Origin of the sequence: Microbacterium sp. Marseille-Q6965 (assembly GCF_946151065.1) — a bacterium.
Lineage (GTDB): Bacteria > Actinomycetota > Actinomycetes > Actinomycetales > Microbacteriaceae > Microbacterium.
The window spans coordinates 57,672-114,185 of the sequence record NZ_CAMGZA010000003.1; the positions used below are offsets into that span (position 1 = coordinate 57,672).

At 71.9% G+C, this 56,514-nt stretch carries 53 protein-coding genes (2 of these 53 running past the window's edge); 20 read left to right on the forward strand and 33 right to left on the reverse strand.

What is annotated here, in order from left to right; all coding sequences use genetic code 11:
• A protein-coding gene (locus tag N8N77_RS09265) for an Nramp family divalent metal transporter (protein ID WP_261166463.1) crosses the window boundary here: on the forward strand, window positions 1–1,082 show its 3' portion. Its footprint begins 178 nt before the window's first position; only the last 1,082 of its 1,260 coding nucleotides appear in the window; the start codon falls outside the window, past its left edge; it ends in the stop codon at window positions 1,080–1,082.
• Window positions 1,083–1,095: 13 nt separating this feature from the next.
• Window positions 1,096–1,698 carry a metal-dependent transcriptional regulator gene (locus tag N8N77_RS09270; RefSeq protein WP_261166465.1) on the forward strand — a complete coding sequence of 201 codons (603 nt, stop codon included), beginning with the start codon at window positions 1,096–1,098 and terminating at the stop codon, window positions 1,696–1,698.
• Window positions 1,699–1,722: 24 nt separating this feature from the next.
• Here the strand turns inward: N8N77_RS09270 and N8N77_RS09275 are convergent, their stop codons facing one another.
• From N8N77_RS09275 to N8N77_RS09295, 5 genes are read right to left on the reverse strand one after another with little or no spacing between them, the layout of a single operon-like run.
• A complete protein-coding gene (locus tag N8N77_RS09275; RefSeq protein ID WP_261166466.1) occupies window positions 1,723–2,487 on the reverse strand; it encodes a hypothetical protein in 765 nt (254 codons plus the stop codon).
• Complete coding sequence (locus tag N8N77_RS09280) at window positions 2,474–2,869, reverse strand: YbaB/EbfC family nucleoid-associated protein (protein WP_261166467.1); 396 nt, start codon at window positions 2,867–2,869, stop codon at window positions 2,474–2,476. Before N8N77_RS09280 ends, N8N77_RS09275 begins: the two co-directional genes overlap by 14 nt.
• Window positions 2,870–2,871: 2 nt before the next feature.
• Window positions 2,872–3,705, reverse strand: a complete 834-nt coding sequence (locus N8N77_RS09285) for a hypothetical protein (protein WP_261166468.1) — start codon at window positions 3,703–3,705, stop codon at window positions 2,872–2,874.
• Window positions 3,705–4,019: a type VII secretion target gene (locus N8N77_RS09290; protein WP_261166469.1), complete on the reverse strand. Its 315-nt coding sequence runs from the start codon at window positions 4,017–4,019 to the stop codon at window positions 3,705–3,707. The genes N8N77_RS09285 and N8N77_RS09290 overlap by 1 nt, the downstream gene beginning before the upstream one ends.
• The gene (locus N8N77_RS09295) at window positions 4,016–4,357 is read right to left on the reverse strand and encodes a YbaB/EbfC family nucleoid-associated protein (RefSeq protein ID WP_261166470.1); all 342 of its coding nucleotides are present in this window, start codon (window positions 4,355–4,357) and stop codon (window positions 4,016–4,018) included. Before N8N77_RS09295 ends, N8N77_RS09290 begins: the two co-directional genes overlap by 4 nt.
• Before the next feature lie 187 nt (window positions 4,358–4,544).
• On the opposite strand from N8N77_RS09295, the gene N8N77_RS09300 reads away from it, so the two are divergent.
• Both N8N77_RS09300 and N8N77_RS09305 read left to right on the forward strand, forming a co-directional pair.
• Entirely contained in the window at window positions 4,545–5,465 is a 921-nt protein-coding gene (locus tag N8N77_RS09300) for an ABC transporter ATP-binding protein (protein ID WP_261166471.1), read from the forward strand.
• Between the two features lie 27 nt (window positions 5,466–5,492).
• On the forward strand, window positions 5,493–6,338 hold the full coding sequence (locus tag N8N77_RS09305) for a hypothetical protein (protein ID WP_261166472.1): 846 nt from the start codon (window positions 5,493–5,495) through the stop codon (window positions 6,336–6,338).
• A 26-nt stretch (window positions 6,339–6,364) separates the two neighbouring features.
• Here the strand turns inward: N8N77_RS09305 and N8N77_RS09310 are convergent, their stop codons facing one another.
• A complete protein-coding gene (locus N8N77_RS09310; RefSeq protein WP_261166473.1) occupies window positions 6,365–7,351 on the reverse strand; it encodes an SDR family NAD(P)-dependent oxidoreductase in 987 nt (328 codons plus the stop codon).
• A gap of 84 nt (window positions 7,352–7,435) precedes the next feature.
• On the opposite strand from N8N77_RS09310, the gene N8N77_RS09315 reads away from it, so the two are divergent.
• A complete protein-coding gene (locus tag N8N77_RS09315) occupies window positions 7,436–8,254 on the forward strand; it encodes an HAD-IIA family hydrolase (protein WP_261166474.1) in 819 nt (272 codons plus the stop codon).
• A gap of 138 nt (window positions 8,255–8,392) precedes the next feature.
• Here N8N77_RS09315 and N8N77_RS09320 read toward each other — a convergent pair whose 3' ends face one another.
• Together N8N77_RS09320 and pyrE are read right to left on the reverse strand one after the other, a co-directional pair.
• Entirely contained in the window at window positions 8,393–9,295 is a 903-nt protein-coding gene (locus N8N77_RS09320) for an ROK family protein (RefSeq protein ID WP_261166475.1), read from the reverse strand.
• Window positions 9,292–9,873 carry an orotate phosphoribosyltransferase gene (gene pyrE / locus N8N77_RS09325; RefSeq protein WP_261166476.1) on the reverse strand — a complete coding sequence of 194 codons (582 nt, stop codon included), beginning with the start codon at window positions 9,871–9,873 and terminating at the stop codon, window positions 9,292–9,294. Before pyrE ends, N8N77_RS09320 begins: the two co-directional genes overlap by 4 nt.
• 78 nt (window positions 9,874–9,951) lie before the next feature.
• Between pyrE and N8N77_RS09330 the strand changes: the two genes are divergently transcribed.
• The 3 genes from N8N77_RS09330 (at window position 9,952) to N8N77_RS09340 (ending at window position 12,877) form a co-directional block, all read left to right on the forward strand.
• Entirely contained in the window at window positions 9,952–10,797 is an 846-nt protein-coding gene (locus N8N77_RS09330) for an exodeoxyribonuclease III (protein ID WP_261166478.1), read from the forward strand.
• An 86-nt stretch (window positions 10,798–10,883) separates the two neighbouring features.
• The gene (locus N8N77_RS09335; protein ID WP_261166479.1) at window positions 10,884–12,209 is read left to right on the forward strand and encodes a sensor histidine kinase; all 1,326 of its coding nucleotides are present in this window, start codon (window positions 10,884–10,886) and stop codon (window positions 12,207–12,209) included.
• On the forward strand, window positions 12,206–12,877 hold the full coding sequence (locus N8N77_RS09340; RefSeq protein ID WP_261166480.1) for a response regulator transcription factor: 672 nt from the start codon (window positions 12,206–12,208) through the stop codon (window positions 12,875–12,877). The genes N8N77_RS09335 and N8N77_RS09340 overlap by 4 nt, the downstream gene beginning before the upstream one ends.
• Window positions 12,878–12,942: 65 nt before the next feature.
• Here N8N77_RS09340 and N8N77_RS09345 read toward each other — a convergent pair whose 3' ends face one another.
• The gene (locus N8N77_RS09345) at window positions 12,943–13,500 is read right to left on the reverse strand and encodes an NADPH-dependent FMN reductase (protein ID WP_396652820.1); all 558 of its coding nucleotides are present in this window, start codon (window positions 13,498–13,500) and stop codon (window positions 12,943–12,945) included.
• 213 nt (window positions 13,501–13,713) lie between these two features.
• Between N8N77_RS09345 and N8N77_RS09350 the strand changes: the two genes are divergently transcribed.
• Complete coding sequence (locus N8N77_RS09350) at window positions 13,714–14,598, forward strand: ABC transporter ATP-binding protein (protein ID WP_261166860.1); 885 nt, start codon at window positions 13,714–13,716, stop codon at window positions 14,596–14,598.
• Window positions 14,595–15,689: an ABC transporter permease gene (locus tag N8N77_RS09355; protein ID WP_261166481.1), complete on the forward strand. Its 1,095-nt coding sequence runs from the start codon at window positions 14,595–14,597 to the stop codon at window positions 15,687–15,689. The genes N8N77_RS09350 and N8N77_RS09355 overlap by 4 nt, the downstream gene beginning before the upstream one ends.
• A gap of 56 nt (window positions 15,690–15,745) precedes the next feature.
• Here the strand turns inward: N8N77_RS09355 and N8N77_RS09360 are convergent, their stop codons facing one another.
• From N8N77_RS09360 to N8N77_RS09370, 3 genes are all read right to left on the reverse strand, one after another.
• Window positions 15,746–16,801 carry a hypothetical protein gene (locus N8N77_RS09360; protein WP_261166483.1) on the reverse strand — a complete coding sequence of 352 codons (1,056 nt, stop codon included), beginning with the start codon at window positions 16,799–16,801 and terminating at the stop codon, window positions 15,746–15,748.
• Between the two features lie 138 nt (window positions 16,802–16,939).
• Window positions 16,940–19,090, reverse strand: a complete 2,151-nt coding sequence (locus tag N8N77_RS09365; protein ID WP_261166484.1) for an ATP-dependent Clp protease ATP-binding subunit — start codon at window positions 19,088–19,090, stop codon at window positions 16,940–16,942.
• A 93-nt stretch (window positions 19,091–19,183) separates the two neighbouring features.
• Window positions 19,184–20,206: a GlxA family transcriptional regulator gene (locus N8N77_RS09370; RefSeq protein WP_261166861.1), complete on the reverse strand. Its 1,023-nt coding sequence runs from the start codon at window positions 20,204–20,206 to the stop codon at window positions 19,184–19,186.
• Between the two features lie 126 nt (window positions 20,207–20,332).
• Here N8N77_RS09370 and N8N77_RS09375 point away from each other — a divergent pair, with 126 nt between their 5' ends.
• Complete coding sequence (locus N8N77_RS09375) at window positions 20,333–20,479, forward strand: hypothetical protein (protein ID WP_261166485.1); 147 nt, start codon at window positions 20,333–20,335, stop codon at window positions 20,477–20,479.
• Window positions 20,480–20,486: 7 nt separating this feature from the next.
• Here N8N77_RS09375 and N8N77_RS09380 read toward each other — a convergent pair whose 3' ends face one another.
• From N8N77_RS09380 to N8N77_RS09395, 4 genes are all read right to left on the reverse strand, one after another.
• Window positions 20,487–20,900, reverse strand: coding sequence for a rhodanese-like domain-containing protein (locus tag N8N77_RS09380; protein ID WP_261166488.1), 414 nt, complete (start codon window positions 20,898–20,900; stop codon window positions 20,487–20,489).
• Window positions 20,901–20,999: 99 nt separating this feature from the next.
• Window positions 21,000–22,205, reverse strand: a complete 1,206-nt coding sequence (locus tag N8N77_RS09385) for a glycosyltransferase (protein WP_261166490.1) — start codon at window positions 22,203–22,205, stop codon at window positions 21,000–21,002.
• 6 nt (window positions 22,206–22,211) lie between these two features.
• A complete protein-coding gene (locus N8N77_RS09390) occupies window positions 22,212–23,399 on the reverse strand; it encodes a glycosyltransferase (protein ID WP_261166492.1) in 1,188 nt (395 codons plus the stop codon).
• Window positions 23,400–23,518: 119 nt separating this feature from the next.
• Window positions 23,519–24,514 carry an Lrp/AsnC family transcriptional regulator gene (locus tag N8N77_RS09395; RefSeq protein ID WP_261166494.1) on the reverse strand — a complete coding sequence of 332 codons (996 nt, stop codon included), beginning with the start codon at window positions 24,512–24,514 and terminating at the stop codon, window positions 23,519–23,521.
• 103 nt (window positions 24,515–24,617) lie between these two features.
• On the opposite strand from N8N77_RS09395, the gene N8N77_RS09400 reads away from it, so the two are divergent.
• Window positions 24,618–26,168: an AbgT family transporter gene (locus tag N8N77_RS09400; RefSeq protein ID WP_261166495.1), complete on the forward strand. Its 1,551-nt coding sequence runs from the start codon at window positions 24,618–24,620 to the stop codon at window positions 26,166–26,168.
• Window positions 26,165–27,325, forward strand: a complete 1,161-nt coding sequence (locus N8N77_RS09405; RefSeq protein WP_261166496.1) for a M20/M25/M40 family metallo-hydrolase — start codon at window positions 26,165–26,167, stop codon at window positions 27,323–27,325. Before N8N77_RS09400 ends, N8N77_RS09405 begins: the two co-directional genes overlap by 4 nt.
• A gap of 34 nt (window positions 27,326–27,359) precedes the next feature.
• Here N8N77_RS09405 and N8N77_RS09410 read toward each other — a convergent pair whose 3' ends face one another.
• A complete protein-coding gene (locus tag N8N77_RS09410; protein ID WP_261166498.1) occupies window positions 27,360–28,787 on the reverse strand; it encodes a CCA tRNA nucleotidyltransferase in 1,428 nt (475 codons plus the stop codon).
• A 97-nt stretch (window positions 28,788–28,884) separates the two neighbouring features.
• On the opposite strand from N8N77_RS09410, the gene N8N77_RS09415 reads away from it, so the two are divergent.
• Window positions 28,885–29,949 (forward strand): zinc-dependent alcohol dehydrogenase family protein, encoded by a 1,065-nt coding sequence (locus N8N77_RS09415; protein WP_261166500.1) that lies wholly within the window; start codon window positions 28,885–28,887, stop codon window positions 29,947–29,949.
• Here N8N77_RS09415 and N8N77_RS09420 read toward each other — a convergent pair.
• Window positions 29,927–30,481 carry a hypothetical protein gene (locus N8N77_RS09420; protein ID WP_261166501.1) on the reverse strand — a complete coding sequence of 185 codons (555 nt, stop codon included), beginning with the start codon at window positions 30,479–30,481 and terminating at the stop codon, window positions 29,927–29,929. The genes N8N77_RS09415 and N8N77_RS09420 overlap by 23 nt on opposite strands.
• Before the next feature lie 66 nt (window positions 30,482–30,547).
• On the opposite strand from N8N77_RS09420, the gene N8N77_RS09425 reads away from it, so the two are divergent.
• Complete coding sequence (locus N8N77_RS09425; RefSeq protein WP_261166503.1) at window positions 30,548–31,135, forward strand: TetR/AcrR family transcriptional regulator; 588 nt, start codon at window positions 30,548–30,550, stop codon at window positions 31,133–31,135.
• Window positions 31,136–31,234: 99 nt separating this feature from the next.
• Here N8N77_RS09425 and N8N77_RS09430 read toward each other — a convergent pair whose 3' ends face one another.
• Window positions 31,235–32,761, reverse strand: a complete 1,527-nt coding sequence (locus tag N8N77_RS09430; protein WP_261166505.1) for a class I SAM-dependent methyltransferase — start codon at window positions 32,759–32,761, stop codon at window positions 31,235–31,237.
• Between the two features lie 1,135 nt (window positions 32,762–33,896).
• Between N8N77_RS09430 and N8N77_RS09435 the strand changes: the two genes are divergently transcribed.
• Together N8N77_RS09435 and murJ are read left to right on the forward strand one after the other, a co-directional pair.
• A complete protein-coding gene (locus tag N8N77_RS09435) occupies window positions 33,897–35,033 on the forward strand; it encodes a DUF6049 family protein (protein WP_261166862.1) in 1,137 nt (378 codons plus the stop codon).
• Entirely contained in the window at window positions 35,026–36,621 is a 1,596-nt protein-coding gene (gene murJ / locus N8N77_RS09440; protein ID WP_261166506.1) for a murein biosynthesis integral membrane protein MurJ, read from the forward strand. Before N8N77_RS09435 ends, murJ begins: the two co-directional genes overlap by 8 nt.
• Before the next feature lie 76 nt (window positions 36,622–36,697).
• Here murJ and N8N77_RS09445 read toward each other — a convergent pair whose 3' ends face one another.
• From N8N77_RS09445 to N8N77_RS09460, 4 genes are read right to left on the reverse strand one after another with little or no spacing between them, the layout of a single operon-like run.
• The gene (locus N8N77_RS09445) at window positions 36,698–39,007 is read right to left on the reverse strand and encodes an FAD-dependent oxidoreductase (protein WP_396652827.1); all 2,310 of its coding nucleotides are present in this window, start codon (window positions 39,005–39,007) and stop codon (window positions 36,698–36,700) included.
• Window positions 39,008–40,300, reverse strand: coding sequence for an ABC transporter substrate-binding protein (locus tag N8N77_RS09450; protein WP_261166509.1), 1,293 nt, complete (start codon window positions 40,298–40,300; stop codon window positions 39,008–39,010). It abuts the gene before it with no gap.
• Between the two features lie 36 nt (window positions 40,301–40,336).
• Window positions 40,337–41,239 carry a carbohydrate ABC transporter permease gene (locus tag N8N77_RS09455; protein WP_261166510.1) on the reverse strand — a complete coding sequence of 301 codons (903 nt, stop codon included), beginning with the start codon at window positions 41,237–41,239 and terminating at the stop codon, window positions 40,337–40,339.
• A complete protein-coding gene (locus tag N8N77_RS09460) occupies window positions 41,236–42,150 on the reverse strand; it encodes a carbohydrate ABC transporter permease (protein WP_261166512.1) in 915 nt (304 codons plus the stop codon). The genes N8N77_RS09455 and N8N77_RS09460 overlap by 4 nt, the downstream gene beginning before the upstream one ends.
• 108 nt (window positions 42,151–42,258) lie before the next feature.
• Here N8N77_RS09460 and N8N77_RS09465 point away from each other — a divergent pair, with 108 nt between their 5' ends.
• The 3 genes from N8N77_RS09465 (at window position 42,259) to trxA (ending at window position 44,490) form a co-directional block, all read left to right on the forward strand.
• On the forward strand, window positions 42,259–43,035 hold the full coding sequence (locus N8N77_RS09465) for an IclR family transcriptional regulator (RefSeq protein WP_261166513.1): 777 nt from the start codon (window positions 42,259–42,261) through the stop codon (window positions 43,033–43,035).
• 103 nt (window positions 43,036–43,138) lie between these two features.
• Window positions 43,139–44,104 carry a thioredoxin-disulfide reductase gene (gene trxB / locus N8N77_RS09470; RefSeq protein ID WP_261166515.1) on the forward strand — a complete coding sequence of 322 codons (966 nt, stop codon included), beginning with the start codon at window positions 43,139–43,141 and terminating at the stop codon, window positions 44,102–44,104.
• A gap of 62 nt (window positions 44,105–44,166) precedes the next feature.
• Window positions 44,167–44,490, forward strand: a complete 324-nt coding sequence (gene trxA / locus N8N77_RS09475; RefSeq protein WP_261166517.1) for a thioredoxin — start codon at window positions 44,167–44,169, stop codon at window positions 44,488–44,490.
• A 58-nt stretch (window positions 44,491–44,548) separates the two neighbouring features.
• Here trxA and N8N77_RS09480 read toward each other — a convergent pair whose 3' ends face one another.
• The 10 genes from N8N77_RS09480 to yidC form a co-directional block, all read right to left on the reverse strand.
• The gene (locus tag N8N77_RS09480) at window positions 44,549–44,899 is read right to left on the reverse strand and encodes a tryptophan synthase subunit alpha (RefSeq protein WP_261166518.1); all 351 of its coding nucleotides are present in this window, start codon (window positions 44,897–44,899) and stop codon (window positions 44,549–44,551) included.
• Between the two features lie 62 nt (window positions 44,900–44,961).
• Window positions 44,962–45,219, reverse strand: a complete 258-nt coding sequence (locus N8N77_RS09485; RefSeq protein ID WP_261166519.1) for a Rho termination factor N-terminal domain-containing protein — start codon at window positions 45,217–45,219, stop codon at window positions 44,962–44,964.
• 1 nt (window position 45,220) lies between these two features.
• Window positions 45,221–46,108 (reverse strand): SDR family oxidoreductase, encoded by an 888-nt coding sequence (locus N8N77_RS09490; RefSeq protein WP_261166521.1) that lies wholly within the window; start codon window positions 46,106–46,108, stop codon window positions 45,221–45,223.
• A 135-nt stretch (window positions 46,109–46,243) separates the two neighbouring features.
• Window positions 46,244–47,530 carry an MFS transporter gene (locus N8N77_RS09495; RefSeq protein ID WP_261166523.1) on the reverse strand — a complete coding sequence of 429 codons (1,287 nt, stop codon included), beginning with the start codon at window positions 47,528–47,530 and terminating at the stop codon, window positions 46,244–46,246.
• 39 nt (window positions 47,531–47,569) lie between these two features.
• Window positions 47,570–48,313: a hypothetical protein gene (locus N8N77_RS09500; RefSeq protein ID WP_261166525.1), complete on the reverse strand. Its 744-nt coding sequence runs from the start codon at window positions 48,311–48,313 to the stop codon at window positions 47,570–47,572.
• 103 nt (window positions 48,314–48,416) lie between these two features.
• Window positions 48,417–49,403 carry a ParB/RepB/Spo0J family partition protein gene (locus tag N8N77_RS09505; protein ID WP_261166527.1) on the reverse strand — a complete coding sequence of 329 codons (987 nt, stop codon included), beginning with the start codon at window positions 49,401–49,403 and terminating at the stop codon, window positions 48,417–48,419.
• Entirely contained in the window at window positions 49,403–50,329 is a 927-nt protein-coding gene (locus N8N77_RS09510; RefSeq protein ID WP_261166529.1) for a ParA family protein, read from the reverse strand. Before N8N77_RS09510 ends, N8N77_RS09505 begins: the two co-directional genes overlap by 1 nt.
• Window positions 50,330–54,960: 4,631 nt before the next feature.
• Window positions 54,961–55,608, reverse strand: a complete 648-nt coding sequence (rsmG, locus tag N8N77_RS09515; protein WP_261166531.1) for a 16S rRNA (guanine(527)-N(7))-methyltransferase RsmG — start codon at window positions 55,606–55,608, stop codon at window positions 54,961–54,963.
• Window positions 55,609–55,631: 23 nt separating this feature from the next.
• Window positions 55,632–56,126 (reverse strand): R3H domain-containing nucleic acid-binding protein, encoded by a 495-nt coding sequence (locus N8N77_RS09520; protein WP_261166533.1) that lies wholly within the window; start codon window positions 56,124–56,126, stop codon window positions 55,632–55,634.
• Window positions 56,127–56,143: 17 nt separating this feature from the next.
• On the reverse strand, window positions 56,144–56,514 hold the end of the coding sequence (gene yidC / locus N8N77_RS09525; protein WP_261166535.1) for a membrane protein insertase YidC. The gene runs 712 nt beyond the window's last position; the window shows 371 of its 1,083 coding nt (coding positions 713–1,083); its start codon lies off the right edge, out of view; the stop codon is at window positions 56,144–56,146.

Below are 56,514 nucleotides of genomic sequence, written 5' to 3' on the forward strand. Positions count from 1 at the left end.
TGATCCAGTACCTCTCGGCCAAGCTCGGCGTCGTCACCGGCCGCAGCCTGTCGCAGACCCTCGGCGAGCGCATCCGCCGCCCGTGGGCGCGGCGCGCCTACTGGCTCCAGGCCGAGCTCGTCGCCATGGCCACCGACATCGCCGAGATCATCGGCGGAGCCGTCGCCCTGTGGCTGCTCTTCGACGTCCCGCTGCTCATCGGCGGGCTCATCACGAGCGCGGTCTCGATGATCCTGCTCGCCGTGCAGTCCACGCGGGGCGCGAAGCCGTTCGAGTTCGTCATCATCGGGCTCATGGCGGTCATCGCCGTCGGCTTCACGGTGGGCGTCTTCGTGGGCCCGCCCGATCCCGCCGCCACCGCCGCGGGGCTGCTGCCGCGCTTCGAGGGGACCGCATCGGTTCTGCTGGCCGCGTCGATCCTCGGCGCGACGGTCATGCCGCACGCCATCTACGCGCACAGTGCCCTGTCGCGCGACCGCTTCCACGGCCCCATGCAAGGGTTCGCGCGCCAGGAGGAAGCGGGCGTGCGCGTGCCGCGCCTGCTGCGCGCCACGAAGCTCGACGTCACGATCGCGCTGGTGATCGCCGGAACGGTGAACCTCGCCATCCTGCTGCTCGGCGCCGCCAACCTGCCCGGCGTGCCGGGAACCGACAGCCTCGAGGGTGCGCACGCGGCGCTGTGGGACGGCCTGGGCCCCGCCATCGCGACCCTGTTCGCCGTGGGCCTGCTCGCCAGCGGCCTCGCGTCGACGTCGGTCGGCGCGTACGCGGGCGCCGAGATCATGTCGGGTCTGTTGCGGGTGCGCATCCCGCTGCTCGCCCGCCGGCTCATCACACTCGTGCCCGCCCTCGCCATCCTCGCCGTCGGCTTCGACCCCACCCAGGCGCTCATCCTGAGCCAGGTCGTGCTGTCGTTCGGCATCCCGTTCGCGCTCATCCCGCTCGTCGCCCTCACGGCGCAGGAGCGCACGCTCGGCGCGTTCCGCAACCGCTGGTGGACCACCGCGCTCGGCATCGTCTGCAGCGGGTTCCTCATCGCCCTCAACGGCGCCCTGCTGTGGCTGACCTTCACCGGCGCGTGAGTACCCTGGTGGCGTGCCCTCCCCCGCTGTCGACGACTACCTGAAGACGGTGTACGCGCACACCGAGTGGCAGGACGCCCCCATCACGCCCTCGGTGCTGGCCGCCCGGCTCGGCGTCGCGCCGTCGAGCGTGACCGAGATGGTGAAGAAGCTGGCGGCGCAGGGGCTCGTGGCACACGAACCGTACCGCGCCGTGCGCCTCACGCCCCAGGGCGAGCGCCGCGCCCTGGAGATGACGCGCCGGCACCGGTTGATCGAGACGTGGCTCGTGCGCGAGTTCGGCTACACGTGGGACGAGGTGCACGACGAGGCCGAGGTGCTGGAGCACGCCATCAGCGACCGCCTGCTCGAGAAGATCGACGAGCGGCTCGGGAGGCCGCGCTTCGACCCGCACGGCGACGCGATCCCCGACGCCTCCGGTCGCGTGGAGCGGGAGCCGTTCGTGCTGCTGGCCGACGCCAGCCCAGGGCACGAGGGGCACGTGCTGCGCGTGAGCGATCGCGACCCCGACCTGCTGCGGGCGATCGAGGACGCCGGGATCGAGGTCGGGTCGGTCCTGCGTGCCGGCGACCCCGTGCCGCCCGGCGCCGAGGATGCCATCTGGCTCAGCGCCTGACGGCACCGCTCCGCGCTGCGTGCGTCAGGCGATGATCGCCGCGACCTGGCGGGCGAGCGCGACCCGCGCCGCCGCCGTCTCGGGCCGCGGATCGTCCATTGCGAACACGACCACCCGACCGAGCCCCACCGTCACGCTCAACGGCAGATCGCGGTGTGCCGACACCAGCTCGCGCACGCGCCCGGCCCACGCCGGCTCCTCGTCCGCGCCCGTCCACGAACGACGCCCGCCCTGGGTCCACGCCGGCGTGATGAGGAGCGGATCGGGCAGCGACGCATTCGACGCGGCGAAGCGCACCTGACCGGTCGCCGCCGGAACCACGACGATCTCGCGCCGGCGCACCTGCCGTCGCGACCCCGGGATGGCGCGAAGCACCCAGGTCTCCACCCGGGTGGCGCCCGACTGATCGGCCGTCATGATCCGCCCCCTCGCGGCCGTCACGCTCCACCCGCGCGGAATGGCAAGGTCGACGTCCTGCGGATCGGCGGGACCGTCGCCCCCCTGCGTCCATCCGTGCGCCGCGGCCCACGCCGCACGGGCGGCGGCCACGCGGCCGTGGACCGCCTCGACGCCGCTGCGGCCGCTCACAACGAGGGCGAGGACGACCCCGGCCACCAGGATCGCCGCCACGATGCCCATGCGCGCCGGCTGCGGCAGGCTGCCGGTCAGCACCGCCGCGAGCACGGCGGCCGCCACCGTCCCGATGCCGACGAACAACGGCCTGCCGGCCGTGCCGGTCCACGCCCGGGCGCCCAGGGCCGGCCGTGCCGCCGCGTCAGCGGAGGTCATCGCGCAGCACCTCCACCCGCGACGGGATCGACTGGTGGTACGACGCGCTCATGAGGGTGGACAGCTCCGGGGAGGACGGCAGCGCGTGGGCAGCGAGCTCGTCGACCGCGTCACGTAGGGCGAGGAGGGCCCGGTCGTGAGCCTCCATCGTGAGCCGCGACAGCGTGGCAGGAGAGAGCGAGGGCGCCGAGGGCGTGAACTCGACGTCGCGAATCAGACCGTCCGAGCCGACCCGCACGCGCACCTCGCGCCGGCTCGACCAGCCGACGTGCTCGCGCGCTTCCAGGTTCTGCGCGAACGCCTGACTCTCCTGAGCGGCCCGGTGGGCCTCCTGGCGCAGCTGCTCGAGCCGCTGCCTCGCCGCCAGCATCCCGTCGTCCATGCTCAGCCTCCCGTCTCCGTCTTCACGGCCTGGTCGGTGCCCGCGACGTACGCGCTGACCACCGTGTGCGGAGCGATGCCGTAGTTGTACACACCGGCCTCGTCGAACGCCCGGTACAGGTCGGCGAGCACGTCGGTGAACCGGCCGGCCGCGCCGAGCAGCTCGTCCATCCAGCGGGCGGCATCGTCGACCCATCGCGCGATCGCCGAGGTGGCCTGGGCGACGATGACCGGAATGCCGATACCGAGCGAGGCGAGAGCCTCACCGACCCACACGATGAGCTTGCCGACGAGTTCCGCGCAGATGGCGGTCACGATCTGGCGCACCACCGTCACGACGGCGCTGCCTGCGGCGTAGCCCGACCGCATGCAGCGGCACGCGAACGCCATGACCGAGCACTGCTGCGCCTGCTGCGACAGGCGCTCTCGGAACGCGTCGCCGGCCGGTCCCTGCCAATAGTCCGCGGAGCGGTCGCGCACCTCGATCAGGCGCTCGGCCTGCGCGTCGAGCGCGCCGCCGACGTTCGCCCAGGTGAGCCCCACCGCGGTGACGACGGCCGGGTCGCCGACGAGCACGTTGAGCGCCTCCTGGAACCAGGCGCAGCGGTCGAGCAGGAACGACGCGACGCTCGACGCCAGGGTGCCGAGCGGGTCGACGGCCACGCCGACGGCGTCGCCGATCACGGAGGCGCCGGAACCCAGCGCGCCCGCCCAGTTGCCCGACCCCAGGCTGTAGCCCGTCGAGAACAGTGAGCCGATGACGGGCACACCGAGGGCGGTGCCATCGAACCATCCCGGTGCCTGCCACTCCTCAGGCTGAACGACCAGCGGATCCATCAGAGGCTCCTCATCAGTCGGGTGTACACGCGCGACGAGCCGAGGTCGACCTCGTCATACTGATCGGCGGCCGCTGTCGCACTCTCGGCGGTCGCCGAGACCGCCGACGCGAGGGCGCGCAGCGCCCCGCCGGCCGCGGTCTGCGCGAGGTTCGACGGCGGCACCATCATGACGCACAGCAAACCGAACGCCCGCTCAGACATCTTCTGCGCACTCGCGCCCGCCTGAGCGGCATCGTCCAGACCGGACGCCGCACCGCGCACCGCCGCGGCCCCCTGCCTGATCCCCTCGATATCCGCTTCGAAGTCGCTCATTCCTTCGCCCCCATGCCCATCGCGCGCCACGCGGCCGCGCTGAACTCACTCCGCCCGAGATCCGCGACGGGCGTCGTGCGCGCCCCGCGCGCCGCCGCATACGCCGCGTTGGTCGCCGCGAGCACCGCGCTCGCCAGCTCATCCGCGTCGAGCTCGTCGATCGCGTCGTCGTAGACGATGTCGCCGAGGATCCCCCGCGCGTCCACCGTCACCCGCACAAACCCATCCGGGTCCTCGCCCGTCGCGCCCTCCGTCGGCGCCGATACCGGCGCCGCGGCGGCGCCCTGCAGACGACCGGCGATGCCCGCGAACAGGGCGGTGAGATCCTCGGAGTGCATGCGACGAACGTAGCAGCGGGCCGCGCCAGCTCCGATGGGGAGAACTCACCCCCCTAGCGATACCGGCCGCGGCGCCGTGCGCATCGGGCGCCGCGCGCGTCGGGCGCCCCGCCATCCGCCTCCCGGACGATGCGGATCATCCCCTGGGCCGATGCGCGACGGGGCGGCCAGGCGCTGGGATGGGCACATGATCACGGCAGAGAACCTCACGAAGCGCTTCGGCGCCCACACGGCGGTGGACGACGTCTCGTTCACGGCGAGGCCCGGGCAGGTCACCGGCTTCCTCGGGCCGAACGGAGCGGGCAAGTCGACGACCATGCGCATGATCATGGGGCTCGATCGGCCCACCTCCGGGCGCACGACCGTGGGTGGTCGCCCCTTCGCCGAGCACGCCGATCCGATGCGGCAGGCCGGCGCGCTGCTCGACGCGAAGGCGGTGCACCCCGGCCGCACGGCCGAGGCCCATCTGCGCATGCTCGCCGCGACCAACGGCATCTCACGGTCGCGGGTGAAGGAGGTGCTCGAGCTCACCGGTATCGAGGCCGTCGCCCGCCGCCGCATCGGCGGGTTCTCGCTCGGCATGCACCAGCGGCTCGGCATCGCCGCGACGATGCTGGGAGACCCGCAGGTGCTCATCTTCGACGAGCCCGTGAACGGCCTCGACCCCGAGGGCGTGCACTGGGTGCGCGGCTTCGCGCGAGCGCGGGCGGCCGAGGGCCGCACGGTGTTCATCTCGTCGCACCTCATGAGCGAGATGGCGCAGACGGCCAACCACATCATCGTGCTCGGGCGTGGCCGGGTGCTCGCCGACGCCCCGATCGCCGAGTTCCTCGCCGCCGCCCGTCGCGAGGTCACCCGCGTGCGGGTCTCGGACGGCGCCGCTCTTGCCTCGCTGCTGAGCAGCAGCGGGGTGACGGTCACCCCGGGGGCCGACGGTTCGCTCGAGGTGGAGGGTGTTCCCGCCCGGCGCATCGCCCGCGTAGCGAGCGAGGCGGGTCTGGAGCTCGACGAGCTGACCCCCGTCTCCGCCTCTCTGGAGGAGGCCTACCTCGCGCTCACCGGCGAGGCGACCGAGTACCGCAGCGACACCGCGGCCCTGGCCGCCTGATCCCCATTCCCCGAAAGGCATATCACGATGTCGACCCTCGCTTCCGCCGCCCCCGTCCACGCCCCGCACGTTCCCGCCACCGGGTCGCGCCTCACCTTCGGTGGCCTGGTGAAGGCCGAGTGGATCTCGCTGACGAGCCTGCGCGGCACGCACCTCGCGCTGTGGATCGGCGCCGCCCTGGCGTTCGGGCTCACCGCCGGAATGTCGTTCATCTACGGCCTCTCCACCACGCGCGACGACAACCCCATGCCGATCGAGGGCGTGCCACCCCTGTCGATGGCGATCCTCAACGGCTACATCGTGGCCATCGCCGTCGCGGTGGTGCTGGGCGCCGCGGCCTACGCCAAGGAGCACGCCACCGGCTCCCTGCGCACCCAGCTCGCGGCGGCGCCTCGCCGCGTCCCCACCCTCGGCGCCAAGGCGGTCGTCGTCGGCGGCACGCTGTTCGTCTTCGCCGCCGCCGGGTTCGCCCTCTGCCTCGCCGCCTGCGCCGGCATCTATGCCGCCTTCGACATGCCGACGAACGTGGTCGACGCGGTGCCGGAGCTGGTCCTTCCCGTCCTCGGCATCGCGCTCGGCACGGCGCTGGCAGGCGTCTTCGCCCTGGGCCTGTCGGCCATGCTGCGGTCGGAGACCTGGTCGATCACGCTCACGTTCGTGTTCATCTTCGTGCTGCCGACGCTGCTGTACACGCTGCCGTGGGAGTGGGCACAGCGGACCTCCGAGTACCTCCTGGGTACGACGATCCAGGAGCTTCCCGATACGACGGGCGGCCTCGCCGGTGACTACCTGACCGATCTGGCGGTCACCGTGGCGTGGGTCGTGGCGGCGTTCGTCGGCGGCGCGCTCGTCATGCACCGCCGCGACGCCTAGCGACCGACGCCCGCCCGCGGGGCCGCTCAGCGCGCGGCGCGGGCGGCCCGTGCGAACGGCCACTCGCTGCGGGTGAGGCGCTCGCACTCCTCCCAGACCCGACGGCGGACCTCAGGATCGCTGGAGGTGGGGGAGGGCGTCTGCCGCACGGGCGCCCCGCGCGTGACGAAGCGCGGCCCCCAGTACTGGCCGCCCTCGACGCGCGGGTCCACGAGCGCGCGCACGGGCGCCCACGCGCCCCGCTCCTTGCTCTGTGCGATCGGCGCCTGCAGCGCGTCACGCAGCCGCTTGCCGCGGCTGGGCTGGTTCACGCCATGCACCGTGGGCGTGCGGCCGCCGATGGCATAGCCGGGGTGCGCCACGACGCTCGCCACCGGCACATCGGCCGCGCGCAGACGCGCGTCGGCCTCGAGTCCCAAGGCCTGCACGACGACCTTCGACTGCACGTACGCGCGCCACGCCGCATAGCCCCGTTCCAACTGCATGTCGGTCGGTTCATACACGCCGAGCCGCGTCGACACGCTGCCGAGCCACACCATGCGGGGCGTCACGCCGCGGGCGGCCGTCTTGGCGAGGGTCACCAGCAACTCGGCGGCGAGAACGAAGTGGCCCAGCGCGTTCGTCGCGATGACGAGCTCGCGGCCGTCGCGCGTCAGCTCTCGCCGGCGCGGGGTGTGCACGATGCCGGCGTTCAGCAGCACCCCGTCCAGGCGGCCGCGCTGAAACAGTCCGCCGCGCACCGAGGCGGCGGCCGCGCGAATGGATCCCGGGTTGGCGACGTCGAGCAGCAGCGTCTCGACCGACGCGCCGGGCACGCGGGCCTCCAGCGCGTCGTGGGCGGCGGCAAGACGATTCGGGTGACGACCGCTGAGGATGACGTGCGCGCCGGCACCGGCCAACTGCTCGGCGGCGAAGTAGCCCAGGCCCTTGTTGCCCCCGGTGATGAGGAAGGTGCGCCCGGACTGGTCGGGCAGGCGCGTGGGATCCCACGACGGGCGTTCGCGGGCGATCACCCTCCGAAGATAGCCCGCGCCGACGGCCGCCGGTGCGCACGGCACGCGGCCGGCACGCGGGCCGTGGCCGAATAGGCTGACCCCATGGCGCGACGCGATGGAATCGAGTGCTGGCTGACCGACATGGACGGCGTCCTCGTGCACGAGGAACAGCCCATCCCCGGCGCCCGTGAGCTGCTGACCCAGTGGCGCGAGACGGGCACGCCGTTTCTCGTGCTGACGAACAACTCCATCTTCACGCCCCGTGACCTCTCGGCCCGGTTGCGCAACTCGGGGATCGACGTTCCCGAGCAGAACATCTGGACGAGCGCGCTGGCCACCGCCGCGTTCCTGAAGTCGCAGAGCCCGGGCGGCACCGCGTTCGTCATCGGCGAGGCCGGCATCCTCACCGCGATGCACGAGGCGGGGTTCATCATGACGGAGTCGGATCCCGACTACGTGGTCGTGGGGGAGACCCGCAACTACTCCTTCGAGGCGCTCACCAAGGCCGTGCGGCTCATCAACGGCGGCGCGCGGTTCATCTCCACGAACCCCGACGCCACCGGGCCGAGCGCGCAGGGCGTGCTGCCCGCGACGGGCGCCATCAACGCGCTCATCACCGCCGCCACCGGCAAGGAGCCCTACATCGTGGGCAAGCCCAACCCGATGATGTTCCGCTCGGCCCTGAACCGCATCGGTGCCCACAGCGAGAACACGGGCATGATCGGGGACCGGATGGACACCGACATCGTCGCGGGCATCGAGGCAGGCCTGCACACCGTGCTCGTCATGACGGGCATCAGCACGCCGTCCTCCATCCAGCGTTACCCGTTCCGGCCCGACGAGATCGTCGACTCCGTCGCCGACCTGCTCGACCCGGTCGCGGAGGGCGAGGGCGGGGCGGAGCTCGACGCGGGCATCTGAGGCCCGGCGGCGCCTAGGCTGAGGCCATGGACGTGCGTGACCTCATGTTCGCCGTCGCGGTGCTGTGCATCGGCGGCACGCTCGTCGTCTTCGTCATGCAGTGGTGGCGCAACCGCGACAAGTAGTCCGCGCGGACGATCAGCGCAGCACGAGGGCGGCGGCACCCACGAGCGGGCCCTCGTCGCCGAGAGCGCTGCGCACCACGCGCACGGAGCGCGCGTAGGGCAGCACGGCGGTCTCGCGCACCGTCGCCGCGACGAGATCGACGTAGTCGGCCGAAACCCGCGAGAACCCGCCGCCGATCGCGATCACGTCGAGGTCGAGCAGCGTCGCGGCGTCGGCCAGGGCGCGCCCGACGGCCCGTGCCGATCGCTCCACGGCGGCCCGCGCGAGCGGGTCCCCCTCCGCCGCCGAGCGCGCCAGGTCCTCGCCCGTCTCGCCGTCCCAGCCCTGCTGACGCGCCCAGCGCACGGTGTGCGGTCCGGAGGCGATCTCCTCGGTGGTCGACCCGTCGACGAACGTCTGCCCGAGGTGGCCGGCGTTGCCGCTCGCGCCGCCGATGGGCCGGCCCTCGATGACGATGCCGCCGCCCACGCCGGTGGAGACGACGATCGACAGGGACGCCCGCGACCCGGCGGCCGCACCGATCCACGACTCCGCGAGTGCCAGACAGCCGCCGTCGTGCCGCAGGCGCACGACGGCGTCGGGGAGCCCGGTGGCTCCGATCACCGCGTCGCGGACGGCGTCGACGATGCCGAACCCTCGCACACCCGGCATGTTGACGGGCGCGATCGTGCCACCGCTCAGATCGACGGGGCCCGCCGAGCCGATGCCCGCTCCCGCGAACGCCACGCCCGCGGGAAGGTGCGCGAGCGCGTCGCCCACCACCGCGGAGAGGCCGTCGCGCAGCACGGACGGCGTGACCTCGCGCCCCGTCGCCCGGCGACACCTCGTGCCCGGCACCACGACGCCGTCGCCCGTGACGAGCGCGGCCTCGACCTTGGTCCCGCCGAGGTCCACGCCGAGGGCGACGGCGCTCACTGCGGCTGCAGCCCCAGGTCGTCGAGATCGATCGCCGCCCGCCACTCCAGCCCCTCGGCCTCGACGGCGGCCTGCGCGCCGGTCTTGCGGTCGACGATGACGGCGACGGCGGCGACATCGGCGCCCGCCCGGCGCAGCGCCTCGACCGCCTTGAGGGCGGACTGGCCGGTCGTGGAGGTGTCCTCCACCACGACGACGCGGCGACCCTCGACCTCCGCGCCCTCGATCTGACGCCCCCGGCCGTGGTCCTTGGGCTCCTTGCGCACGACGAAGGCGTCGAGGGGCCGATCGGTCCCCGCGGACGCGTGCATCACGGCGTTGGCGATCGGGTCGGCACCGAGCGTCAGCCCCCCGACGGCCACCACGCCGTCGATGTCGGCGATGAGGTCGCTCATGATGCGGCCGATGGCGGGGGCCGCGCGGTGGTCGAGAGTGAGCTTGCGCATATCCACGTAGTAGGTGGCCTTCTTGCCACTGGAGAGCGTGAAGTCGCCGTGGAACACCGCCTCGTCGCGGATGAGAGCGATGAGCTGCTGGCGCTCGGCCTCGAGCTCGGGGGTGGATGCGGGTGCGGCCATGCGCCCAGTCTAGGGACAGCGGTGCTGCGGAACCCGCCGGACGCGGGTGGCGTCGGAGGCGCGGATTAGGCTGGGGCCATGCGCCTGGCCACCTGGAATGTGAACTCCATCCGCGCCCGCGTGGACCGCATCGTCGGCTTCGCCGACCGCGAGCACATCGACGTGCTGGCCATGCAGGAGATCAAGTGCACGCCCGAGCAGTTCCCCTATGAGGCCTTCGAGGCGGCCGGATACCACGTGGAGGCGCATGGCCTGAACCAGTGGAACGGCGTGGCCATCGCGAGCCGCGAGCCCATCGAGGACGTGGAGTATGCCTTTCCCGGCATGCCGGGCTATCAAAAGGGGCACACCGGCGACGACGCGCCGCAGGAGGCCCGCGCGATCGGCGCGACCGTCAACGGCGTGCGGCTCTGGAGCCTGTACGTGCCCAACGGCCGCAGCCTGGCCGACCCCCACTACGCCTACAAGCTCCGTTGGCTCGACGCGCTGCGCGCATACACGACCGACGCGCTGACGTCCGACCCCGACCTGCCGCTCGCCCTGGTCGGCGACTTCAACATCGCCCCCACCGACGCCGACAACGGCGACCCCGCCGTCGTCCCGGGCGCCTCCACCCACGTCTCCCCGGCCGAGCGCGAGGCGTTCCACGCGCTCGAGAGCGCCGGGCTGCGCGACGTGGTGCGCCCCTTCGTGCCCGAGGGCTTCACGTACTGGGACTACAAGCAGCTGAAGTTCCCCCGCAATCAGGGCATGCGCATCGACTTCATCCTCGGATCGCGGGCGCTCGCGGACGCGACCGCGGGAGCGGCGATCCACCGGGACGAGCGCAAGGGCGTGCAGCCCAGCGACCACGTTCCCGTCGTCGTCGATCTCGACTTCCCGTCGGACGACGACGACGCGGACGTGCCGATGATCTTCGGCTGACCGACATGCCCGCCGCGGCGGCTCCCGCCGCCGGGGTCCGCCGTACGGGGGAGGCCGGCGGACGGCGACCGCCCTACGGTGGAGGGATGACGGCAGTGCACGGCGCCGCGACCGACGCCCCCCTGGTGACGCCCGACACGGCGACGCGAGCCGCCCCCACGCCGCTGGAGCGGCGACAAGATCTCCTGCTGGCGGCGGCCATGTTCGTCGCGGCGATCGTCAGCGGAGCGCTCTCCTCGATCTCGCAGTTCTACGGCGAGCGGACCGCCGACGTCGTCTGGACGATCCCCCTGGCCGTGGCCACCACCCTGCCGCTCGCGCTGCGGCGACGGTACCCGGTGGCCGTCTCCGTCGTCATCTGCACCGCCTACTTCGTGGGCGTGACCGCCTATGTGCCCGAGGCGTTCGTGAGCATGGTGGCCATGTTCATCGCCATCTACACGATCGGCGCCTGGGTCAACGACCGTCGTCGTGCCTTCTGGGCACGCACCGCCATCGTCGTGGCCATGTTCGTGTGGATGCTCGTGACCACGTTCCTCGCCGTCACGGGCGAGGCGGCCGACGAACCCGGGCTGTACGCGGGCGCGTTCTCGCCGCTGGTGGCGTTCATGCTCATCCAATGGCTGATCAACGCCGCCTACTTCGGCGGCGCCTGGTTCCTCGGCGATCACGCCTACCGCGCGGCCCTCGATCGCCAGGCGCTGCGTGCCCTCGCGGCGCGGCTCGAGGAGGAGCGCGAGCTCTCCGCCGCGCAGGCGGTGGCGCTCGACCGGGTGCGCATCGCGCGCGAGCTGCACGATGTCGTGGGCCACCACGTGTCGGTGATGGGAGTCCAGGCCGGGGCGGCGCGGACGGTGCTCGAGCGGGACCCACATGCCGCAGCCGGGATGCTCCGCGGCATCGAGGACTCGGCGCGGTCTGCGATCGAGGAGCTGCACCACCTGCTCGACACCCTGCGGACCCCCGAGGACGAGGCGGGCGAGGCGCCGTCCGCGCTGCGTCTGTCGGCGCTCGAGGAGCTCGCCCGCGCCATGACGGCCGCCGGCACGCCCACGCGCTTCACGGTCGTGGGCGACCCCGTGGACGTGCCCGACCTCGTTCACGTCAACCTCTACCGCATCGCGCAGGAGGCCCTCACCAACGCGCGCCGCCACGGGGGCCCCGACGCCACGGCCGACGTGCGGCTGCGCTACGAGTCCGACGCCGTGGAGCTGGAGATCGCCAACACGGGCTGGGTGCGCTCCGGGGCCCGGCCCGGGATCGGACAGCTCGGCATGCGCGAACGCGCGACGGCATGCGGCGGCACGCTCCACCTGGGGCCCCGGCACGCGGCAGGCGGCCTCGAGCGCACCGGCTACCTCGTGCGCGTGCGGGTACCGCTCGCGCACGGCGACCAGGGGAGCGCGGCATGACGCGCGTGCTGATCGTGGACGACCACGCCGCGATGCGGATGGGGTTCCGCACCATCCTCGCGGCCTCCGGACTGGAGGTGATCGGCGAGGCCGCCAGCGGCCGGGAGGCGGTGGATGCCGCCGCGAGCATGCGCCCCGATGTCATCCTCATGGACGTGCAGATGCCCGATCTCGACGGCATCGAGGCGACGCGCCTCATCCTCGGCGACGCGGGCGACGCTCCGCCCCGGGTGGTGATCGTGACGACGTTCGACCGAGACGACTACCTGTTCGCGGCACTCGACGCCGGCGCCAGCGGCTTCCTGCTCAAGAACGCCGGTCCGGAGGAGCTGGTGAACGCGGTGCGCGTGGTGGCGGCGGGCGACGCGCTGCTGGCGCCGGAGGTGACGCGCCGGGTCATCGAACGGTTCGCCTCGCCCGCGTCGAGCGTCGCACCCGCACTCACGCCGGCCACGGCGCCCGCCGCCGGGCAGGACGTCGATCTCACCGAGCGTGAGGCGGAGGTGTTGCGCCTGCTCGCGCAGGCCATGAGCAACGCGGAGATCGCCGCGCGGCTGTACATCGGTGAGGCGACGGTGAAGACGCACGTGTCGAACATCCTGCTCAAGCTCGGGGTGCGCGACCGCGTCGCGGCGGTCGTGTACGCGCACCGCCACGGTCTCGCGTGAGCGTCGGGTAGCGGCGCCGCTGAGCCGGAGGGGCGCCCCGACCGGGCGCCCCTCCGGGCGCCGCGTCAGGAGTTGGCCTTCTCCACCCGCGCCACGAGGCCGAGGAAGGTGTCGAGATAGCTCTGCAGGAAAGCCTTGGTGCCCTCGTTGGTGATCTCGCGGTTCTCGTCGATGAGGCCGGGGGTGAGCTGGATGAAGCCCTCCGGCTGGCCCATCACGATGGCGTCGACGTGCGACAGCACGGCCTTCAGGTGCTGCTGCGCCGCGGCGGTCGCGATGCCGCCCTGCGAACCGCCGAGCACAGCGACGGGCTTGCGGCTGAGCGACATCTGGCCGTAGGGCCGGGCCGACCACTCGATCGCGTTCTTCAGCACGCCGGGGATCGAGCGGTTGTACTCGGGGGTGACGATGAGCACGCCGTCGACGGCCTCGATCGCGGCCTTGAAGTCCTTGCCCTCCTGGGGGAAGTCGGCGTCGTAATCGGGCGAGTAGAAGGGCAGGTCCTTGATCGGGATCTCCACGAACTCGACGCCCTCGGGCGCGAGCTTCACAACGGCCTCGGCGAGCGTGCGATTGATCGAGGTGCTGCTGATGCTGCCGACGATGTAGCCGATCTTGGTCACGATGATTGCTCCTGTACTGCGGAAGAGGCATCCGGCCGGGCGGCCGATCCATTCACGTGCAAGTTCCTGTCGGCCGGATCTATTCCCCGCCTCTCGTGAAGCGCGCGCCCGCGTCCTCCGCCCCGCGGGGGAGGGGGCGCAATCCGCCTCGCGGCGGATGTGGCGAACCCGCCGTGATTCCTAGCCTGGAACCATCATCGAGAAGGGATGACCATGCTGCGATTGCAGGGGATCACCAAGAGTTACGGGGAGCGCAGGGCGCTGGACGGGGTGACGTTCGACGTCTCCGCAGGCCGCCTCACCGGCTTCGTGGGAGGAAACGGCGCCGGCAAGACGACGACGATGCGGATCGTGCTCGGGCTGCTGGCGCGCGACGGCGGATCGGTCACTCTGGACGGCACGGAGGTCACGGCCGACGATCGCCGCCGCTTCGGGTACATGCCGGAGGAGCGCGGTCTCTACCCGAAGATGAAGGTGCTGGAGCAGATCACCTACCTCGCGCGGCTGCACGGCTTCGGTCACGCGGAGTCCGCGCGGCGCGCTCAGGACATCCTCGAGCGCCTCGGCCTCGAGGAGCGGCTCAACGACAACGTCGAGGCTCTCTCGCTCGGAAACCAGCAGCGCGCGCAGATCGCCGCCGCGCTCGTGCACGACCCCGAGGTGCTGATCCTCGACGAGCCCTTCTCGGGTCTCGATCCCCTCGCCGTCGACGTGGTGGCCGGCGTGCTGCAGGAGCGCGCCGCCGGCGGCGCCTCGGTGCTCTTCTCGTCGCACCAGCTCGACGTCGTCGAGCGCCTGTGCGACGACCTCGTCATCATCGCCGCCGGCTCGGTGCGCGCCGCGGGAGCGCGCGAGGTGCTCCGGGATCAGCACGCCACGCGCCGCTACGAGCTGGTGTCCTCCGGCGACGCCGGGTGGATCAGAGACGCACCGGGCATCGAGGTGCTCGACTTCGACGGCGGTTACGCGCTGTTCGAGGCCGCTGACCAGGCGGCCGCCCAGCGCGTGCTGCAGCAGGCGGTCGCCCGCGGCGACGTGGCGAGCTTCACGCCGCAGCGCCCCTCTCTCGCACAGATCTTCAAGGAGGTCATCCAGTGAGCACCGCGCCCCAGCGCCTCTCGCCCCTGCAGTCCACCTGGCTCGTCGCCGAGCGGGACATCACGGGCCGTTTGCGCAGCAAGTCGTTCATCATCTCGACGCTTCTCCTGCTCCTCATCGTCGTGGGAGGCATCGTCGTGATGGGCATCGTCAACGCCACGTCGGGCGGCACCCCGGTGGCCGCCACGCCCGATGTCGCGGCGACCCTGCCCGACACCGACGCGCTGGAGGTCACCGAGGTCGCCGACAGGGAGGAGGGCGAGCAGCTCGTGCGCGACGGCGAGGTGGACGCCCTCGTGCTGCCGAGCGCCGATTCGCCGACGGGCGCGGAGATCGTCGCGCTCACCGAGGCGCCCTCGGAGGTCGTCTCGCTCCTGTCGGTGGCGCCCGAGGTGACGCTGCTGGAGGAGTCCGGTGTGCCGTTCTTCCTGCGCTACATGCTGGGCCTGATCTTCGGCATGGTGTTCATGGGCGCCGCGCTGAGCTTCGCGATGCCCATCTCCACGGCCGTCGTCGAGGAAAAGCAGACCCGGGTCATCGAGATCCTCATCTCCACCGTCCCCTCGCGGGTGCTGCTCGCGGGAAAGGTGCTGGGCAACCTCGTGCTGTCGATGGGTCAGATCCTGCTCATCATCGCCGCCGCGACGATCTCTCTCGCCGTCACCGGCCAGTCCGACGTGCTGAGCGATTTCGGTGCGCCCATGGCGTGGTTCGCCGTGTTCTTCCTGTTCGGCTTCCCCATCCTGTCGGCGATGTTCGCCGCCGCGGGCGCGATGGTCTCGCGCCAGGAGGACATCAGCCCCACGGTCACGCCGCTCATGTTCCTCGTGATGATCCCGTTCTACCTCGCCGTCTTCCTCGGCGAGAATCCGCTGATCATGACGATCATGTCGTACGTGCCGTTCTCGGCGGCCGTGGCGATGCCCATCCGCCTGTACTTCGACGAGGCACTGTGGTGGGAGCCCATCCTGTCGCTCGGCATCATGGCGGCCACGTGCGTCGCGATCGTGCTGCTCGGCGCGCGCATCTACGAGAACTCGCTGCTGCGCATGGGTGGGCGGGTCAAGCTCACGGAGGCGCTCAAGAGCTGACGCCGCGCACGAAGGGCGCCCCGGGATCTGGATCCCGGGGCGCCCTTGTGTTCTCGTCAGTGCAGCGGCATGCTGCCGAGCATCTCGTCGGCGGTGTCGCCGGAGTACGCCCCGGCGTCGCACCAGTAGAAACCGACGGTGCTCATCTGCTGCGCGACGAAGCTGCGGACGTACCAACGCTCCATGATGTGGGTGTCGCCGTCGACCACCTCGACGTCGTAGGTGCCGAACTCGATGGGGCCGTGCGTCGCGGAGCGGAGGGCGACCGTGGCACCGGCCTCGTAGCTGCCGCTCTCGGCGCCACCGGCGTAGTCCTGGAAGTACGCATCGACGCCGGTCGCGGTCGCGCCCTCGTCGTCCATGCCCTGCACCTCGTCGGCGGCCAGCAGGTCGTACACGTCGATGTCGAGGTAGCAGCCGGTGCTGTCGTTCACCCAGAAGGTGTCGTCCTCCGGGTCGTCGGCCGGCGTCCAGTCCGACCCGAGCGCCGGCTCGGCCCAGAACGGCTGGGCGTCGTCCGGCAGGGCGTCGGAGAGGGCGTAACCCTCGCCCTCACCCGCCTGCGGCTGCCCGCCCCCCGAGGGCTGCGCCGCCGTGTGCGGCAGTACGAGGGTGATCACGAGCACGACGGCGACGGTGGCCCCGACGACGACCAGCGCACCGGCGCCGATCAGCCACCACGCCCAGGCGGGAACGCGCCTCCTCGGCGGTCGCCCTCCTCCCGGAGCGCCGTGCCCGGGCGGCTGCGCACCGTAACCTCCGGGCTGCGCCACGTACCCACCCGCCGGTGCGCCGTAGCCGGGCGCCTTCGTGGGGTATCCACCGGGCGACGCGCCATACGCACCGGGCCGCGCGCCGACGTCAGGCGACGGGGCCGCGTGGCCCGGTTGCTGCGGCGGGCCGAAGCCGGGCTGCCCGTACGGCTGCGCCGCGCCGTATCCCGGCTGCCCCGACGACGCCTGCCCGGAGGACTGCGGCTGGCCCTGCTGCACCGGCTGCGCGGGCCACGCGCCCTGATGTCCGTACCCCTGCGCTTCCGCCGATTGCTGCGGCGGCCACGGCGGCGTGCCGCCCTGGCCCTGCGGGCTCCGCCCCGATACGTCGTCGCTCATGCCGACCCCCCTGCTTGTCCTCCCTCGACTATCCCGGCTCGGCCCCGCGAGGGCAAACGCGCGTGCGCGCCCGGGTCGGGCACAGCAGGGGAGAGCGGCGGCAGCCCGTCCCGCAGGCGGGACGACGGGCGCGGGCGCTCAGCCGTCGTTCGGGCCCTGGCTCGTGAGGGCGAGCTCCTCGCCCGTGGCGGCGACGTCCACGCGCACGGCGTCGCCGTCGTGCACGCCACCCGAGAGAATGGCGCGGGCCAGCCGGTCCTGGATCTGCGTCTGGATGAGGCGACGCAGCGGACGAGCACCGAACACGGGGTCGTAACCGCGCTCGGCGAGCCAGGCGCGCGCATCGGGCGTGACGGCCAGCGTGAGGCGACGATCGGAGAGGCGGCGCTGCAGCAGGTCCACCTGCAGCTCGACGATCTGCGCAAGGTGGTCCTGGCCCAGCGCGTGGAACAGCACGATGTCGTCGAGGCGGTTGATGAACTCGGGCTTGAACGCCGCGTGCACGAGCTGCATCACCTGGTCCCGCTTCGACTCGGGCGCGATCGTCGCATCGACGAGGATCGGCGAGCCGAGGTTCGAGGTCAGGATCAGGATGACGTTCTTGAAGTCGACCGTGCGACCCTGCCCGTCGGTGAGGCGCCCGTCATCCATCACCTGCAGCAGCACGTCGAACACCTCGGGGTGCGCCTTCTCCACCTCGTCGAGCAGCACGACGCTGTAGGGCCGGCGCCGCACCGCCTCGGTCAGCTGGCCGCCCTGGTCGTAGCCGACGTAGCCCGGAGGGGCACCGACGAGGCGCGAGACGGAGTGCTTTTCGCCGTACTCCGACATGTCGATGCGCACCATCGCCTGCTCGTCGTCGAAGAGGAACGCGGCGAGCGCCTTCGCGAGCTCGGTCTTGCCGACGCCCGTGGGGCCGAGGAAGAGGAACGATCCCGTCGGGCGGTTCGGGTCGCTGATGCCGGCGCGCGATCGGCGCACGGCGTCCGCGACCGCGCGCACGGCCTCCTTCTGCCCGATGAGGCGCCGACCCAGCTCCGCCTCGAGGTGCAGCAGCTTCTCGGTCTCACCGCGCATCAGGCGCCCCACCGGGATGCCCGTCCACGCGGCGATGACGGCCGCGATGTCCTCTTCGGTGACCTGGTCGCCCACCATGCGCTCGTCGGACTGCTCGACGCGCTCGGCCTCGGCCAGCTCGCGCTCCAGCGCGGGAATCTCGGCGTACAGCAGCCGTGAGGCGCGCTCGAGGTCGCCCTCGCGCTGGGCGCGCTCGGCTTCGCCCCTCGCCGCGTCCAGTCGCGTCTTGAGGTCACCGACCTTGTTCAGCGAGGCGCGCTCGGCCTCCCATCGTGCCTGCAGCTCGGCCAGCCGCGCCTCGTTCTCGGCGAGGGTCTCGCGCAGCGCTGCCAGGCGCTCCTGCGATGCCGGATCCTTCTCCTTCTTCAGCGCCAGCTCCTCGAGCTTGAGCCGGTCGACGTGCCGGCGCAGCTCGTCGATCTCGAGGGGAGCGGAGTCGATCTCCATGCGCAGCCGGCTCGCCGCCTCGTCGATGAGGTCGATCGCCTTGTCGGGCAGCTGGCGGCTGGGCAGGTAGCGATGACTGAGCGAGGCCGCCGACACGAGCGCGCCGTCCGAGATCGCGACCTTGTGGTGCGCCTCGTAGCGCTCCTTCAGACCGCGCAGGATCGCGATGGTGTCCTCGACGCTGGGCTCACCGACATACACCTGCTGGAAGCGTCGCTCGAGCGCCGCGTCCTTCTCGATGAACTCGCGGTACTCGTTGAGGGTCGTGGCGCCGATCATGCGCAGCTCGCCGCGGGCGAGCATCGGCTTGAGCATGTTGGCGGCCGCGACCGAACCCTCGCCGCCCCCCGCGCCCATCAGCACGTGCAGCTCGTCGATGAACGTGATCACGCGGCCCTCGGACTCGGTGATCTCCTTGAGCACGTTCTTGAGGCGCTCCTCGAACTGGCCGCGGTACATCGCGCCGGCCACGAGCGCCGAGATGTCGAGGGCGATGAGCTCGCGCCCCTTGAGGCTTTCGGCGACGTCCCCCGCGACGATGCGCTGCGCCAGGCCCTCGACGACGGCGGTCTTGCCGACGCCCGGCTCGCCGATGAGCACGGGATTGTTCTTCGTGCGTCGCGTGAGCACCTGGCTGACGCGACGGATCTCGGCGTCGCGGCCGATCACCGGGTCGAGCTTGCCCGCCCGCGCGCGCTCGGTGAGGTTGATCCCGAACTGCGCCAGAGCGGTCTGCTCCTCCTGCTGCGGCTGATCCGCCGACATCCGCCCACCTCCATCGTTCTGCACCAACGCGCTAACTTGAGTCGCGCCCACTCAAGTTTAGCAATGTGGCGGGCGGAGGAACACCCTCGCAACTCAGGCCGGGACGGCCTCGCGTACGCGCTCACCCTCCTCCGCGGCGGCTCGTCCCGCTGCCGCCGCCGCCTCCGGGGTGCAGCAGAAGCGGGCGCGGTAGGCGGTGGGGGTGGTGCCGAGGGTGCGCCCGAAGTTCTGGCGCAGCACGGCGGCCGAGCCGAATCCGCACTCGGCCGCAATGCGGTCGAGGCCCCAGTCGGTGCGCTCCAGCAACCGCTGCGCGTGCAGCACGCGCTGGCGCGCGAGCCAGGCGGCGGGCGTGGTGCCATGATCGGCCTTGAAGCGGCGCGCGAAGGTGCGCGGCGACATGTGAGCGTGTGCGGCGAGATCGTCGACCGTGAGGTCGCGGCGCAGATTCTCGAGCGCCCAGTCGAGCGTGCGCGCGAGCGACATGCCATGCGCCTCGGGCAGCGGGTGCAGGATGAACTGCGCCTGGCCACCGTCCCGCTGCGGCGCGACGACCATGCGGCGCGCGACGACGTTGGTCAGCTCGGCGCCGATCTCCTGCCGCAGCAGGTGCAGGCACGCGTCGATGCCCGCCGCCGTGCCCGCGCTCGTGATGATCCGGCCGTCCTGCACGTAGAGCACGTCGGGGTCCACCGCGACGCGGGGGTAGCGGCGCGTCAGCTCGTCCGTGTACATCCAGTGCGTCGTCGCGCGCCGGCCGTCGAGCACGCCGGCGGCGGCAAGCGCGAACGCGCCGCTGCACACGCTCATCACCCAGGCGCCGCGATCGGCGGCCCGACGCACGACGTCGATGACGCGGGGGTCGATCTCGTCCCACGACGCCCGCGGCGTGGCGGTGACGACCACGACATCGGCCTCGTCGGCGAAGGACAGGTCGTTGTCGATGAGAAGCGAGAAACCCATGGTGGTCGCCACCCGACCGGGGTCGGGCGTGACGGGGCGGAAGTCGAAGGTGGGCACGCCCTGCTCCGAGCGGTCGAGGCCGAACGCCTCGCAGACCACACCGAACTCGAAGGGCGCCGCGCCCTCCATCACGATGCACGCGACGGTCCTGATCACGGCCGCCCCTTCCTCCGATGGCAGGAATCCTGCGGCCGGTGACGGTTCGCGTGGCCGGATTCCTGCGATGTGCGTCGAGTCTGCCACTCGTGTCCGATTTCACGCAACCGTAGCTTTTCGGACATGGATCTTCTGCTCGGCATTCTGCTCACCGCCGCGGCCGTGGCGGGCGTCACGCTCACCCTTTGGCTGCTGCCCAACGACGGGTACGGTCAGCGGGTGTTCGGCACCGACGACTGGGGGCGCGTCGATCCGTCCGTGCGCCCCTGAGACGCGATCAGCGCCGCACGCCGGTCAGCGGATCGACGGGATGGCGCGTCTCGCCCTCGTCCGTCACCACGGGGTACCCCTCGCGCGCCCAGTACTCGAAGCCCCCGATCATGAGCTTCACCTCGTACCCGAGCTCGGCGAAGGCGAGCGCCGCCTTGTCACCGCCGTTGCAGCCGGGGCTCCAGCAGTACACGACGACCGGTGTGCCGGCGGGGATCTCGGCCGTCGCGCGGGCGGGGATCTCGCGGGGGGGCAGATGGATCGCGCCCCTCGCGCGGCCCTGTGCCCAGGCCTCGGCCGACCGCGTGTCGACGAGGGCGAAGCGCCGGCCCGCCTTCTGCGCGGCCCGCACGTCGGCGGGATCGGTCTCGAAGGCGAGCTTGGCGCGGTAGTGGGCGGCGATGTCGGCGGCAGCGGTCATGCGCCACACCGTACGCCGCCGCGCGCGCCGACGATCCGCCGCCGCGGCAGAACGGCAGGATCCGGGCGCTCCGTGGCAGGGGAGGAGCGGAGGCCGCGCTCAGCGCGAGCGCACGCGCTCGTACACCTCGATCATCGCGGCCGTGCTCGCCGACTGGCGGAAGCGCGCACCGACGGCCGGGTCGGGCACCGGGGCCGCGCCGGCGCGGATGTCGGCCGCGGCGCGCCGCAGGGCCTCGGCGAGCGCGTCGACGGACGGGTCGGCGCGAGACGGGTCGCCGACGTGCCAGACCCCCGAACCCACCTCGGCGGCGATGTCGGGGTCGCTCATGACGGAGGGGGTGCCGAGCGCCGCCGCCTCGAAGGGGGTCATGCCCTGCGTCTCGAACCCGAGGGACGTCTGCACGAGCGCATCGGCGGCGCGCACCCGTGCGAGCGTCTGCTCGTAGGGCAGGCCGCCCAGGAAACGAACGGTCTCTTCGAGCCCGTAGCGGCGCACGAGCCGCCGCGCGGCGCGGCGCTGGGCCCCGTCGCCGATCACCTCGACGCGCATCGGCACGGCGGCGCGCGCGACGGCCCGGAGGAACGGCAGCAGGCGTTTCTCCGGGCTCATCCGGCCGATCCAGACGAAGTGGGGCACGTCGCCGTCGCGCGCCTCGGCATCCTCCGCCCGCATCCGCTCGAGCAGCTCGTCGTCCATGCCGTTCCAGATCGCGTCGACGCGCTCGGCGACGCCGTGCCGCTCGAGGCGACGCGCGAAGTGGTGCGACGGCGCCGTGACGGCGGCGGCGGTGCGGGCGAGCCCGCGCAGGTAGTCCCAGCCGTCCGAGCCGGGGCCGGATCCCGGCATCGCACGCCGTCGCCACACGTTCAACGCCCGGAGCAGCAGCCCCGGGCACGGCGTGGTGGCGCGCAAGCCGACGTCGACCCTGTTGTGCATCGTGTGCACCACCGGCAGGCCGTGGCGGCGCGCGTAGCGGTACCCGAGGAAGGCGCTCCAGAAGTCCGCCTGCACGTGCACGATGTCGGCATGCGGGCGCGACGCCAGCACCCTCTCCACCGCCGCATCCGAGCGCGCCCCCGGCCACGTGAACGAGTACTCGAGGTCAAGGGTGACGGGGATCGACGGCAGGTCGCGGTACGCCGGATCGGCGGCGTTCACCGAGGCGCGGGGGCCATGCCGGCGCGGGGCGACGATCGACACCGTGTGCCCCGCGCGCTCGAGGTAGCGCCGCTGCAGCCGCGTCGAGACCTGAGCGCCGCCCAGCGTCTCGACGTGCTGGTCGGCGAACATCACGATGTGCACGGCGACTTACTCCGGCAGGGGTTCGCCGCGGTACAGCGCCTCGAAGGTGTCGAGCGTGCGGTTGATGTCGTGCGCCTGCACCATCGCCAGCGACGCCTCCTGCATGCGGCGACGTTCCTCGGGGGAGGCCGTGAGCACGTCGGTGAGGCGAGCGGCGAGCGCGTCCACGTCCTCCGGGGGGAAGAGGTAGCCGTTCTCGCCCTCGTGCACGAGGTGCGGCAGCGCCACCGCGTCGGCCGCGACGACGGGAAGGCCCGACGCCATCGCCTCCATCGTGGCGATGGATTGCAGCTCGGCGATGGAGGCGATCGCGAACACGCTGGCGCGCGTGAGCGCGGCGCGCAGCTCCTCATCGGTCGTGTGGCCGAAGAAGGTGACGCGCTCGCGGATGCCGAGCTCGAGGGCGAGCTTCTCCAACGCGGGCCGCTGATCCCCGTCGCCGACGAGGTCGAGCTTCACATCGAGGGCCGGATCGAGCTTCGCCACCGCCCGCAGCAGCACGTCGACGTGCTTCTCGGTCGTGATGCGACCGACGAAGACGACGCGGTTCTCGGTGCGGGGCGACAGGTCGGCCGTGTACTTCGACTGGTCGATGCCGCAACTGATGGGAATCACGCCGGCGATGTCGATCGTCGACTCCAGGTAGTCGGCCGCCTTGCGCGTGGGGGTCGTGACGGCGGCCGTGAGGTCGAACGTGCGCTTCGCGTCCGACCACGCCCACTTCACGAGCACCTTGTTCAGCGCATCGGGCAGCAGCGTCGAGTCCACGATGTTCTCGGGCATGACGTGGTTCGTGGCGATCACCGGGATGCCGCGCTTGCGGGCCTCGCGCGCCAAGCCCCTGCCGATCACGATGTGCGACTGGATGTGCACGACGTCGGGCCGCACCCGGTCGAGCACGACGCGCGCGTAGTGCTTGGAGCGCCACGGCCAGACGAACCGGAGCCATTCGTGCCCTGGCCAGCGCACCGAGGGCAGGCGGTGCATCACAAGCTCGCGCCCCTCAATGGTCTCGGGCCGCGGCTCGGCGCGCCGATACCGCGTGTTCGGGGCGGAGACATGCACCTCGTGCCCGCGCTCGACGAGACCCGCGGCCAGCCGCTCCGCAAAGCGGGCGGCGCCGTTGATGTCGGGCGAGAACGTGTCGCATCCGAGGAGGATCTTCAGCGGCTGCTCGTTCGACGTATGGTCCACCCCACGAAGTTACCCGGGCAGGGGCCGGTTTTCGTGGCGCCCTGCCGGTTTCGGGGGTTACCCGGAACACCGCCCGGCGCCCGCACCGCCCGCGGGCCCGACGCGGGGCCCCGAACAGATCAGATGACGAGCTCGCACGGGCCCAGTCGCCCCTCGCGGTCCACGGTGCGCCAGTTGCGCCGCACCGTGCGCAGCAGCGTGGAGACCGACACGGACTGGATGCCCTCGTAGGACCCGAGCTCGGTGGTCAGGAATGCCCGCGCGTCGCTCTCGTCCCGGGCGACCGCCTGCACGAGGAGGGAGGCGTGGCCCGTCGTGAGCGCGGTGAATCGCACGCTGGGGTGGCGCGAGAGCCGCGCCAGGGTGGCCTCGACCTCGGCGGGGTGGCTGCGGATCGAGGCGAACAGTCCGAGCGGGTACCCCAGCAGGGCGGGCTCGATGTCCACGCGTGGGCGCACGCACCCGGAGTCGACGACGGCGGCGATCATGCGGCTCGCGGTCGCGCGCGTCACGCCCAGCCGATGCGCCGCGTCGTTCACGCCGAGGCGACCGTCGGCGACGAGCAGCCGGATGAGCTCGCGCTCGGCGGGACGGATCGGGCCGGAGCGCTCCTCGCCCACGGCGCCGAGCCGGCGCAGCGCGGCATCCTGCTCGGCGTCGAGCACACCCGTCACGCTCCAGTCGCCCGCGCGGCTCGCCGTGCCCAGCACCAGGCATGTCGACGTGCTGGCGACGCCGTCGATGGCGGGGATGTCCTCGAGCAGCACCGACGGCAGGCCGCCGGCTCCGGGATGCATCGTGACGTGCAGGTCGGCGACGCCCGCCACCTGGAACACCGACTGCACGCCGGGCAGCGCCGCGACGGCCTCGGCCACGCGCGTGCTCGTGCCGGGCCGGCACCGCAGCCACACGACGGAGGGATGCCGCGGCGACGTCAGCGACCAGGGCACGGAGACGCTGACGTGCAGCAGCCGCTCGGAGACCAGGCGCGCGTAGCGGCGGCTGATGGTGCTCGCCGAGGCGCCGAGAACGTCGGCGAGCGCCGTCAGGCTCGCGCGCGGCGCCCGCTGCAACGCGGCGACGAGGGCGATGTCGCCGCGATCGAGGGGGGTCACGAGCCGAGTGTAACCGCGGCGAAACATGCATGCATTTGTCTATGAGTGCACATCTGTTGCACTCTCGGTTCACCATCCGCCCATTTCGACGATTGCGTCCCCCATGTCCAAAGACACCTCCACCGCCGGCGCCGTCGCGCGTCCCGGGCGCCTGTTGCGCGCGCTCGAGACGGTCGACCGAATCGGCAACAAGCTGCCCCACCCGTTCTGGATCTTCGTCGGGCTGGCGGCCATCGTCGCCGCGGCCAGCGCCATCCTGGCGTCCGTCGGCGCGAGTGCCGTCAACCCGACGACGGGCGAGACGATCACGGTGCAGAGCCTGTTCAGCCCCGCCGGCCTCGACGTGGCGCTGGGCGAGATGATCGCGAACTACGTCAACTTCGCCCCGCTCGGCCTCATCCTCGTCGTCGCGCTCGGCGTCTCGATCGCCGACGCGGCCGGCCTGCTCCCCGCCCTCATGCGCGGCATGCTCGCCCGCGTCTCGCCGCGCTACGTGACCTTCACGATCGCGCTCACGGCGATGATGGCGCAGATCGCCTCGGACGCCGCGTTCGCCGTGATGATCCCGCTCGCGATGATCGCGTACCGGGCCGTGGGCCGCAGCCCGATCATCGGCGCCGTCGTGGCCTACGTGTCGGTCGGGGGTGCCAGCAGCATCGGGTTGCTGCCGAGCGGCAGCGACGCGGTGTTCGCCGGCCTCTCGACGGCCGCGGCCCAGACGATCGACCCTGACTACGTCGTCAACCCGCTGTCGAACTACTACTTCTCGGCCGCGTCCTCGCTCGTCCTCGCCGTGAGCATCACCGTCGTCGTCGAGACGATCGTCGCCCGCCGCGTCGCGATCCTCGAGGCCCAGGAGCCCTCGATCGACGGCGCCCCCCTCGACGACATGGGTCTCAGCGCCCAGGAGCGCCGGGGCCTGCGCGCCGCCGGTATCGCGCTGCTCGTGTTCGTCGCCGCGCTCGTGCTCGCCGTGCTGCCCGCCGGGTCGCCGCTGCGCGGCGAGGACGGGTCGATCCTCGAGTCGCCCCTCATGGACAACATGGCCGTGATCATGATGCTGTTCTTCGCCACCGTGGGCATTGCCTACGGTGTCGCGCGCGGATCCATCACCCGTCCCGGCGACATCCCGGAGCTCATGGCGACCGGCGTGCGCGAGCTCGTCCCCGTGCTCGTGCTCTTCTTCGCGGCCTCGCAGTTCCTGGCCTACTTCAAGTGGACGAACATCGGGCAGGTCATCGCGATCCACGGCGCCGCCGGGCTCGACGCGATCGGCGCCCCGCCCGTTGTGCTGTTCATCGTCGCCGTCCTCCTCATCAGCTGCCTGAACCTCATGCTGACGAGCGGATCGGCGATGTACTCCTTCGTCGCTCCGGTGCTGGTCCCGATGCTGATGCTGCTCGACATCGCCCCCGAGACGACGCAGGCGATGTTCCGCGTCGCGGACGCGCCGACCAACAGCCTCACGCCGATGAGCCCCTACTTCGTGATGGCGCTCGGCTTCATCCGCCGTCACCGCCCGAGCGCCGGCATCGGCACCCTCATGTCGCTCGTGCTGCCGATCGCGGTGGTCAACCTCGTGGTGTGGCTGCTGCTCTTCCTCGGCTGGTACCTGCTCGGCATCCCGCTCGGCCCGGGGGTGAGCGCGCGATGACCGGCTTCACCGAGGCACTGCCCGCCCTGCGCGACGCGGTCCGGCGCGACCACGCCCGCTACCTGGACGACCTGCGTGCCCTCGTCGAGCTCGAGACGCCCAGCAGCTCGCCGCACGCGGTGGGCCGGGCGGCCGACTGGCTGCAGCAGTGGGTCGTCGCCATGCTCGGCCAGTCCGAGAGCCACACGCGGCACGACTTCGGCGACCACGGCCCCACCCTCGTCTTCGACTACCCCGGCCAGCGCCCGGGGCGGGTCGTGCTGCTGGCGCATTACGACACCGTGTGGCCGCTCGGCACCATCGAGGACATCCCGTTCTCGGTGACGGACGGCGTGATTCGCGGCCCGGGTGTGCTGGACATGAAGGCGGGCCTCATCGCGGGTGTGCACGCCATCCGTCACGCCCGCGAGCACGGTCTCGCGCTGCCCGCCCTCACGCTCGTGTGCAACGGCGACGAGGAGCTGGGCAGCCCTGCCTCCCGGCCCATCATCGAGGCGGCGGGGGAGGGCGCCCTCGCGGCGCTCGTGCTGGAGCCGGGCGTCGGCTGGGACCTGAAGACGGAGCGCAAGGCCGTCGGCGTGTTCGAGCTGCGCACCACCGGGATCGAATCGCACGCGGGCAACGACCCCGAGGGCGGGGCGAGCGCGGTGCACGCCATCGCGGAGCTCATCGGTCAGGTCGCCGACCTCAATGCGCTCGACGAGGGCACGTCCGTCAACGTCGGGGTCGTCACCGGCGGCACCGGCCGGAACGTCGTCGCCGGCAGCGCCACGGCCAAGATCGACACCCGCGCGACCCAGGTGAGCGAGATGGAGCGCGTCGACACCGCGTTGCGGGCGCTCCGGGCCAGCGATCCCCGTGTCGGGGTGGAGCTGCTCGGATCGTGGGGACGCCCGCCCATGCGGCACGACGAGACCCAGCGCCCGCTGTTCGAGCGGGCCAGCGCCATCGCCGCCGCGGTGCGCGCGCCCCTCGGCCGCCGCTCCGTGGGCGGTGGCAGCGACGGCAACTTCCTCGCCGCGCGGGGGATCCCGGTCCTCGATGGGCTCGGCGCGAGCGGCGCCGGCCCGCACGCCCGGAACGAGCACGTGCTCGAGGGCGATGTCGACGACCGGATCCTGCTCATCGCGGGCATCCTCGCCAGCGTGGGGGAGTGACGCGGCGCCCGCGCGCGACGGTGGGCCGGACGGCTCAGGCCTGTTCGGCCCACCACGCGCGCAGGCGGCGCTCGGCCTCCTCCGCGCCCAGCACGCCCTCGTCGAGGCGCAGGTCCAGCAGGAACCGGTAGGCCTTCCCCACCTGCGGGCCCGGCGAGATGCCCAGGATCTCCTGGATGCGATTGCCGTCGAGCTCCGGCCGGATCGCGTCGAGCTCCTCCTGCTCGCGCAACGCGGCGATCCGCTGCTCGATGTCGTCGTACGCCGTGGCCAGGCGGGTGGCCTTGCGCCGGTTGCGCGTGGTCACATCGGCCCTGGTCAGGATGTGCAGCCGCTCGAGCTCGTCGCCGGCGTCGCGCACGTAGCGGCGCACGGCGGAGTCGGTCCACGCCCCCTCCGAGTACCCGAAGAAACGCAGGTGGAGCTCGATGAGCTTCGCCACCGACGCCGTCGTGTCGCCGTCGAAGCGCAGCGCCTGCAGGCGCTTGCGGGCCATGCGCGCACCCACCACGTCGTGGTGATGGAACGTGACAGCGCCGCCCTTCTCGAGCTTGCGCGTGCGCGGCTTGCCGATGTCGTGCAGCAGCGCGGCCAGGCGCAGCGGGATGTCCGCATCCGTCCCCGGCCGGCGGGCCTTCTCGTGCTCGATCGCCTGGGTCAGCACGGTGAGCGAGTGCTCGTAGACGTCCTTGTGGTGGTGGTGCTCATCCACCTCGAGCCGCAGCGCCGAGACCTCCGGCAGGAACTCCTCGATGAGCCCGGTGTCCACGAGCACCCGGATGCCGCGCACCGGATCGTCCGTGCCGAGCAGGCGCGTCAGCTCGCCCTGGATCCGCTCCGGGCTGACGATCTCCAGCGTCCCGCGCAGTTGTTCGATCGCCGCCCGCGTCGCGTCGTCGATCTCGAATCCCAGCTGCGAGGCGAACCGTGCCGCCCGGAGCATGCGCAGCGGGTCGTCGCCGAAGCTGACGGCGGGATCGATGGGGGTGCGCAGCAGGCCCGCGAGGAGGTCCTCCACGCCGCCGGTCGGGTCGACCAGCTGCACGGCCGGCACGCGCAACGCCATGGCGTTGACGGTGAAGTCGCGGCGGGTGAGGTCGGCCTCGAGCGTGTCGCCGAACTCCACGGTGGGCTTGCGCGTGGTGCCGTCGTAGCTGTCGGCGCGATACGTGGTGATCTCCACCTGCTCACCGCGCACCCGCGCGCCGATCGTGCCGAACTCCCGGCCGATGTCCCACTGCGCCGTGCTGATCGGGGTGACGATGCGCAGAATCTCGTCGGGCCGCGCGTCGGTCGTGAAGTCCAGGTCGTGCGTCGCGCGGCCGAGGAGCGCGTCGCGCACGGGGCCGCCCACGATCGCGAGGTCATGTCCCGCCGCGGCGAACGCCTTGCCGAGCTCGGCCACGACGGGCGAGGCCGCGAGGTCGCCGAGGCGCGCGAGTCCGGCGGCCATGTTGAGCATGCGTTCCAGCGTATCGGGGGAAGACGGGACCCCCGATCGACGACGCCCCCGGCCCGCCCTGCCCGGCGCCGCGCCGCGACGGCGATACGCTCGGAACATGCTGGCGACGATCCTGTACGGGCCCCGCGACATCCGCGTGGAGGAGGTGCCCGATCCGCACCTGGCCACGACGGGCGGTGGCGTGGGCCGCGACGCGATCGTGCGCGTCGTCGCGGCGTGCGTGTGCGCTCGGACCTGTGGCCTACCGCGGCGTGACCAACCCCACACGCCCAAGCGAATCGGGCACGAGATGATCGCGGTCGTCGAGAGCGTGGGCGCCGACGTGAGCCGCGTCCGGCCCGGCGACTTCGTCATCGCCCCGTTCTATGACTGCTGCGGCGAGTGCGCGAACTGCCGCAACGGCTTCACGACGTCGTGCCTCGAGGGCGGCGCGTGGGGCGGGCGGGATCACTGGGGCGGCGAGGTGGACGGCTGCCAGGGCGAGCTCGTGCGCGTGCCTCACGCGGACGGCACCCTCAAGGTCGTGGAGGGCGGGCTGCCGGACGAGTCGCTGATCCCGAGCCTGCTGACCCTGTCGGACGTCTTCCTCACGGGCCACCACGCCGCCGTCTCGGCGGGGGTGCGCGAGGGCTCCACCGTGGCCGTCGTCGGCGACGGTGCCGTGGGGCTCTCCGGCGTGCTGGCCGCGAAGCGCTTGGGGGCCGAGCGGATCGTCGCCATGTCGCGACACGAGGCACGTCAGCGACTGGCGACCACGTTCGGCGCGACCGACATCGTGCCCGAGCGCGGCGACGAGGGCATCGCGGTGCTGAAGGACATGTTCGGCGGCATCGGCCCCGACTGCGTGCTGGAGTGCGTGGGGACGAAGGAGTCGATGGATCAGGCGCTGCGGTCCGCGCGACCCGGCGGGCAGGTGGGCTTCGTGGGCGTGCCCAACGGGGGACCGGAGCTGCCGATGCGCACGATGTTCTCCACCAACGTGGGCGTGCGCGGTGGCGTGGCGCCGGTGCGCGACTATGTCGACGAGCTGCTGCCCGAGGTGTTGGACGGATCGCTGAACCCGGGCGCCGTCTTCGATGCGACGTTCGCTCTCACCGACGCCGCCGAGGCGTACGCCGCGATGGACGAGCGCCGGGCGATCAAGTCCCTGCTGCGCCCGTGACGCCCACCGGCGCCTTCTTCGGCCAGAACGTGTAACTCACGGCCCAGAGGGTCTCGACGGCGAGGATGACGCCGAGGATCGGGTACAGGCCCGTCAGCGCGCTCACGTCCGCGCCATCGGCCGCAACGCGCGTGAGCAGCCACAGCACGCCGGCCGCGATGGCCGCGGCCAGGCCCGTGCGCACGACGTCGCCCCAGCACGCTCGCGTGTAGGCGCCCCCGTACAGCTTGCGCGGCGCCGGCCCGCCGGCGAACCGGTGGGCGAAGCGCACGTCGGCCCAGCGGATCATGCGATGCCCGTATGCGAGAGAGAAGCCGAGGTAGGCCGCGGCGAGCGCGTGGGGGAGCGAGGCGTCGCCCCCGCCGCGCAGGTCGGCGCCGGCCGCGAGCAGCAGGATCAGATCCACCACGGGGGTGAGGACGAGCAGGGTCGCGCCCAGTCGGGGCTTGCGCAGGATGTACCGCGCCCCCAGCCCGAGCGCGATGAGCACCCAGAAGCCGATCTCGCACGCGACGATAATGCCGAGGATCACGATCCCTCTCCTTCGTAGTACGGGTGTGCCAGAAAGAAAGTAGCACAGTCGTGCTACTTTGAACGCGTGCCTCGGAGGATCGATCTCGACCAGCGCCGCGAGCAGCTCGCGGAGGCGGTGTGGAGCACCATCCGCCGCAGCGGCGTGGGCGCCGTCTCGGTCCGCACCGTCGCGGCCGAGGCGGGGGTGGCCGTCGGGTCGCTTCGCCACGTCTTCCCTACGCGGGCCGAACTGCTGCGCTTCTCGGCCGAGCTCATGGTGCGTCGCGCGACGGAACGCGTGCGCGCCACCGCTCCCTCCGGGGATGCGTCCGTCGACGCGCTCGCCCTGCTCCGGCACCTGCTGCCGACGCAGCCCGACAGCCGCACGGAGCTGGAGGTGCAGCTCGCGCTGATCGCCGAGGCGCCCGCGGTGCCCGCGCTCACCGCCATCCGGGATCAGTCCGTCCACCAGGTGCGCGTGCTGGCGCGCCACGTCGTCGATTCGCTCGCCCCGGAGCTCGCGCCGCCGCGCGCCGAGGCCGAGGCGCTGCGCCTGGCCGCCCTCACCGATGGGCTCGCCCTGCAGCTGCTGGCCCAGCCGGCCGACGCGCCCGTCGAGTGGGCCCTCGACGTGCTGCGCGACGAGATCGCTCGCCTCTCCGCCCTCGCCTGACGCCCTGCATCCCGGCCCGGCGACGCGGGGCAACGTTCCCGCCGCGCGGCAAGGGATTGTCGTTGCCGCGCGGCGGGAACATTGCCGCGCGCCGGTGACTCAGTCGGCGAAGGTCAGGAAGCCGTCGAGCAGCAGCTCGCGGATCGTCGGCAGCAGCGCGGCCCGCAGCGCCGCGGCGTCGGCCTCGAGCAGCTGCGCGATGGCGTCGATGAGGGCGCCGGCCGGCAGTTCGCCGTCGCACGCGCCCAGTAGGCCCGCGAGCGCGGGGTCGGCCTGCACCGAGCGGCCGAAGCCGCCACCCTGGCGCAGCTCGATCACGCTCGGCGCCTCCTCGCCTGGCCGGTGGTGACGCGCCTCCGTGACGTCCGGCGCCGTGCGGAATCGTGCCGCGGCGAGCGCCGCATCGTCCAGCGCGGCGGCACGGTCGTGCTGCGCGAGCGCCGCCGCGAGGTGCGAGCCGAGCGCTCCCTCGGAGGGGATGGGGTGCGTCACCCGCTCGTACCGCGCGAGGGTGGGGGCGCCCTCGGCCCGGCGCAGCAGGACGTAGCCGAAGCCGATCGCCGTCACTCCGCGGGCGGCGAAGTCGTCGAGCCAGGCCGCCAGCAGCGCGTCGAACCCGGGTGAACCCGGCGCCGTCCCACCGTCGCGGATCCACATCTCGGCGTAGCGGATGGGGTCGAGCTCCTCGCGCTCGACGATCCAGGCGTCCAGCGCCACGGGCGAGGCCGCCACCCACGTGCGCACCCGGTCGAGACCGGCCACGCCGTCGCGCGTCTCCCAGTTGGCCAGCAGCTGCGCCACGCCGCCGGGGCGCAGGTGACGGCCGGCGCCGGTGATCACGGCCTCCACGAGCGCGTCGCCGACGAGGCCGCCGTCACGGTATTCGTAGGCGGGAACGCCGGCAACGCGCGGGGTGATGACGAACGGCGGATTGGACACGATGCGATCGAATCGCTCCCCGTCGACAGGCTCGAAGAGGCTGCCCGCCCTCGCCTCGACGCCGTCGGCGCCGTTGAGCAGGGCGTTCAGCCGTGTGAAGGCGAGGGCGCGCTCGGAGATGTCGGTGGCGACGATGTGGTCGGCGTACCGCCCGGCGCGCAGGGCCTGGATACCGCAGCCCGTGCCGAGGTCGAGCACCCGACCCGCCGGCGTGGGCAGCTGCAGGCCCGCGAGCGTGAGCGAGGCCCCTCCCACTCCGAGGACGTGATCCTCGGCCAGGGCGCCGCCGCCTCGTGCCAGCTCATCGAGGTCGCTCGCGATCCACCACTCGCCGGGGCCGCGGTCGTCGTGGAAGGACTGGGGACGGATGATCGCGCGCGGCGCGACGAGATCGCCGTCGCGCTCGGCCAGGCCCAAATCCTCCAGGCCGTCGGCGCGCAGGGTCGGCAGCGCACGGTCGACATCGTCGCGCGGCTGCGCCACGCCGAACACGAGCAGCCGCGCCAGTACCGCCAGCGCGTCGCGGCGGTCGCCGAGCCCGCGCAACGCCGGCTGCCTCAGGCCGCGTCCCGTCGCGTCGTCCGCCTCGACGCCCCAGGCCGCGCGCAGCGCCTCCGTGCGGAACCTCGCGGCGGCCAGATCGGCGGCGAGCGCGCGGCACAGTGCGGCGTCGGCATGCGGTGTCATGCCTCCATTCAAGCGGAGCGCGGCCGAAGCGGACCGGCACGGCCTCCGGGGAACGCACAGGCGCGTTCGTAGGATGGTTGCGGCATGTCCGCACCCCGTCGCCCCTCCAGCACGACCGCGCGCAGGCGGCGATTCCTCGCCCCCCTCCCCGCGGTGCTCGCCGTGCTCCTGGCCGTCGGGGGTGCCCTGCCCGCCGCCGCGGACACTGCCACACCGACGCCCACGCCGACGCCGAGCCCGACGCAGGGGGCGGAACCGGGCGACGACGAGGAGCAGGGCCCGCGCCTCACGCTCACGCCGTCGGCGGACGCATACGGCGGGGAGGACGAGATCGCGGCGGCGATCGGCATCGAAAGCCCGCTGGGCCTGGCCGCCGTCCCGGCCGGCACCGTTACCCTGCGCATCGGCGAGCGGCCGCTCGCGGACCGCACGGAGCTGGACGCCTGGCTGGACGGGTCCTCCAGCCCCCGCCTCGTGGACCTCGACACCGCCGCGGCGGAGACCACGGCACCGGGCGCCACGCAGACCCTCACCCTGCAGGAGGAGGCGCGCACGGGCGCCCGCGCCGCCGGGGTCTACCCCCTCAGCGCCGTGCTCACGGGCGGCGGCGAGCGGCTCGAGGACACGGCGCTCGTCCTGGTCGAGGGCGACGCCCGCCCGTCGGTGACGGTCGTCGTCCCGCTCACGGCACCGGCAGGCGACCGCGGCCTGCTGACCGGTGAGCAGCTCGCCGCGCTCACCGTGGCGGGCGGCTCGCTCGCGGCGCAGCTGGAGGCCGCCGCCGGCACGCAGGTCGCTCTCGCCGTGGATCCGGCCATCCCGGCCGCCATTCGCGCGCTGGGATCCTCGGCGCCCGGCTCGGCGATCGCATGGCTGGAACGGCTCGAGGCCCTGCCGAATGAGCGCTTCGCGCTGGAGTTCGGGGACGCCGATCCGTCCGTCCAGATCGCCGCGGGCCTCGACGAACCGCTGACGCCCATCTCGCTGGCGCCCTACCTGCCGGGTGCGGGGCAGGCGCAGCCGAGCCCCTCGGCCCACCCCCACGCCGAGCGCCACTCCCACCCCCAGGGCGACGACCGACCCCGCATCGCTGCCCCTCGACGAGCTGCTGGCCATCGGCGGCACCCCCGCCGACGTGCACTGGCCCGACCCCGGCGCGGTCGACGCCGCGACGGTCGCCGCGTTGAGCGCCGACGGCGGCGCCTCGCTCGTCCCCTCCACCGTCACGCGCGAGGGAGAGTCCGGTGCGACGGTCGCGCCCCGGGCGGAGGGAGCGCTCGTGTACGACCAGCACGCCTCCACGCTGCTGTCGGCCGCAGCTGCGCTCGACGACGAGGCGACCCGCGACGCGACGCTGGCGGCCGCCCGGGCGTCGATCTGGCTCGCAGCCGGCGACGCCGGGGGAGAGGTGCTCGTCGCGCTGGAGCGACCGGGCGGCGTTGATGCGCGCGACGACTCCCTGGACCGCGACCCGTCACCCCGACCGGCCGATGCCGTGGCCGACGCCGTGGAGGCGGCGACATCGTTCGCCACGCGCCCGCTCTCGGCGCTGCTCGGCGACGAGCCCGCCGCGGTGGAGATCGGCGGCGCCGGACCGGACGAGGCCCGCGCGGCGGCGGTGAACGAGCTGCACGGGAGAGAGAATCGGCTGAACGAGCTCGGCAGCATGCTGAGCGATCCCACCCTCCTCACCGCGCAGGCGCGCGCCGAGGCCCTGCAGTTGCACGGCGTGGCATGGAGCACGCACCTCGACGCGTGGGAGGGCGCCGTCGCGGCGGAGCAGCAGTCGCTCACGGCGCTGGGCGACGCCGTGAGCATCGTTCCGCCCAGCGACGTGCAGCTGCTCAGCGCGGAGGCACCGCTTCCCGTGTGGGTGCGCAACGACCTGCCGTACCCCGTCACGGTCACGCTGCACGCCCAGCCCGACAATCCGCGCGTGGCCGTCCAGCCCGTGGCCCAGGTCGAGGCCGCACCATCGCAGAACACCCGCGTGCGCATCCCGGTCGAGGCCGGCATCGGCAACGGCCAGGTGCGCATCGCGCTGTCGCTGCAGAGCCCGACGGGGGTCGCCGTCGGCGCCCCGCAGTCCATCGACGTCACCGTGCGCGCGGACTGGGAGCGGGCCGCCGTCGTCGTCCTCGCCGTGCTCGTGGTCGGACTCGCGGTGCTCGGCACGATCCGCACCGTCCGCCGCCGGCGTCGCCGGGCCGGGGAGGAGGCGGCAGCTTCGGAGCGCCCCGAGGCGCCCAGGACGGAGGATCCGCGTGGCTAGCCTCGGGCGCTCGAGTGCCCTGATCGCTGCCGGCACGCTCGTCTCACGCGTGACGGGCCTGATCCGCACCGTGGTGCTCGTGGCGGCGATCGGATCGTTCGCCTCGCCGGCCGCCGACGCGTTCGCGACGGCGAACCAGCTGCCCAACAACATCTACACCGTCATCTCGACGGGCATCCTCACCGCCGTGATTGTTCCGCAGATCGTGAGGGTCTCGACGCGATCCGACGGCGGGCGCGAGTTCATCTCGAAGCTGTTCACCCTCGGCACGGTGGTGCTGCTGGCGGCGACGGCGATCGCGATGGTCGCCGCCCCCGTGATCGTGTGGCTGTACGTGCCGGAGTTCACTCCCGAGCAGCAGGCGCTGGCGGTGGCGTTCGCCTACTGGTGCCTGCCGCAGGTGCTCTTCTACGGCCTCTACGCGCTCGTGGGCGAGACGCTCAACGCCAAGGGCGTCTTCGGCCCGTTCGCGTGGGCGCCCGTCGTCAACAACGTGGTGTCGGTTGCGGGGTTCGCCGTCATCATCGCGCTCACCGGCGGCGACCTGACCGCGGTGGACGCCTGGACCCCCGGCATGATCGCCCTGCTGGCCGGCACCGCCACGCTCGGCATCGTCGCCCAGGCGCTCGTGCTGTTCGCGTTCTGGCGCGGCACGGGCCTGCACCTGCGGCCGGATTTCCGGTGGCGCGGCGTGGGCCTGGGCGACATCGGCCGCCTCGCGGGCTGGACCTTCCTCATGATGCTCGTCGGGCAGCTCGCCGGCTTCATCCAGTCGCGCGTCGTCTCCGGCGCCTCGGGCGATGCGGGCGTGGCCGTGATGCAGAACGCCTGGCTGGTGTTCATGCTCCCGTACTCGGTCATCGTCATGGCGATCGGCACGCCCTACTTCACCCAGCTGTCGACGCACGCGCACGCCGGCCGCGACGACGAGGTGCGCTCGGATGTCGGGCGCGCGATCCGCACGCTTGGCCTCTTCGTCGTCATCGCGACGGCAGCGCTCGTGGCGGCCGCCGTGCCCGCCACCCGCGTGTTCACCAACGCGGCGACGGACGCGGCCGCCGCGGCGCCGGTGCTGCTGGCGTTCCTCGTGTGCCTCGTCCCCCTCGCGGTCCTGTTCGTCGTGCAGCGCACCTTCTACGCGTACGGCGACACCCGCACGCCGTTCCTGTTCACCCTGTTCCAGGGGGTGCTCGTCGTCGCCTCCGCACTGCTGGCCGGCGCGTTCCTGCCGCGGGAGCAGCTCACCGCGGGCGTCGCGCTCGGCCAGGCGGTCGCGAGCACCCTGCAGGTGGTGCTCGCCGCCTGGCTGCTGCGCCGCCGCATCGGCTCGTACGAGCTCGGCCGCTCGCTGTGGGCGCTGGCACGCTTCGCCCTCGCCGCGGTGCCGGCCGCCCTCGCCGGGTGGGGCGTGTACGTGTGGTCGGGCGGCGTGGACGGCTGGATGGCTGCCGACCGTCTCATGGGCGCGCTCGGCACGGCGCTCGTCGGCACGGTCGCCCTCGTCGTCTACGTGGCGCTGCTGGCGGTGTTCCGCGCGCCGGAACTCGCGGTGGCCGCCGGCTCCCTCCGCCGCTTCCTCGGCCGCTGATCGCCCCGCCGGCCCGTAGGCCCCGTGCCGGGACACTCCCCGACTGCGGCGCGCGGGACCACAGACGTCGGACGGGCTAGGAGCCCGTCGGAGTCTCGTAGACGCGCAGCGCATGCACCCGCGCTTGCGGAGCGCCGTTGGTCGTCAGCACACGCAGCCGGATGGCACGCGTGGTCACCGGCGGGAATCGGTGCACACGGTGGCGCTTACGGTTCCCTACGCCCGACGCGACCTCTCGCCAGGTCCCCTCGTCATCCAGCGCCTCGATCGCGTAGTCCCGCACGAGCTCGGGGAACACCCGGTCGGGCGTGCGGTGGTGGTGAAGCGTGTTGAGCTCCACGTCGAGGTCGTCATCGAACACGAGGCGCGCCTCCGAGACGCGCCGGGCCTCCGCCCAATCCAGCCGAATCCACGGTGCGGTATCCGCGGGAAGCGACGCCCACAAGTTCGGGCCGCCGTAGTACCGCTGGTATCCGCCGGCGACCTTCGTGGCGGCGAACGCTGCCGTCGGTGGGGCGATCCGCGCGCGCATGGTCCGCCCGCGCAACGGGATGGCCGGCCATGCGATGACCGCCTCGGATTGATCCACGGCGACGTTGGCGTCTCCGTCGGCCTCGGCACGGCGCACGAGGGTGAGCATGCCCGGCACCTGCGCGGTCCGCAGGTGCACGTCGACGGCGTCGTTGGGTGCGAGGCATACGACGACGCTCTCGGGCTCCGGCGGCGCCCACTCCAGCGGCAGCCGCACCCACTGCGGATCCGGCGACGCCGTGACCGGCACGCGGACCGAGAGCCGGCGATCGACGGGCACGGCGTTTTGGGGACGACCGGTGGTCCACAGCGAAGCCTCGAGGACGGTGTCGGCGCGGACGTTCAGCAGCACATCGATGCCGTCGAGGCGGGGGTCGACGGGAGCGAGCAGCCCGATATCCGTCTCCAGTGGCAGGAGCGAGGCCTCGGCGCCGGGGTGGAATTCCTCCACGTCGATGCTGGTGACCTCGCTCGAGGCGGTGACCGTGGCCCGCAGGGCAAGATCGTGGGGGTCGGCGTTGCGCACGCCGAACACGCCCGCGTCCTGCCGCAGCAGCAGCTGTCGCAGCGCCTCCGGGTGGCGTTCGGCGAGCTCCCGCGGCCGCACGCCCAGGTCGAGGGCGAGCGCCGCCCCCGTCCCCGCCGCCTCGCCTCCGACGCCGCACGTGGCCATGACGCGGGAGGAGCCGAACGCCACGTGCGTGGCGGAGATGTCGCGCCCGGCCATGAGCATATTGGCGACGTTGCGGGAGTAGTAGCTGCGAAACGGGATGCCGTAGATGCCGTCGGAGTAGCGCTGCAGGGCGCCCGCCTCCGTGGAGTACATGCCCTTCACGGGATGGAGGTCGATCGACCAGCCCCCGAAGGCTACGGCGTCCGGGAAGTCGACCTGACCGAGGATGTCGTTCTGAGTGAGCACGTGGTCACCGAGGAAGCGCCGGTACTCGCGTTTGCCGGGTATCGCGCCCACCCACTCGAGATCGAGCTTCTCCGCCTCGAAGCGGCCCGAGTTCTTGATGTAGTCCCAGATCCCGAAGATCACGCCGCGCAGCTCGTCGCGGATCCGCTCGTTGTCATCGACGATGTCGAGCTCGCCGCCCCACTCGATCCACCAGTAGTGCGCCCCGGAGTCGCCGCTGCGCAGGATGCGGGAGGTGGGGATCGGGGTGTCGCGGATGTCGATGGCGGAGTCGGGGGCGACATACTCCACGGGTCGGCCGCGGTCGGCCGTGTAGAAGAGGATCGTCGACCCCAGGAACTCGCGGTCGGCGACCTCCGGCGCCCACTCCTCGCCGTGCTCATGGCGCGCCTCGCGCCCGAGGCGGTAGTCCGCTCCGGCGAGGTGGCCGATAAGGCCATCGCCGGTGCAGTCGAGGAAGTACGGGCTGCGGAATTCGCTCCAGATCTCTGATCCCATCGTCCATCCGCGCACGCTGCGGATGATCCTCTCCCCGTCCACGTCGGCCGCGTCGACCTCCCGCACGTCCGTGTTGAGGAACAGGCGGATGTTCGGCTCCGCGCGCACCGCGTCCCAGACGACCTCGTCCCACAGGATCGGGTTGCCCTCGGGATTGCGGTACTGGTTCTCGACGTAGAGCTCGCCGACGACGCCGGTCTCGCGTGCGAATCGTTGCACGCCGTGAGCCGTCGCGCCGCACACCCAGACGCGCACCTCCGAGGAGGAGTTGCCGCCGAGCACCGGGCGGTTGTTGACCAGCGCGACCTGCTTTCCGAGGCGCGCCGCGCTGATCGCGGCGCACACCCCCGCCAGCCCGCCGCCCACCACCGTGATGTCGGATTCGATCGTCTGAGAGCGCATGCCGTCCTTCGTGTCGGGGTACCGGGTCGTTTCCAGTCAGAGGAGTCCGGAGATCGTCGCCTTGGCCTCGGCGAGCGCGTCGGCCGGGCGCGCGGCGCCGATGAGCACCGCCTGGACGTTCTCCGCGATCGCCGTCTCCATCTGGGCGTAGTTGACGTACCCCCAGAAGGGGTTCTTGGTCGCGGTCGCGGTGATGCGCTCGGCGAATTCCGCGTTGAAGCGGTCGGAGGCCACTGCCTCGGACTCCAGCCCCGACTGCGTCGCCGGGGGCAGCGACAGGGCCTCGAAGTACGACGCCGTCTGCTCGTCGTCGCTCGTCAGCCACTGCGCGAACTCCGCTGCCGTGCCCTCGCCGTCGCCGCCCACGACGCACACCGCGTGCCCCCAGAGGGTGGCGACAGGTGCGTCGCCCGCGTTCGCCACGGGGCGCGAGATCGGGACCATCTTGTCGACGATCGCCGCGTCGGTCGCGGCGGCCTGCACCGCGGAGACGCCGACCGGCGCGTCGTCGTAGAGGGCTGCGGCCTCCTGCGCGAACAGGTTGCGCGCCGCGAACCGGTCGACGTCGGGCGCGATCAGGCCCTCGTCGAACAGCTTCTTGTACCACTCCACGGCCTTCACCGAGGCCTCGTCGTCGATCTCGACCGCGTCGCCGTCGACGAGCGGCGAGCCGAAGCTCTGCATCCACATCAGGATGTCCTTGAGTTGGGCCGCTGCGGTCGCCGCGGCGTAGGGCGTCACCCCGATGCCCTTCAGTGCGCGCAGCCCCTCCTCGAACTCCTCGATGGAAGCGGGAGCGAGAGACGCGCCTGCCCGGTCGAACAGCTCGGCGTTGCCGATCAGTCCGATGGCGCCGATCGTCCACGGCAGGCCGTACTGCACGTCGTCCAGGCGGCCAGCGGCGAGCGCCGCGTCCGTGTAGCCGCGACCCTCCGCAAGCGGACCGAGATCCTTCAGCTTGCCCAATGCGGCGAGCGCCGCCAGCCACGCGACGTCGACCTGCACCGCGCCGGCGAACTGGCCGCCGCGCACCTGCAGCGTGAGCTGGTTGAGGTACTCGTTGTACGGGAACGTGACGGTGTCGACCGAGACCCCCTCCTCCCCGGCGAAGGCGTCGATCGCGGCCTGCACGACCGGCTTCGGTGCCTCCTCCGAGAGGCTCCAGGACGCGAAGGCGAAGTCGGTGGCGGTGCCACCCGTGGCGGGAGCACCGGCGCCGCCGGTGCCGGTGCCGGTTGTGGAGCAGCCCGCGATCGCGACCAGCGACGCGCTGCCGAGGCCGATCGCCGAGAACCGCAGCAGGTCACGCCGAGTCAGGTTGAGGGTCATGATTCTCCTTCGAATCTGGTGTCTGGTGGTCGGGCGTCAGCCCTTGATGGCTCCGGCGGTGATGCCGCCGACGAGGTAGCGCTGCAGGAACATGAAGGCGACGGCGACGGGAATCGAGACCAAGAGCGACGCCGCCATAAGCTCGGGCCAGGCCGTATTGGCCTCGCTGATATAGGTGTTGACCAGTCCGGGCGGCAGCGTCATGAACTCCGGCCCCGCGAGCGTCAGCGCGAAGATGAAGTCGTTCCATCCGCGCACGAACGCGAACAGGCCGCTCGCGACGAGCCCCGGGGCCGCGAGCGGCATGATCACCGAGTGGAAGATGCGCCACGGACCCGCCCCATCGATGCGTGCCGCCTCGATGAGGTCGTCCGGGAGCGCATCGAAGAACCCCTTCAGCATCCACACGCACAGGGGCAGCGTGAACGTGGTGAACGACACGATCAGGGCCACGTAGCTGTTGAGCAAACCGAACTGCGCGAAGACGAGGTACAGCGTGATGAGCAGCAGCGCCTGGGGGAACATCTGGCTCGAGAGCACGAAGTACATCAGCGACGTGCGCCCACGGAACCGGTACTTCGAGAACGCGTACCCCATGTACATCGAGACGACCACCGACAGCACGGCGGTGATGAGCGAGACCACGATGCTGTTGCGCAGGTAGCGGAACAGCTCGGTGCGTTGGAAGACATCCGCGTAGTGCTCCCACGTCATCTCCGCGGGGAACAGCGGGGCGGGGAACGTGAACACCGCACTGTTCGGCGTCAGCGATGTGGCCAACAGCCAGTAGATCGGCGCGAAGGCGAACACGCCGATTACCGCAAGGGTGATCCACAGCGCCCATCGGGGCCGCATCGGGCGGCGTCGAGGCGGGGCGGCCCCCGGGCCGCCGGTGACGATCGCCTGGGTGGTGGTCGGTTCTGCAGCGGTGATGGTCATCGTCCTTCCCTCCGCGCTCCGCGCTCGCTCACTGTGACGTAGACCACGACGAGAACCGACAGCAGAAGCATCCACAGCAGGCCGATGGCCCCCGCCCTGCCGAGATCGAAGCCGGCGAAAGCGGCGTCATAGACGGCCGTCGCAAACGTGTTCGTCGTTCCCGCCGGGCCGCCGCCGGTGAGCACGAAGATGGTGTCGAAGTGCTGGAAGTTCCAGATGAACTCCAGCAGGATCACCAGTCCGGCCACCCCACGGATGTGCGGCCACGTCACCGTGAAGAAGCGGCGGATGGCACCGGCGCCGTCGATCGCCGCCGCCTCGTGCAGCTCGACGGGCACCGTCTGCAATCCCGCCAGGAGCATCACGGCCACCCAGGGGAAGGAGTTCCAGGTCTTCGCGATGATGAGAGCGCCTCGTGCCGAGTCGGTCTGGAACAGCCAGGCGATGGGCTCGTCGAGAACGCCGGCGCTCACGAGGATCCCGTTGAGCACGCCGTAGTTCGCGTCGAAGATCCACGCCCACAGGAACGACACCACCACGCCGGGGATCAGCCAGGGGATAAGGAATGCGCCCCGCAGGAAGCGCTGGCCGGGGAAGCTCTGGTTCAGCACGAGCGCGAGCGCGAGCCCGATCGCAAAGGGGCCGATCGTCGACCCGACGGTGAAGACCATCGTCTGCCACATCAGCCGGCCGAAATCATGCTGCACCACCTGCAGCACGTTCTCGAAGCCCACGAACGGCATGCCGGGGTAGAGCAGGCTCTCGTCGAAAAACGCCGAGAGCAGCGACCGGATCAGCGGGTACAGCACCACCAGGCACAGGAGCACGAGCCCCGGCAGCAACAGGAACGTCAGGAAGCTGCGCTCGGACAGCGGCATGCCTGGCCGCGTACGCGTGGACTGCGTCGTCATGGATTCCTCACCGCGACGATCCGCCTCGATCGACGCTGAAGTCAGCGTGCACGGCTCCCCCACTTTTTGCAACGCCCATGCACTATATGCATGGCGTATGGTGTGCGTATGGCCGTGGACAAGAGCACGAATCAGTCCGTCGAGAAGGCGCTCGCCCTCCTCGAGTGCTTCCAGGACGGCCGCCCCCGCCGCGTGGGAGAACTCGCCGAGGACACGGGGATCGGGCAATCCACGGTCTCGCGGCTGCTCGCGACGCTTGAGTCAGCGGGCATGGTGGAACGCGACTCCAGCAGCTCGCTGTACTTCCTCGGCTCCGAGCTGCTGACGCTCGCCGGCATCGCGATCAACCGCAACCCCGTGCACCGCGCGGCACGCATGATCGCCCAACAGCTGGCCGCCCGTCTCGAGCTGGGGGTCAATGTCGCCGTCCGCCGTGGTGGCGAGCTCGTCTACCTCTGCAACTTCGAGGGGCGGCTCTCACCCAAGTCGCACACGCTGATGGGGGAGAGGGTGCCGCTCCACGCGACAAGCATCGGCAAGGCGGTGCTCTCGGGCATGAGCCCGACCGAGCGCGACGCGATCACCCCTCGACTGCGCGCCTACACCGCCGAGACCATCACCAACCGTCGCGACCTCGCGCGAGCGCTCTCGCTGGCGGCCCGCGAGGGTTACGCGACGGAGGTCGAGGAGTTCGTCCTCGGGCGCGCCTCTGTCGCCGCGCCGATCCGTGATCGCAACGGCACGGTGGTCGCCGCCATCTCGATCTCGGGCCCCGTGACGGTGCTCGAGCTGGACGCACGCCGCGGCGAGCTCGGGCGCATCGCGGTGGAAGCCGCCGACCGCATCAGCACCGGCCTGGGCTTCCACGGCCCCGCCGGCCCGTAGACCCGCTGCGCCTGTCGCGTGCCCGCGCATGCCCGCGATCCTCAGCCCTGCGGAATACCCCGCGGCTAGCATGGGTTGAAGTCGGCGAACACAGGAGGCGCGCGTGCGACAGCTCATCATCATCGGGTCAGGCCCGGCCGGTTTCACGGCCGCCATCTACGCGGCGCGGGCGAACCTGAAGCCGCTCGTGATCGCCAGCTCGGTGGAGGTGGGCGGCGACCTCATGCAGACCACCGAGGTGGAGAACTTCCCCGGCTTCCCCGAGGGCGTCATGGGTCCCGACCTCATGGCCAAGATGCAGGAGCAGGCGGAGAAGTTCGGTGCGGAGATCGCGTATGACGACGCGACCGAGCTCGACCTCGACGGCCCCGTCAAGCGCGTCACGCTCGGCAGCGGAAAGGTCGAGGAGGCCCGCGCGCTGATCTTCGCCACCGGCTCGGCCTACCGCAAGCTGGGCGTGCCGGGCGAGGAGGCGCTCTCGGGCCACGGCGTCTCGTGGTGCGCCACATGCGACGGCTTCTTCTTCCGCGACAAGACGGTCGCGGTCGTCGGCGGCGGTGACTCGGCGCTCGAGGAGGCGACCTTCCTGACGAAGTTTGCCTCAAAGGTGATCGTGATCCACCGCCGAGACACGCTGCGCGCCTCCCGGGCGCTGCAGGACCGCGCCTTCGCGAACGACAAGATCGAGTTCATGTGGAACGCCGAGGTCGTCGAGATGCTCGGTGCGTCCGGCCTCACCGGCGCGTTGCTGCGCGACCTGACCACCGGGGAGCAGCTCGAGCTGCCGCTCGACGGCATGTTCGTGGCGATCGGATCCGACCCCCGCGTGCACCTCGTGCACGGCAAGCTCGACCTCACGTCGGAGGGAACCGTCGCGGTCGAGGGCCGGTCGTCGCGCACGTCGGTCGAGGGCGTGTTCGCCGCGGGCGACGTGATCGACCCCATCTACCGCCAGGCCGTGACCGCGGCCGGCTCGGGCACCGTCGCCGCGCTGGACGCCGAGCACTACCTGGCCGCGCAGGAGGACCTCGACAAGGCCGAGGCTCTGGAGCAGATCGCCACGGCGTGACGCGGGAATGCGTCGCGCCCCACGGCGTTGACACAGACGAACCCAAGACAAGGGAGAACGACATGACCGCCAAGGCAACCACCTCGGCCACCTTCGAGCAGGACGTCCTGCAGGCAGAGGGCCCCGTGCTCGTCGACTTCTGGGCCGAGTGGTGCGGCCCCTGTCGCATGGTCGCGCCGGTGCTGGACGAGATCCAGGCCGAGCACCCCGACAAGATCACCGTGCTGAAGCTGAACGTGGACGAGAACCCCGATCTGGCGATGAAGTACCAGATCACCTCGATTCCCGCCATGAAGGTCTTCCAGGGCGGCGAGGTGGCCACGACGATCATCGGCGCCAAGCCGAAGTTTGCGCTCGAGCAGGACCTCGCGCAGTTTTTGAACTGATCCCCGCGCCCACGCGCAACGAGACCCCGGTCGCCTCACGGCGCCGGGGTCTCGGCGTTCACGCCCTGTCGATCACGCGGACGACGGCATCCCAGCGGCGGTGGGTGTTCTCCTGGCCGATGAGTCGCCACACCGCCCGGGTCAGCTCCGGGTAGTCCGCCGCGATCTGGCGCAGCAGCCGCTGGTTGCGCGCGTGGGTGGGCCGCAGGCCGCCGTCGGCCGCGATGTGCTCGGCGCGCAACGTGAAGACGACCAGTTCATCGACGGTGGGCAGGTCCTCCATGAACTCCCACGGGTCCTCGCCGGCGCGAAGCCTCTCGTGGACGAGGGCAGCGAGCTCGTCGCCCGCCTCCGCGCGCAGCAGCTCGACGCTGGCGCGCCGCCGCGGTGCCGAATGCTCGTCGTCCACCCATCCAGCCTACGTCGAGGGGAGGGGACGGGCTCCGGATCCGGCACCGCGGATGCGGCGCATCAGTGCTGACGCAGCCGCTCGATCAACTCGTCCTTCTTGAGCTTCGAGGTGCCCTCGATGCCGAGCTCCTTCGCGCGGTCGCGCAGCTCATCGACGGTGCGATCCTCGTAGTTCTCGGCCTCGCCGCCTCGGCTGCCCACGTTCGAGCGACCGTCTCGCGCGGCGGCGTTCGCGATGCGCGCTGCCTTCTCCTGCGAGTTGCCCTCGTCGCGCAGCTTCTCGTACAGCTTCTCGTCCTTGATGCTCGAGTTCGGCATGTCAGAACCCCCTTCCGCCCGTGACGGGAATCACCGCGCCCGAGACGTACGATGCCTCATCGCTCGCGAGATAGACGTACGCGCCCGCGAGCTCGCTCGGCTGTCCCGGGCGCCCGAGGGGCGTGTCCTGACCGAAGCTCTCGACCTTCTCGTCCGGGAACCCGGTGGCCGGGATGAGCGGGGTCCAGATGGGGCCGGGGGCCACCGCGTTCACCCGGATGCCCTTCGGCCCCAGCTCCTGCGCCAGCGCCTTGGTGAATGCCACGAGCGCGGCCTTCGTCATGGCGTAGTCGATCAGCCCGGGGGAGGGCTCCGCGGCCTGGATGGAGGTCGTCGTGATGATCGACGCACCCGCCGACATGTGCGGCACGGCTTCGCGGGCGAGCAGCAGCGCGCTCACCATGTTCGTCGTGAACACGCGCTCGATCTCCGACAGCTGCAGGGTCTCGATGCCGTCGCGCTGCTTCTGGTAGGCCGCGTTGGGGATGAGGATGTCGAGCCCGCCGAGCTTCTCCACGGTCCCCGCGACGAGGTCGATGCACGCCTGCTCGCTCTGCACGTCGAGCGGGAAGAGCGCGCAGTTGCGTCCCGCCTCGCGGATCAGCCGCTCGGTGTCCTGCGCGTCCTGCTCCTCCTCCGGCAGGTAGGCGATGGCGACGTCGGCGCCCTCGCGGGCGAAGGCGACGGCCACCGCGCGCCCGATGCCCGAATCGCCGCCCGTGATCAGCGCGCGTCGCCCGACGAGCCGCTCACGCCCCTGCCATTCGTTCTCGCCGTGGTCCGGGGTGGGCGTCATGTCGCCCGTCGTTCCCGGCTGCTCGGCCTGCTGCTGCGCCGGCGGCTGCTCGGCCGGCTCGCGGGGGTCGGTGGTCGTGCTCGGATCGGTCATCTCTGCCTCCTCCTTGACGAATGCGTACGCCTGGGTACGTCATCCACCCTCGCGCCGGGTCGCGAGGGTCAAAACCCCCTTGACAGGCCGTGGCGTCGCGAGCACCCCGCGTCCGGCGCTCCGCCGGGCTCGCAATCAGGCCGGTGCGTCGTCGGGATCGCGGACCTGCTCGATCGAGCCGGTCGCCGTGTCGTCGGGGTCTGGCAGGCGCGTGAGGAATCGGTAGCCCACGAGCGACACGATCACGCCGACGCCGGCGCCGGCGAGAAGCGGCACCGTGAGACCGCCCCGCGCGAGCAGGCCGCCGAGGAGCGATCCGACGGGCATCGCACCCCACAGCAGCGTGCGCCAGGTGCCGTGCACCCGCCCGAGCAGATGCCCCGGGATGAGCGATTGCCGTAGTGACATGATGTGCACGTTCCACACCGCGGTCGATCCCCACGCGACGGCGACGCACACCGCCGCGACGGCCGCGTGCGGCCACAGCCCCATCGCGAGCCAGGCGATCAGGCCGAGCAGGTTGATGAAGGCCAGCACCGGACCCGTGTGGAAGCGCCGCTGCAGGGGAGGGGCGACGACCGTGCCGAGGAAGGCACCGGCGGCGCCCACGAGCAGGAAGGAGCCGTACCAGGCCTCGGGCACGCGCAGCTCGTCGAGCACGTAGAGCACGAAGGTCGACATCACCGTGGCGTGGCAGACCCCGATCACCACCGACAGGAGCCACAGAGGCCACAGGATGTGATGGCCGCGGATGAAGCGGTAACCCGTCGTCAGGTCGCGGCGCCAGGGCGCAAGGCCCCGCGCCTCCTCGGACGAACCGCGGTGCGCGCCGGCGGCGGCGACGGGCAGGAGGAACGCCAGCAGCGCGGCGATCACGTAGGCCCCCGCGCCCGTGATGAGCGGCACGAGCACCGACAGGGCGAGCAGCCACGACGTGATCGGGCCGGAAAGGAACTGCTGGATGACGATCTCGGCGCCCTCGATCCGGGCGTTCGCCCGCGGCAGCTCGCGACGCGGGAGGATCGCCGGCGGGATCGCGCGCACGGCGCCGTCGTAGAGGATCTCGAGCGTCGCGTAGACCAGCGCTACCCCGAGCAGGAGCCAGATCGTGAGGGTGCCGGTCGCCGCGAGTACCGCGAGCGTCACGGCCACGCCGGCGCGCAGCGCGCCGGCGAACGCCATGGCGCGCCGCCGGTCGACGCGGTCAAGCACGACGCCGAGCGGGATCGCGAAGAGCAACCACGGCAGATTCGACGCCACCGCGATGCCCGAGACGAGCAGCGGATCGTCGGTCAGCCGCGCCGCGAGGAGCGGGAACGCCGTCCTCGCGATCCCGTCGGCGAGCGAGGCGCTGACGTTCGCGGTGAGCAGGGTCCGGAATGCGGGCCCCAGGGGGCGCCGCCGCGACCGGTCCTCGTTCACCTCACCAGGCTACGGGCCGGACGCCGCGGCGCCGTGCCCTCAGGACGCGGCGCGCTTCGAGCGGAACCAGGCGCTGCTCGGCGGCAGCCAGAGCAGCACGATGCCCACCACGCTCAGCGCCACGCCGAGCAGCGACGTGGGCTGTCCGTTCCCGATGTTGCCGAGGCCGCCAATGGCGTTCAGCGCGAAGACCGCGGTGAGGGCGATGCGCGCCCATCCGCGTCCCTGCCATGTGAAGACGGCGAAGACTGCCAGGCCGACGATCGCGATCACCGGGATGAGCAGCGCACCGAACACGAAGCCCGCGTCGACCCCCGGGAACTGCGACAGAAGGATGACGGCACCCACCAGGCCCAGGGCGCCGAGGCCGGCGATCACCCAGGCGAGGATGCACGCGCTGACGACCTGGCGCGGGCGCCGCTGCGGAGCGGCCGGTGCGCCGTACCCCTGGCCGGGGTAGGCCGCGGTACCGGGGTACGCCCCTCCGGGGTAGCCGGCGGGCTGCCCCGCGCCGCCGTAGCCGGGCGTCTGACCGGGCGTGGGCGCCGACCCGGCCGGGGCACCACCCGGGTACGGCGGGTAGGCCCCACCGGCGGGCGGAGCGGGCGGAGCGGGCGGAGCGGGCGGCACCGGGTTCCCCTGGGCCGAGCCCGGCGCGGCCGGGGGCGCCGGCGGCGCGTTGCGGTCCGCGGGTGCTCCGGGAATCGCGTCGAACGCCGAGTCGACGACGGGTTCGGGAGTGGGGATGGAGTCGGGACGCTCTTCGCGGTTCTGATCGCTCATGCTCGCGAGCCTAGGGCCGCACGTGCGCCCGTGGCGAGGGGGACGACTACCCATTCCGTCCGCGCGCGTCGCGTCAGCAGCAGCAGCCGCGCCGAGCCGGCCCCTACTCGCCGTACGACTCCTCGCCGATTTCCGACAGAATCCGGTTCAGGTCCTGGATCGACGCGAAATCGATTGTGACCTGGCCTTTTCGTGCGCCGAGGCTGATCTTCACGCGGGTGTTGAGGCGGTCCCCGAGGCGCGAGGCCACGTCGTCGAGGTAGGCACGTCGGGCGCCGGCCTTCGGCCGGGCCTTCGGCGTCGCATTGTCGAGGCCGGCCGTGATCGCCTTCGCCGCGGCCTCGGCTGCGCGGACCGACAGATCCTCGTTGACGACCTTGTCGGCGAGGCGCTGCATCGCCTCCGGGTCGTCGAGCGACAGGATGGCGCGGGCGTGGCCGGCGCTCAGCACACCCGCCGCCACGCGCTGCTGCACGGGGACCGGCAGCCGCAGCAGGCGGATCGTGTTGCTGATCTGCGGGCGCGACCGCCCGATGCGCTTGGCCAACTCGTCCTGCGTGATGCCGAAGTCGTCCAGCAGCTGCTGGTACGCCGACGCTTCCTCCAGCGGGTTCAGCTGGGACCGGTGCAGGTTCTCGAGCAGGGCGTCCCGCAGCAGGTCCTCGTCGGACGTGTCGCGCACGATCGCCGGGATGGACGCCAGCCCCGCCTCGCGCGAGGCACGCGTGCGGCGCTCACCCATGATGAGCTCGTAGGTGCCGTCGCCCTTGTCACGCACGACCACGGGCTGCAGCACCCCGAACTCGCGCACGCTGTGCACCAGCTCCGCGAGGTCGTCCGGGTCGAAGTGCGTGCGCGGCTGGCGCGGGTTGGGCACGATGGCGTGCGGGTCGACCTGCACGAGACGCGCCCCGGGCACCTCCACCAGGTCTGCCTCGGGAGCGGGTGTCGCCACCGCCTCGGCCACGGGCGCGTCCTTCTTCGCCTTGCTGCCGCCGGGGAAGAAGACGTCCACCGGGCGGGTGTTCGTCGACTCCGAGGTGGGGATGAGCGCCCCGATCCCTCGACCCAGGCCCGTTCGCTTCGCCATCAGGATGTCCCTTCTTCCGTGCGCCGCGCACCGCGGGTCACGATCTCGAGTGCGGCCTCCCGGTAGGCCACGGCGCCGGCGGAGCCGCCGTCGTAGGTGATGACCGTCTGCCCGAAGCTCGGCGCCTCCGACACGCGCACCGAACGGGGGATGAGTGTGTCGAGCACCTCGGTGGGGAAGTGCTGACGCACCTCGTCGGCGACCTGCTGCGACAGCTTGGTGCGCTGGTCATACATGGTCAACAGGATCGTGGAGACGTGGATCCGCGGGTTCAGGTGCTTCTGGATCATCCGGATGTTGCCGAGCAGCTGACTGAGACCCTCGAGGGCGTAGTACTCGGCCTGGATCGGGAGGAAGACCTCGTCTGCCGCCGTGAACGCGTTGATGGTGAGCAGGCCGAGCGAGGGCGGGCAGTCGATGAGGATGAAGTCGAAGGGCGTGTCGACGCTCTCGAGGAAGTCGTCGAGCGCCGTCTTGAGGCGGTGTTCACGCGCCACCTGGGAGACGAGCTCGATCTCGGCGCCGGCCAGGTGGATGGTGCTCGGCACGCAGAAGAGGTTCTCGTGCTCCGGGCTTTGCTGAATCACATCGGCGATCGGGAACTCGTCGATCAGCACGTCGTAGACGCTCGGGATGTCGGCCGTGTGTGGCACGCCGAGCGCCGTCGAGGCGTTGCCCTGCGGGTCGAGGTCGATGACGAGCACACGGCCACCGAGCGTGGCGATCGCCGCCGCGACGTTGACCGTCGTCGTCGTCTTGCCGACGCCGCCCTTCTGGTTCGAGACCGTCAGGATTCGGGTCTGGCCGGTGAACGTGACCTGGGCCTCCGCGAGGCGCTTGCGACGGGCGGTCAGATCCGCGAGTTCGCGAGCGAGCGGCGTGTCGTCGGGAAGCGAGAATGTGCTCTCGTTCTCGGACTGTTTCACGTGAAACACACTCTTTCGCATCGCTTCCGCCGGGCAGGTTCCACTCTAACCCGCGGTCCTGACACCGCCCGCGAGCCTCGGCGGGTGGCTGCGGCGTTTCACGTGAAACATCCTGGGGGCATGCGAGGGGGCGGCGACGGTGCGCCGCCCTGAGCGGCCCTTCGGTTGACCGGCTGACGCGGGCCGACCGCGGCGCTTCGACAGCCGGGACACGCCTGCGGTGTTCGATGCCCCGCGGGCCGAGACGCGCGGTTTGGGCCCAACTTCGTGCGGGCCCACGGTGAGAGTGCCGGTGGACCGCAGGCCCCACGGCCCACCACTCCATGCATCAACACCGGCCCTCGAGGCGGGGCTTCCGCCCGTTCGTTCCGATCGGCGCCTGGCGAGGGCGAGGCCCGGCAGAGCGCGATCTTGGCGCCGGCCCATGCCGTCGTCGACGACGGCCGGGCCGCCGCCGCTCGCGGACCCTCGATAGACACCGCGGCTGGCGCTCCGAAGCGGTGTGGCGCGGGCGTGAACCGGACCTCCCGTCGCGCGCGCCCGCCGCGCCGCGACACCTGCTGCGCGTCGCAGCGGCGGGCGAGCCGACCGGGCGAGTCGTGACGCATGCGACTCGGCACATTGGCGTGGTGCCCTCATGGTTGTCGCCGACGCGAGTTCCTGGGATCGGAGGTCACGCGACACCGAGGACGGGAGGCGCCGTTGTCGCGGCGCAGCGGTGGCGGCCTTCGGGAGGTGGCGGCGAAGGGGCACCATCGGCGCGACGGGACGCAATTCCGCCCCCGCCTCGCCGTCGGTGACCGGTCCATAAAGATCGGGCCCGTCGATGTGCGCCGGTTCCGGCGAGCCCCTCCGCCGCCGCGAGGGCTTTCAACGAAGACGTCTGCACAGCCTAGGAGCGCAGCGTGCCTCCGGCCGTCCGGGTTCAGCAGCACTCCTCCTTCATCCCGGCATGCGGTCTTGGGCGCGCGACGGGTCGGCCGACCGCTGCGCACCGAGTGAGTCAGGCCCCGCTTACAGCCGCTTGCTCTTCGCAACCGTCGCTTCTTCGTGTCACTCCACCCCACCTCCCGTGCGGGGTGCCGTTCGCTTCATTCCCTCTAACATCGCCGTTGGACGTCGGTCAGGGGCGGGCCCAAGTTGGGGGAGCGCAGGGATGAGCCGCCAACGGCGGCGGGCGTTTCCCCGAGTGCGCCGTGACGAGCGCTTCCGCGCCCGCGCCGCCGACCAGGGATACCGGCCCGGACGCCGGCCGTGGAATCCTCGTCGCCGCGCAAGATCAAGGTGAGTGCTCGCCCGGTGGAGAGCGGCGCAGGTAGCGCTGCACGACTCGCCTGCGCGGGAGTTTCACGCCCCGTCCGTGGCCGGGGGGCGTGGGAGCTCGGCTCGACCGGCACTAGGGAGCCGACGGGTACCGTCGTCTCACCCCACAGGGTGATTGAAGCCTCGTCGGCGTTCCTACCCTCGGCCCTCCAGTGCCGAGCGCGCCGTAGAGTTCGCGAGCTGCCGCCCGTCGCCCGTGGCGCCTCCGCCGCGCACCCGCAGTGGACGGAGCCGTTTCACGTGAAACACTGGCGCGAAGCCCCTCCGTGTCGCCCGCATTCATGCGCACGGCTCGCTGTTCCCCCGCACTGAAGCATGACGCGCACGCGGCCGCCATTTTCGGGGTTCCCGGGAGCCCCGCCGCGACGCACCGCGACATGAGCATGCGCGGCACGCGCGCGGAGGTCGTACGACCCGCGCGCCACGCCCGTGCGTGATGATTTCCGAGTCCCGCTGCGCTGCCCGCAGCGGCAGGCGGAACCCCGCCGCGATCCACGGCGGCGGCGCTGGCGCCGGCCGCCTTCTTGATACGAATCGCCGACCCACGGCACCAGAGTCCTGCTCCCGCTCGAAAGTCCCGGTAGCGACGGAGGCCCCGGCTGGCGCCGCCCCGCGTATTCGCGCGAGAGCACGCGACGGTGCCGGTGTTTCACGTGAAACATCCGTCCGTCCGGACGCTACCGCGTCGAGGAAGGGCATTACCCGTTCCCTCGATTCTCAGTGAGGAACGATCATCCCCTGAGGGACACACCCCGGACGGCCTACTCGGCACGACGCGGTTGTGGCATCCGCGCGGCCCGTCGCGCCCGCCCACTTAAGAGTGACGCTTGTACCGACACCCGCGCACGGTCCCTCCATCCGACCGGGGCATCTCACGCGAGCTGACAGCCGATGGTGCAAGGAGCCAGCCCGCCCTCGCCGCGCTGCCGATGCCTGCCGCCACGATGTCCGGCGAAAGCGAGCCACTCGCGGGACCCGGGCTGGGACTGACGGCCATTGGTCGGGAGTTCGCGCCCATCGGCGGAGACAGTGACGCCCACGAACGCAACACCACACCTCCGGAGCAGCATCCACACATTCGACGCATCGGGCTTGGCCCGTTCGTCGAGGTGCGGGACGCCGCCCGCCCCGCACGCAGAACCCACCTCAACGAGCGTGAGGAGAAGATCAGGCGGACGGGTGCTGGGGGAGTGCCGCCACCGCGGCCCCGCGACCCGGTGAGCACCCGCGCTACGCCGACGCACCACCCGCCCCCAGCGCCGGTCGGCTGCCCGCGCAGGAGCCGGTACTCGCCAACGGATTGCAACGAACGCCCCCGGTTCGGGAGCGGCACGCCCGCGAAATCCGGCCGCGTCGGGGGAGCAGGGTGCCGACACACAGCGCCCCGACAGGAGTAGGGGCGCCGTGCCGGACGCCCGCCCGGCGCCGATCGCTCCTCTCCTCATGACCCCTCAAGAACTTCACCGGCCACGTATGTTTCACGTGAAACGTTGGATCTCGCCAGCGGGCGGTCGACGAGGACGCTGCCGACTCATTCGGCCGGCGGCTTCGATCGGTCGCCGTGGAGGCAGCCGTCATGGATTTTGCACCGGCTCTACGCCCCGAGCGGGCCGCATTCGGTAACGGAGGCCATACCGGGGCGGTGGGAGCCGACCTGGCAGGACTGCTCGGCGAAGCGGGCGGCGCTCCTTTGCGCGGCGCGCCCGTCCCACCCCGTGCCAGACGGGGCCCGCATCTGAAGGGGTTGTCACTCCCAACGCATGTTAGGGCCGTCGGTTGCGCGCCAGTTCATCGGACGCGAGCACCGTCGCGGGTCGAGCCCTGGACCAGGAGACGCGGCTACTGCGCCCGCGGCGGCGGCGGCCAATCGCCGTGCCGCGATGCACATGGCCGTCGGCGTCGACGTCTTCCGATGCCGACGCATTCGCCCCACGCATCAGGGTCGACGTACCAACCACCCCTCAGGCACACCACCCGCGCCTCACAACTCACGCTTCCCGCTGTCGCCGCACGCCTCGGCCAGTTCCCCGGGGCACCGTCGGTTGCGCTGCGGCATTCATCGGACCCGGGCGCCATCGCGGGTCAAGCCGGATAAGGTAACGCGACCGCAGCGCCGCACCGGCGGTGGTCAATCGCCGTGCCGCGACGCGCATGGCCGTTGCGGTCCGTGCCTTCCGATGCTGGCGCCTCGCCACGGCTCGCCCCCCACTCACCGATTACCCCTCGCGCATCACGTCCACGCAGGCCGATCCGCGGTTCACGCTTCGCGCTGTCGCCCACGCCTCGCGAGAGAGCGGGTCGCGGCCCGGCGAGGAACCCCAAGGGCCGGCGAGGACTACACGGACCAGTTCTCGGCTCGAAACGGCGGCACGGCCGTCGCCAAGCAGCGCTCAGATCGCGCGGGCATGCCGAATCACGCGGATCAACGGTGCTCTCCACGGGGAAGCCGCCGGGACGTCGACCGGGCGCCACGGCCCCCGACGAGTGCCTGGAGTCCCTTGCGCACACATCGGGAGCCGCGAACCTCGTCGCCACCCGGCGCGCTACAAGGATTCGCCCGCGAAGGATGGCGATAGCCACCCCTTCCACGGCATCCGGTCCTGTCGCACCGCTCGCGCCGCACCACCGCCATCGCCCACCGCACAAACGCTCACCGCACACCGCACACCGGGCCGGTCGTTTCACGTGAAACATGACCCCGAAGTATCGGCGCTCGCGATCCCGCCGCTCTGCGAAGGGTCGGCACACGACATCCAGTCGACACCGCGCACCCGGGAGCACGATGAGCCGCGTCGCACGCGAACGCCCGTGCCCACCCGCTCTCGGATCCGCCGGGAGGTTTCACGTGAAACATCGAGGTGGCCGCGAGGCACCGAGTGGTGCAGACAGGGGGTAGCCCCCAGCGGTCACAAGCGCGTGCGGACGCCCAGCGACAGAACGCTCAGCGTCGCCGACAGCGAGGCGACGCAGCCCACGCCCCGTTCACGTGAAACGACGGCGGAGCCCGGCCTCTCGGGAGCGCGGTGCACCCCGGCACAGTGACGAGGGGTCGATCGCCGGATGGCCGACCCCGCGTCCTGGAACGCTCGGGCGGGTCGCTTGAGCTCGCCTCCGCGCACACGACCCCGCCTGCCTAGCCGCTCGGCACGACGGCTGACGCCAGCACGAGGCTCCCGCCCCTTCCACCACCCGCGCCACACGACAGGGCGTCGGCGAAGAAGCTAGCCGATCGAACCGGCGTAGGCCGCGTGCGGGCGTCGGAGCCCGCCCGCCCAGGCGCGACCTGCGTTCGCACCTCGCGACTGGCGTCAGGCGCGAACGCGAGCCCGCACGACTCGTGTCTCCTCGTCGAGCACGCCCTCGCCGAGCACCTCGACGCGCACATCGGTGAGCCCGAACTTGCGGATCTGCTTGGACGCGGCTTCGATCTCGTTCTCGGCGTTGCGTCCCTTGAGCAGAATCAGCTCGCCGCCGTCGCGGACCAGGGGAGCGGTCCACGGGATGAGCGTCCGCAGCGCGGAGACCGCGCGCGCCGTCACCGCATCGAGCAGGCCCTCGACGCCGGCCTCTTCGGCACGGGCCCGGTGCACGGTGACGTTCGTCAGGCCCAGCGCCTCGACCTGTTCCTCGAGCCAGGCGACGCGACGCTCCATAGGTTCGATGAGCTCCCAGGTCACGTCCGGACGGGCGATCGCGAGCACGATTCCCGGCAGCCCCGCGCCCGATCCGACGTCGCCGACACGCCCACCGGCCGGGAACAGCGGGGCCGCGATCGCGCAGTTCAACAGGTGCCGGGTCCACAGCCGCGGCAACTCCTGCGGGCCGATCAGGCCGCGCTCCTCGCCATGCTCGACGAGGGCGACCGCAAAGGAGCGGGCGAGATCGATGCGATCGCCGAACAGCGCAGCCGCAGACTCCGGCTCCACCTCCACGGCCGGAACGGCGGACTCCGTCATGCCGAACCCCCTTCTCGAGCGGCTCAGCGGCGGCGGATCACGGTGTGCCGGTCCGCGCCCTCGCCGTACGACTCCGACACGAGGCCCCGCGCCGCAACCACGTCGTGCACGAGCTTGCGCTCGTACGACGACATCGCCGGCAGCGACGCCTGCGACGCGCCCTCGTCGAGCTTCGCGACGGCGGCGTCGACGAGGCGCTCGAGCTGACGCTGCCGCGTCTCGCGCGACCCGCCGATGTCGAGGATCAGACGCGAGAACCGGCCGGTCTCGCTCTGCACCGCCAACCGCGTCAGCTCCTGCATCGCCTGCACCGTGTCGGGGTCGGCAAGCCGCCGCAGCGACGCGTCGTCCGACTCGACGGACACGTAGGCCCGGCCCTGCCGCACGTCCAGCGTCAGGTCGCCGTCGATGTCGGCGATGTCGAGCAGGCCCTCGATGAAGTCCGCGGCGATGTCGCCCTCGCGCTCGAGCTCGGCCTCGGTCGGCTCGTCGGCGCTCGACAGGGGAGTGGTGTTCATCGTGTTCCTCTTGCCGTTCAGGAATCGGATCCGGTCGACGCCGCGGGGCCGGGGTCGGTCTGACCGTTACCCGTCTTGCCCTGCTTCTGCGCCTGCTTCTTCGCGCGCTGCTTGCCCATAGGCTGCTGCCGCTTGGCGCGCTGCTGGCGCTCCAGCTCCGCCTGGCGCAGCAGCTCCTCCTGCTCGCGCTGGTACTCCTCCATCGAGACGACCTTGCCCTGCGAGTTCAGCGCCTTGCCCTTGCGCGCCAGTCGCTCCTCACGGGCCTTCGCCGCCTCCGACCCGGGCGTCGGCATGGAACGGATGACGAGGAACTGCTGACCCATGGTCCAAAGGTTGTTGAAGAACCAGTAGGTCACGACACCGAGCGGGAACGCGACGCCCGAGA

Excerpts from the sequence above, each read along its gene's own strand:
- N8N77_RS09280 (WP_261166467.1), bottom strand. The coding sequence starts at position 2,869 with ATGGACGACGGGATGCTGGCGGCGAGGCAGCGGCTCGAGCAGCTGCGC.
- N8N77_RS09400 (WP_261166495.1), top strand. The coding sequence starts at position 24,618 with ATGTCCAAAGACACCTCCACCGCCGGCGCCGTCGCGCGTCCCGGGCGC.
- N8N77_RS09415 (WP_261166500.1), top strand. The coding sequence starts at position 28,885 with ATGCTGGCGACGATCCTGTACGGGCCCCGCGACATCCGCGTGGAGGAG.
- N8N77_RS09360 (WP_261166483.1), bottom strand. The coding sequence starts at position 16,801 with ATGAGCGACGACGTATCGGGGCGGAGCCCGCAGGGCCAGGGCGGCACG.
- N8N77_RS09335 (WP_261166479.1), top strand. The coding sequence starts at position 10,884 with ATGACGGCAGTGCACGGCGCCGCGACCGACGCCCCCCTGGTGACGCCC.
- N8N77_RS09365 (WP_261166484.1), bottom strand. The coding sequence starts at position 19,090 with ATGTCGGCGGATCAGCCGCAGCAGGAGGAGCAGACCGCTCTGGCGCAG.
- pyrE (WP_261166476.1), bottom strand. The coding sequence starts at position 9,873 with ATGGCCGCACCCGCATCCACCCCCGAGCTCGAGGCCGAGCGCCAGCAG.
- N8N77_RS09340 (WP_261166480.1), top strand. The coding sequence starts at position 12,206 with ATGACGCGCGTGCTGATCGTGGACGACCACGCCGCGATGCGGATGGGG.
- N8N77_RS09275 (WP_261166466.1), bottom strand. The coding sequence starts at position 2,487 with ATGACCTCCGCTGACGCGGCGGCACGGCCGGCCCTGGGCGCCCGGGCG.
- N8N77_RS09380 (WP_261166488.1), bottom strand. The coding sequence starts at position 20,900 with ATGACCGCTGCCGCCGACATCGCCGCCCACTACCGCGCCAAGCTCGCC.
- N8N77_RS09305 (WP_261166472.1), top strand. The coding sequence starts at position 5,493 with ATGTCGACCCTCGCTTCCGCCGCCCCCGTCCACGCCCCGCACGTTCCC.
- rsmG (WP_261166531.1), bottom strand. The coding sequence starts at position 55,608 with ATGACGGAGTCCGCCGTTCCGGCCGTGGAGGTGGAGCCGGAGTCTGCG.
- N8N77_RS09375 (WP_261166485.1), top strand. The coding sequence starts at position 20,333 with ATGGATCTTCTGCTCGGCATTCTGCTCACCGCCGCGGCCGTGGCGGGC.
- N8N77_RS09430 (WP_261166505.1), bottom strand. The coding sequence starts at position 32,761 with ATGACACCGCATGCCGACGCCGCACTGTGCCGCGCGCTCGCCGCCGAT.
- N8N77_RS09505 (WP_261166527.1), bottom strand. The coding sequence starts at position 49,403 with ATGGCGAAGCGAACGGGCCTGGGTCGAGGGATCGGGGCGCTCATCCCC.
- N8N77_RS09465 (WP_261166513.1), top strand. The coding sequence starts at position 42,259 with ATGGCCGTGGACAAGAGCACGAATCAGTCCGTCGAGAAGGCGCTCGCC.
- N8N77_RS09500 (WP_261166525.1), bottom strand. The coding sequence starts at position 48,313 with ATGAGCGATCAGAACCGCGAAGAGCGTCCCGACTCCATCCCCACTCCC.
- N8N77_RS09450 (WP_261166509.1), bottom strand. The coding sequence starts at position 40,300 with ATGACCCTCAACCTGACTCGGCGTGACCTGCTGCGGTTCTCGGCGATC.
- N8N77_RS09460 (WP_261166512.1), bottom strand. The coding sequence starts at position 42,150 with ATGACGACGCAGTCCACGCGTACGCGGCCAGGCATGCCGCTGTCCGAG.
- N8N77_RS09350 (WP_261166860.1), top strand. The coding sequence starts at position 13,714 with ATGCTGCGATTGCAGGGGATCACCAAGAGTTACGGGGAGCGCAGGGCG.
- N8N77_RS09295 (WP_261166470.1), bottom strand. The coding sequence starts at position 4,357 with ATGCACTCCGAGGATCTCACCGCCCTGTTCGCGGGCATCGCCGGTCGT.
- N8N77_RS09300 (WP_261166471.1), top strand. The coding sequence starts at position 4,545 with ATGATCACGGCAGAGAACCTCACGAAGCGCTTCGGCGCCCACACGGCG.
- N8N77_RS09315 (WP_261166474.1), top strand. The coding sequence starts at position 7,436 with ATGGCGCGACGCGATGGAATCGAGTGCTGGCTGACCGACATGGACGGC.
- N8N77_RS09330 (WP_261166478.1), top strand. The coding sequence starts at position 9,952 with ATGCGCCTGGCCACCTGGAATGTGAACTCCATCCGCGCCCGCGTGGAC.
- N8N77_RS09520 (WP_261166533.1), bottom strand. The coding sequence starts at position 56,126 with ATGAACACCACTCCCCTGTCGAGCGCCGACGAGCCGACCGAGGCCGAG.
- N8N77_RS09285 (WP_261166468.1), bottom strand. The coding sequence starts at position 3,705 with ATGGATCCGCTGGTCGTTCAGCCTGAGGAGTGGCAGGCACCGGGATGG.
- N8N77_RS09485 (WP_261166519.1), bottom strand. The coding sequence starts at position 45,219 with ATGCCGAACTCGAGCATCAAGGACGAGAAGCTGTACGAGAAGCTGCGC.
- N8N77_RS09455 (WP_261166510.1), bottom strand. The coding sequence starts at position 41,239 with ATGACCATCACCGCTGCAGAACCGACCACCACCCAGGCGATCGTCACC.
- N8N77_RS09410 (WP_261166498.1), bottom strand. The coding sequence starts at position 28,787 with ATGCTCAACATGGCCGCCGGACTCGCGCGCCTCGGCGACCTCGCGGCC.
- N8N77_RS09490 (WP_261166521.1), bottom strand. The coding sequence starts at position 46,108 with ATGACCGATCCGAGCACGACCACCGACCCCCGCGAGCCGGCCGAGCAG.
- N8N77_RS09290 (WP_261166469.1), bottom strand. The coding sequence starts at position 4,019 with ATGAGCGACTTCGAAGCGGATATCGAGGGGATCAGGCAGGGGGCCGCG.
- trxA (WP_261166517.1), top strand. The coding sequence starts at position 44,167 with ATGACCGCCAAGGCAACCACCTCGGCCACCTTCGAGCAGGACGTCCTG.
- N8N77_RS09405 (WP_261166496.1), top strand. The coding sequence starts at position 26,165 with ATGACCGGCTTCACCGAGGCACTGCCCGCCCTGCGCGACGCGGTCCGG.